The following is a 43,626-nucleotide window of genomic DNA, read 5'->3' as shown; positions in this document are numbered from 1 at the left end:
TTGAAGTTTTAAACTTAAACTGTAATCCTTCTGTGTACGTTTAATGTACGTGGATGTTAATGTTTCTGCCATAACGATTCTTTTTTGTGTATCGCTATTTCAGGACGAGACAATATTTACACAAAAAAAGAGACTGTTTATAAGTAAACAGCCTCTCTTTGTATGTATTGTTGTCTGAATTATTTCTTCTTGTAAGCAGCGTCTTTGATTCTTGCTTTCTTACCTCTAAGGTCTCTGAAGTAGTAAATTCTAGCTCTTCTAACTCTACCTCTTCTATCAACTTCAATTTTTTGAAGTGCAGGCATGTTAATAGGGAATACTCTTTCTACACCTACATCACCACTCATTTTTCTGATAGTGAAAGTTTTTGTAGAACCAGTACCTCTTAATTGGATAACTGTTCCTTTGAAGAACTGAGTTCTGGTCTTTTGTCCTTCTTTAATTTCGTAATACACAGTAATTGTATCACCTGCTTTGAATTCAGGGAATTCTTTTTTCGCAATGTACTTGTCTTGTACGTACTTTAATAAATCCATTATTAATAAAATAAAATGTTAAAGCTAAGCAACTTACACGTTCTTCGTCAGAGGTTGAATAACAGGTTGCAAATGTACAAAATAGTTTTTGAATATGCCAAATATTTAGTGTACTAAAAACTATAATTTTTTCACTCCGGTTTTGCTAAAAAATTAACGGTTTCTTTAAAATCCCATCAGACAGAGTTTATATGGGAATTCTACTTTTGCCCGAAGTAAAAATCCGGATAACGGTTTTTTAAATTACTGATTCACAACTTAAAACTATATGTTATTTTAAAACTAAAGCTATTATGAAACATTATTTCTTCTTTTTTTGTTTCGCGGTCCAGATGGCTTTCGGGCAGGTTTTGTTCCCTTATTTACAAAACCCGACTCCGAATTCTATGATCGTCAATTGGAAAACAGCTTCCAATAACGAAACAACAGTAATCTACGGAAATTCTCCGGCCAACTTGAACGTGACAGTAACGGGAACTACCAATATCTTCTCGGATACCGGATACAACAACAACTATTATTATCACACGGCAAAGATTACCAACCTTCAGCCGAATACCAAATATTATTATAAAATCAAAACCGGAACCAGTGAGTCTGCTGTTTACAATTTCAGAACACTTCCTTTACCGGGACAGGCTGTAACTACCAATGGGAAGATCCGTTTCCTTATTATGGGCGACAACCAGATCAAAGCAGAACCGAGATATGATACGCTTACTTTGAATGCCTATAAAAAATTAAAAGAAAAATTCGGAGCCGCTTCAGATCTGTCAGATAATATTGCGCTTACTTTTATGGTGGGTGACCAGGTAGACGTAGGTACATTGGATCACTATGAAAATGTTCACTTTAAAAAGAATATCAAATTATCACCTTATCTGCCTATTCAGACAACGGTAGGAAACCATGAAACCTATGGAACGATGGGAATGAATTCCTACTATGCCCATTTTTATATTGATGAAATCAGTTATAAAGGAATAAGCTCAGGAAATGAGAATTATTATGCCCAGCAGGCAGGAAATGTATTATTTGTAAGCTTAAGCTCTGAACATACCGGATCAGCACAGCAGACATGGCTTCAGCAGATTTTGACAGCGGCCAATAATGATTCTACGGTAGACTGGATTATTTCTTTAAGCCACAGACCGTATCAGGCTGAGCAGTATGTAGGAGATATTTCTACATGGGTAAGAGAAAATGCCGTACCGCTTCTGGTAACTTCTGATAAATATTTAATGCACGTTGGAGCTCACCATCATTTATATCACAGAGGTCAGCTTAAAAACACACCGAATTACCAGATTATTTCAGGAGGAACAGCATGGGATCAGTATTGGGGAATGTCTAATGAACAGGATTTTGACGATGTTCAGAAAACTTTGACAGACTGGACCTATCAGATCGTGGAAGTAGATGTCCCAACCGGAAAAGTAGATGTCGAATGTTATTCGATCGGTGGAATTTACAATAAGAAAAACAATGTATTGGTGGATTCTTTCCACAGATATAAAAATCAGCCTAAACCTGCAAAACCATCCATTACCAATACGTTCTCAGGACCAATTACTTTACCATTAACATTGAATGGAAGTGCATTTTCATCTTCCAACGGAGAACTTTTAAATACAACACAGTTCCAGATCAGTAAAGCCTCGAACTTCTCTGTGATTGAAAAGGAATTCTACCGCGATTTTGAAAACTGGTTCGGAAAAGACGGAAACGGAACTCCTGATAAAACGAAAAACCTGAATGATGGAGTAGACATCACCAAAGCAACCCTGGCAGCGAATTCTATCCCCAACGGAATCTATTATGTAAAAACACGTTACAGAGACAGAAACCTTGAGTGGAGCGATTGGAGTGATGTGAAGCAGTTCGAAATTACAGGAAGTGTGGTTTCAAATCCTACCTTTACTTTAAACAAAACAGAATATGTTCAGAATGAAGCTATCACGGCTACATTTACTGGAGGTCCCGGAAATCAGCAGGATTGGGTAGGAATCTATAAAAAAGGACAAACTCCGGCTTCTACCACTTCACAAGGCTATATTTATACGAACGGGCAGACTGCAGGAACAGTAACTTTCAATAATGGTCTGGCTACTAAAGGTCAGTATTTTGCAGGATTCTTTGCAAATGGAGGATATACAGAAATCACTCCAAGAAAAAATTTCTATGTAGGACCGAAAGTACAGCTGCAGACTACTGCTGATACGTATCCTGTGGGAGGAACCGTTACTATTAATTTTACAAACGGACCCAATTTACAGAAAGACTGGATCGGAATTTACAAAATGGGACAAACTCCGGGAACTACAGCTTCTATCAAATGGAGCTATGTAACAACGGCTTCAGGAACTCTTAATTTCACAGGACTTCCAAAAGGGTATTATTATGCTCAGTATTTATTGGAAGACGGATATAACGGAATCGGGGAGAAGGTGTTCTTTAAAGTAGGAGATATCGTTACTGATCTTTGGATCAACAAACCTGTTTATACCTTGGGTGAAAATATTACGGCTTCATGGACGGATTCTCCGGGAATCATCAAAGACTGGTTGGGAATATATCCTCAAAGTGTTCAGACACCGGATGATAATTTTGTTTCTTATACCTATTTTGACGGAATAACTCAGGGAACAAAAACTATTCAGGGAACAGCAGTACCCGCAACACCGGGGAATTATTACATGGTGATGTTTACCAATGATTCCTACACAGAAGTTTCAAACAGAGTACAATTCCAGGTAACTTCACCCACTTTGGGAACTGAAGAAACCAGAAGTACAGAGAAAAATGTAGTATTGTATCCGAACCCAACAAAACCGGGACAGCCTACTTTTATTAAAAGTGATTACCCGATTGAAAAAATCGAACTGGTTTCAGCTTCGGGAGAATTACTGTATGTATCGAAAAATATCAATAACCAACGTTTCTCTTTGGTGAATGAAAATCTTCCGGCAGGCGTTTACTATGTAAAAGTACACGGAAGAAAACTATTTACTTTAAAACTGATTATTCAGTAAGATAAACACAACACAATTATTATGAAGAGGCTGTCAGCAATGATAGCCTCTTTTTTATGGATGTAAAAAAGTATAATTTTCCATAATTATCTGTGAAAATCTGTGCCCGTTTGTGGTTAAACAAAAAACGGTTCCAAAAAAATGAAACCGCCTTTGATATATAGTTGTGGTAATTAGTCAAATAAATGGTGCAGATCATCTTCGTTAATCAGCGTCGGGTTTTCAGAAGAAGCATTTTCCTCCTGAGTATCGGCCAGTGTTTTAGTTTCCTGAATGAGCTTTCCATCAATATTATAAAGTTTTAACAAGATCCATTTTCCGCTGCGTTCAAGTTCTTTAGCTCCATCCCATGTTTTGAGTCTGATTTTTCCGCTTTGAATAACACCTGCTTTTACAGAAGACTTATTGGCAGGCTTCCCCTTTATATACTGTGTGATTTGTGCTGTAAAGGAATAATCATCCCCATCTTCACTGATCGGTTGTGTAAATGTATATAAAATAGTGCCTTTGGGGTCATAAACAGTTGCATCATAGCCTGTTTGTTTGGCGTTCAGCTTTTTTTCAAAACTTAGCTTCGTATTGTCACCTTCAAAAAAGTTTTTGATATTTACGATAATACCTTCCTTATAAACTGTTTCATTAAAGCCTTCATAGGTAGTACCATTATAAGGAATACCATCTTTGTATGTTAATGTAGATTTTAGCTTTCCATCCGGTGAATAATATTTGATTTCCTGGATAAGATCATCTTTCAAAAATTGCTCGGAGGATAACTTTCCGTCTTCATCAAAATATTTACTGGTTACCTTTGAGCCTTTTTCATAAGTATCAATAGAGGAAATCTGTGAATATTCATAAGCCAGATGATAATCATCCCCGTCCATTGGATTATAAACATCATTTTCCTTATCATATTGGTATACCAGATGGGCTATTTTTTTACCCGACTCATCATAAGTGGTTTTATAGCCATCTTTTTTATTCATTTTCTGTTCCTGTAAGATCTTTCCGCTTTTGCTATAAATTACGCCTTCTTTTACACTGCCGTCCTTTCTGTATTTTTCTATCTTAGAGATCCTCATGGGACTGGAATAGTAATCTACCACCATATTTTCACCCGAACCGGAGGTAGTGTTGCTGCCCAGATATTTCCCCTTTTCACCGTAATATTTTGTTTCAGTGTTGCTGTCCTTATCAATGATGGTTTCATTTCTGATCCCTTTAATGTCATCATCATAAACGGTTGTTTTTACAGGCGTAGAGTTTTCGTAATCCACCACAATATTAAAGTCCATTCCATCCTCAGCATCCTTATAACTGAACATCTTTCCTGAAAAACTTCCGTCAGCTTTATATACCACATCTTCTGTCAGCCTGCCATTCATATCATAAGTCTGTGCCGGGCCAATCTGCTGTCCTTTGGAATAGGTGGCAAAATTCTGAACCTTTCCTTCTTCAGTATACCAGGTTACTTTTCCCTCAAAAATCTCACTGTTAGGAGTGGTGTCTGAAGCCAGTCCTTCCATTTGAAGTTTTCCGTCCTTATAGAAATCTTTGATAAGAGTAAGCTTTCCTTTAGGAGTCGTTTCACGGTAATATTCCATATTGTCCTGAGTAGTTTTTTCCCAGTTTTCATCGAAATAGGTTTTCTCCTGTGCGTATACTTTCATGCTCAGTACCAATGCAAGTAATGCTGAGGTAAATAATTTTTTCATGTTTTTATGTAAGCTTTGATATTTTTATATGATTAGTGAGATGGCAGATATTGAAAGAGACCTTCATTGTGGTCAAAAGAAGTGATGAGGACAGTAGTGATCTGCCATAAAATAATTTCTACATTAAAATTGTGTTTAAAAATAATACCCGAAAACAGCCAATGTGCCATATTTCCTGATTTCAAGCTCCAAATATAAATCAAATTGATGAGATTTACTATGAAAAATGAACAGATCTGTTCGTTTTTATTGCTAAGTGTTTGATTATTATTGATTTAAAATGGAAAAGAATAAGATGTAAAGAGTGTGAAATGCAGGATTATTTCCATTCATCGGATATACAAGAAAATTTATTAAATTTAGCCAACAGAAAAATCTAATATTTCATGATAGATAAAAGAGTAAAAAATGCAAAGGAGGCCATCGAAGGAATTAATGATGGAATGACACTAATGCTAGGTGGATTCGGACTTTGCGGAATTCCTGAAAACTCAATCAATGCTTTGGTGGAAAGCGATGTGAAAGATCTTACCTGTATTTCAAACAATGCAGGAGTAGATGATTTCGGATTAGGATTACTGCTTCACAAAAGACAGATTAAGAAAATGATCTCTTCTTATGTAGGAGAAAATGCTGAGTTTGAAAGACAGATGCTTTCAGGTGAATTGGATGTAGAACTAACTCCTCAGGGAACTTTAGCTGAAAAATGCAGAGCTGCCCAGGCAGGAATTCCAGCTTTTTACACACCGGCAGGTTACGGAACTGAAGTTGCAGAAGGTAAAGAGGTAAAAGAATTCAAAGGAAAACCTCATATTCTGGAGCATGCATACGATGCAGACTTTTCTATCGTAAAAGCATGGAAAGGCGATCATGCAGGAAACCTCATCTTTAAAGGATCTGCAAGAAACTTCAATCATCCGATGGCTGGTGCTGCAAAGATTACCATTGCTGAAGTGGAAGAACTGGTAGAACCGGGACAATTGGATCCGAACGAAATTCATATTCCGGGAATCATGGTTCAGAGAATTTTCCAGGGAGAAAAATTTGAAAAAAGAATTGAGCAGAGAACGGTAAGAACTAAAGAATAAGTTCAAAACAATAAAAACAAAAAGCGCTGAATCGATGTTCAGCGCTTTTTTTATGCTTGGGGAGTAAGTGTTTTTCTTTCTCCGATCTGTTGTCTCCACATGGCGTAGTACAACCCTTTTTCGTCAATGAGATTGGCGTGGGAACCTGTTTCTACAATCTGTCCGCGTTCAAGAACATAAATTTTGTCTGCATGCATAATGGTACTTAAACGATGCGCAATCAGGACGGTGATCTGTTCCCTTTCTTTCGAAATATCTTTGATCGTCGTAGTGATTTCTTCTTCGGTGATACTGTCAAGAGCAGAAGTGGCTTCATCAAAAATCAAAAGATGAGGTTTTCTTAAAAGAGCTCTTGCAATGGCAATTCTTTGTTTTTCACCGCCACTCAGTTTCAGACCTCCTTCACCGATAACGGTTTCAATTCCTTTCTCAGCCCTTTCCAATAATGCGGTACAGCTTGATTTCTGTAAAGCAATTGCCAGTTCCTCTTCCGTAGCGGAAGGATTAACGAAAAGAAGGTTTTCTTTAATAGTTCCCGCAAATAACTGAGTATCTTGTGTTACAAAACCAATCTGGTTTCTCAGTTCATCAAAATCAAATTCCTTTCCATTGATTCCATTGTAAAAAATATTCCCTTCCTGAGGTCTGTACAATCCAACCAATAGTTTCACCAGGGTACTTTTTCCGGAACCACTCGGTCCTACAAAAGCAATGGTCTCACCGTTTTTAAGATCAAAAGAAATGTTATTTAAAGCTTTATACTGTGCAGACTGATGCTTGAATGAAACATGTTTGAATTCCAGTTCCTCAATAGCCCCGATTTGTTTTGGGTGAAGCGGCTTTTCTTCCACTTCTTTTTTCATCAAACGGTCAAAATTCTGAAGAGAAGCTTCTGCTTCACGATAAGAAATAATAATGTTTCCAATTTCCTGCATTGGCCCGAAAATAAAGAAACCATAAAACATTAGAGATAAATACTGACCTGGTGTAACAATATTCTTAAAAATTAAATACAATAAAGTCAAAGTAATCATCTGCTGAAGAAAATTGACCATGGTACCCTGAATAAAGCTCAAAGAACGGATGCTTTTCACCTTTCTCAGTTCAAGACCAAGAATTTTATACGTATTGTTATTTAAACGGATTACTTCCTGATTGGTTAATCCTAAACTTTTAACAATTTCAATATTTCTAAGACTTTCAGTAGTACTTCCGGCTAAAGCGGTGGTTTCCGTTACGATATTTTTCTGGATCACTTTGATTCTCTTACTCAATAAATTGGTAACAATGGCAATAAAGAAAATTCCACAGATATAAACCGGCATAATAGACCAGTGTAAACGGATTGCATACACGGAAACGAAAATAATACTGACGAGAATTCCGAAGAAAATATTAATGAAATTCGTGATGAATTTTACCGTATCTTCTCTTACTTTTGTTAAAATAGACAGCGTTTCACCGCTTCTCTGGTCTTCAAATTCCTGATAAGGCAGTGCCATCGAATGTTTTAAACCGTCTGTAAATATTTTCGCTCCAAACTTTTGAGTGATCACGCTTACCACATAATCCTGGAAAGCTTTGGCAATTCTGCTTACCATTGCAGTTCCGATAAGAAGCCCCAAAAAGTAAAAAGCCCCATGATATACAGAACTTCCGTATAAATATTCATTCAGGCTTCTGGGCAATAGCTTTTCTTTATCAAAAAAGTTGGGATGGGTAACCAGCTGATCAAGGATATTTCCTGTGATCGCCGGAGCAAATAAAGAAAAAACCTGATTGACAGTAGCCAAAAATAAAGAGATGATTATCAGCCACTGATAAGGTTTTAGATATCTAAAAAGTATTTTCATTCTATTAAAAAATAATAGAACAAAATTACAGATATTATTTTAACTAACAGTGTTAATTATTGAATACAACAAAGCTCTTTTGTATTCAATTGAAAATAATTAAATTGCAGTCTAAGTTTTTATTATGCTTACAAAAGAACAAATTGCCAAAAGAATTTCAAAAGAACTGAAAGATCGTTATTATGTAAACCTGGGAATTGGAATTCCTACTTTGGTTGCCAACTATGTTCCGGAAGGTATTTCCGTAGAATTCCAGAGTGAAAACGGAGTATTGGGTATGGGGCCTTTTCCTTTCGAAGGAGAAGAAGATGCTGATATCATCAATGCCGGAAAACAGACTATTACTATTCTGGAAGGAGGTTCATTTTTTGATTCAGCCTTCAGTTTCGGGATGATTCGTGGTCAGAAAGTAGACCTTACCATTCTTGGAGCAATGGAAGTTTCAGAAAACGGAGATATTGCCAACTGGAAAATTCCCGGAAAAATGGTGAAAGGAATGGGGGGGGCCATGGATCTTGTTGCTTCTGCTGAAAATATTATCGTAGCCATGATGCACGTAAACAAGGCAGGAGAAAGCAAAATCCTAAAAAAATGTACACTACCTCTAACAGGGGTAAACTGTGTGAAAAAAGTAGTTACTGAGTTAGCCGTTCTGGATGTAACTCCGGCAGGATTCAAGCTGGTAGAAAGAGCACCAGGCGTTTCAGTAGAAGATATTATTAAAGCAACAGAAGCAGATCTTATCATCGAAGGGGAAATTCCTGAAATGCAGTTCTAATTCTGAATAACAATATAAAGTTTCGGCCTCACAAAGTGAGGCCGAAACTTTATATAAACGACATCGGAACTCGCAGCGTCAAAAAAATAAGTCCTGTGAACGTTAAGAAAATTCTTTTGTCCGAAGCGCGAGGCAAAATCAGAACCGATAAAGAAATAATGATTTCGCGCAAGTTTAGAATTTTTAGAGAACAGGATTTATTTTTAGTGGAGAGCTCCAGGTCTTGAATTTTTGTTTCTTTTGTTTTAGGACAAAAGAAATCAGGTCAACAAAAAACATTGTTATTATCATTAAGGTCCAGACAAATAGTTATATAGCTGACTTTAACTCCGACATCGGAACTCGCAGCGTCAAAAAAAAATAAATCCTGTGAACGTTAAGAAAATTCTCCTGTCCGAAGCGCGAGCCCAATTCGGAACCGATAAAGAAATAATGATTCGCGCAAGTTTAGAATTTTTAGAGAACAGGACTTATTTTTAGCGAAGAGATCCAGGTCTTGAACTTTTGTTTCTTTTGTTTCAAGACAAAAGAAATTAAACATAAAAAAACTGCTTCATCATGAAACAGCTTTTATATATTTAGTCTAATCTTATTTATTTCCCATCCTGGGCCCCAAAAACCTTCTGCAAAATACTCGTAGTTCTCATGGCAGGTGTATTTCTGATTCCACTTTCCTTATCTGCTACCATTTTGAAAACTCCATTGATAGTTTCTGTAGTAACATATTCATTAAGATCTGTGGTAACAGCCTGTCCGGTAAACGTATTATACTTTGAAATCAGGTTTTTCCAAAGCGTATCAGCACCTACCTTACCTAAAGAAGCTTTTACTTTAGGCTGAAAGACATTGAACAGCTGAGTCTGGGTTTTTCCCTGCAGATAGTTGGTTGCAGCATTATTACTGCCTAATAAAATGTTTTTAGCATCCGTAATCGTCATAGAAGTAATCGCGTTTGTAAAAATAGGAGCAGCCTCTGTTACGGCATCCTCAGCAGCTCTGTTTAATAATTTTACCCCTTCATCCGCAAGGCTTCCCATCCCGATGGAACGTAGTGTTGTATCAATTTTTCTTAATTTTTCAGGCATTAAAATCTTTACGGCTTCATTCTTGAAAAAACCATCCGTTACCGCTAGTTTTTTTACTCCATCCGTTACGCCCATACTTAAGGCCTCTTTTAACCCTGAAGAAATCTGACCGGAAGTAAGGTTTCCAAGGTTGGCAGATGAATTACCTGAAGTGGTAGTCGTCGTCTTAGTAGAAGTTACCGTACCATTATTTTTAACAGGAACATTAAGATCTACACCTGTTTTGTCTTTAACAGTAGATTTTATAATATCAAAAATTTGTGCCTGAGCTGATAAAGAAAATAATAAAGCGGCTGTCAGAAAAATATTTTTTTTCATCCTGTTTTTTTTACAAATTTAAACCTTTAATTTTTTTAAGTCGACTAAATTGATCAAAAAGCAAACCACAATATCCCATATTTAATAGAATAATATCTATATAGAATGATTGAAAACTGTAAATTATTCATTTTACAGGAGTCTGGAATAGGGTATTTAATTTGTTTTTTAAAAAGGCTCAAAGAGTTTTGAAAAATAATTATCTTAGCTCAAACCTTAACCACATCTTATGATACGGACTTTTTTAGTATTATTTATATTGATTTCAAATGTGATTTTTGCCCAGAATAAATTAAACCTGATCCCTTATCCTCAAAAAGTTGAGCTTTTGAAAGGAGAGTTTGCAATACCAAAAGCTTTCGTATTAAGTGATGATCTGCCAAAAGAGGAAACAGAATATTTCAAAAAGAGAATAGGTTCTCAGGTAGAATTTCAATATGCTAAGAAAGGTGGTGATATTCATTTAACGAATTCTATAATTCCTCAGGCATCAGGCAAAGATGCTGAACAGAAAAAGGAATATTATTTATTAGAAATTTCTCCAAAACAGATCCATATAAAGTCTTACACCAGACAAGGATACTTTCTGGCACTGCAAACACTTGTTCAGGTTTTTGGACAATATAAGGAAAGTAAGAGAATTCCTGCCTTAAAAATTGAAGACCAGCCAAAGTTTGCCTGGAGAGGAATGCACCTGGATGTCTGCCGTCGCTTTTTCACAGTAGATGAAGTGAAGCAGTATATAGATTATCTGGCAATGTATAAACTGAACACATTCCACTGGCATTTAACGGATGATCAGGGATGGAGAATTGAAATCAAAAAATATCCTAAGCTTACTCAGATCGGTTCAAAACGTAAAGAATCCATGATTGGAGCCTATGTGGATAATACTTTTGACGGAAAACCTTACGGTCCTTATTTTTATACACAGGAACAAATAAAAGAAGTAGTAAAATACGCTCAGGACAGACACATTACTGTGGTCCCTGAAATTGAAATGCCTGGGCATGCTTTGGCCGCACTGTCTGCATATCCTGAACTGGCATGTACCAAAGGTCCTTTTGAACCTGCTACAAAATGGGGCGTTTTTGATGATGTTTTCTGCCCGAAAGATGAAACTTTTACGTTTCTTGAAAATGTTCTGGATGAGGTGATCAAATTATTCCCTTCCCGATACATTCATATTGGTGGTGACGAGTGCCCGAAAACAAGATGGAAGGAATGTGCGCACTGCCAGGAACTGATTAAGAAAAATAATTTAAAAGATGAACATGGTTTGCAAAGCTATTTTATTCAACGGATTGAAAAATATGTCAACAGTAAAGGCCGAAAAATCATTGGCTGGGACGAGATTTTAGAAGGCGGATTAGCTCCCAACGCCGCTGTGATGAGCTGGACAGGCGTGAATGGAGGTATTGAAGCTGCAAAATCAAAACACTTTGCCGTAATGACTCCTGGTGCCTACTGTTATTTTGACCATTATCAGGGAGATCCACAGTCTGAACCTAATGCTTTTGGAGGATTTACGCCTTTAGAAAAAGTATACGCTTACAATCCTGTTCCTTCCGAACTGAATGCAGAGCAGGCTAAGTACATCATGGGAGTTCAGGCGAATCTGTGGACAGAATATATTTTAGATTTTAAGCAGGTACAGTACATGATTTTCCCAAGATTAATGGCACTTTCTGAAGTAGGGTGGGGAACATCAGATCCTAAAAAATATAAAGAATTTGAAAACAGAGTGATTAACCAGTTTAAAGTTCTGGATGGTATGAAGGTCAACTATGCCAGAAGCATTTATAACATCACCGGAAAAGTAATTCCTTCCAATAACGGAATTGCTTATGAACTGTCTACTTCGCAGAATTCAAACGGTATCCGATATACGCTGGATGGAACAAACCCTTCCATCAATTCTAAAACGTATCAGACGGCAGTTGAGATTCCTAATTCTTTAACTATTAAATCAGCTTATTTTGAAGAGGGGCAGTTGAAAAGTGCCGTGTCTACACAGCAATTTATCATTTCAAAGACTACCGGAAAAAAGATAACTTTAGAACAAAAACCTAGCGAAAACTATTCTTTTGGAGGTGCTTTCACCTTAGTAGATGGTATTATCGGAAATGTAAAACAGCTGGGTAAAACATGGCTGGGCTTTCAGGGTAACGATGTGGTGGCAACCATAGATTTTGGTCAGAAAACAGCTTTCTCAGAAGTGTATTTCAATACCCTTGAAAATAAAGGAAGTTGGATTCATCTGGCTAAGTCTGCAAAGATTTATGTTTCTGATGATAACACAAACTTTAAACTGATTAAAGAAATCGGAACCGCAGAAATTAAAAATACCAATGGAAAAATCAAACTGAATATAGGAATGCAGAACGCGAAATACCTGAAAGTAACTATTGAAAATGCAGGCATTATTCCGGCAGGAAATCCTGGTGCAGATTCCAAAGCATGGTTGTTTGTTGATGAAATTGGCGTAAATTAGAATAAAAAAATGCAGAACGACACGATACTTTCTTCAGAATTCTCATCATCACCAGAATTGGTAGAAAAGCTGTATCAATATGGTATAACGAAGAATTACCATCAAGGAGATATTATTCTAGATGAAAATGCTTCCATCCGTTCCATTCCTATTGTGATGAAAGGAATGCTGAAAGTGATCAGAACTGAAGAAGACGGACGCGAAATTTTATTATACTACATCAAAGCAGGAGAAAGCTGTATCATGTCTTTTTTGGGTGGCATGCACAATGAAAAAAGTATTGTAAAAGCAGAGATAGAAGAGGATGCGGAAATACTTTTCTTACCGGTAGACAAGGTGTCTTTATTCATCAAAGAACATCCGGAATGGCTGGATTATATCTTCAGACTGTATCATAAAAGATTTGAAGAGCTATTAGATATCATCAATGCCATCGCTTTCAAAAAAGTAGACGAAAGACTTCTCAACCTATTGCAGAAAAAATCTGAACTCACCGGCTCTGAAACGATTCATACCACTCATGAGCAGCTTGCCAATGAGCTGGGAACCGCAAGAGTAGTGGTGTCAAGACTTTTGAAGCAACTGGAAGAAGACGGAAAACTCATGTTAGGCAGAAATAAAATTACCCTCCTGAAAGCCCTGAACTCATAAATTCTCTCTCAATTTAATCAAAAATACTCATATTTCCCTTTCTTGGAAGGGTGGCAAAAGTTCAAAGAATTTTTGACGGGGTAGTTAAAGTCATTGCGAACCAAAGGTGAAGCAATCTCAAAGAAGCAGAATTACTCTAAATTCTTTGTGTCCTTTGTGAAATTATTCGTGTTTAAAAATCTCCTTATGTAACAAAAGTAGCTGTAGACTTTCATTCATATTCCCATTTTTGCATCAGAATTATTTGAATAGAAATGGAAATTATAGGATATACAGCGGCAGTTTTAATAGGTATTTCTCTGGGGTTAATCGGAGGAGGAGGAAGTATTCTCACGGTTCCTGTACTCGTTTATCTCTTTGGGATCGATGCTTTTCTGGCAACAGAATATTCCCTCTTTATAGTGGGGATGAGCAGTATTGCAGGTTCTGCATCGTATTTTAAAAAAGGACTGGTCAATTTTAAAATGGCGCTGGTGTTCGGAATACCTTCGGTAATCTCGATTTTTCTGACAAGACAATATATTCTTCCTCTGATTCCTGTAGAAATACTTCAAATACACGATTTTACCATTACCAGGAACATTTTTTTATTACTGGTTTTTGCCTGTTTGATGATTCTTGCTTCCTATAAAATGATTAAAAGCAATTCCTCAAAAGAAACTTTAGAAAACATTCAGGATGAAAATAATTTTTTTCTGGCAGCCGGACAGGGTTCAATAGTTGGTATTTTAACGGGACTGGTGGGAGCTGGAGGCGGTTTTATGATCATTCCGGCATTAGTGAATCTATTAAAAGTGCCCATGAAAACTGCAATAGGAACTTCCTTAATGATTATTTCTTTCAATTCTTTAATCGGTTTCCTCTCTTCAGTAAACCAGGTGAAAATAGAATGGAAACTGCTTGTTTCTATTACGGTGATTGCTGTTGCAGGAATTATAATGGGCTCAAAACTATCAAAAAGGATAGACGGTAAAAAGCTGAAACCAGCATTCGGATGGTTTATCCTGATCATGGGTATTTATATCATTACAAAAGAAATCTTCCTTTAATGTTCTTATGTAACAAAAGTAGCTGTACAGGAAAAAGCAAAGCAGGAAATTTGTATCAGATAACAGAATAAAGAATAAAAAATAAAATACAATGAAAATAGAACAGATTTATACAGGATGTCTTGCTCAGGGTGCTTACTATATTACCTCAGCCGGAGAAGCTGCTATTATTGATCCTTTAAGAGAAACACAGCCTTATATCAACAGACTGAAAGAATATGGAGTAAAATTGAAATACATCTTTGAAACCCATTTTCACGCAGATTTTGTCAGCGGACATCTGGATTTAAGCCATAAAACCGGAGCTCCGATTGTTTACGGGCCAACAGCCCATCCCGACTTTAATGCAGTTATTGCAGAAGATGAACAGATATTTGAACTAGGAGATATTAAAATTAAAGTTCTTCATACACCGGGGCACACCCTTGAAAGTTCATGTTACCTTTTAATGGATGAAAATGGTGTTGAAAAGGCCCTTTTTAGTGGTGATACCTTATTCCTAGGGGATGTGGGGCGTCCTGATCTCGCACAGAAAGGAGCCAATATGACGCAGGAAGAGCTGGCGGGACTCTTATATGATAGTCTATACAATAAGATTTTGCCTTTAGATGATGATATTACGGTGTATCCAGCTCATGGAGCCGGTTCAGCCTGCGGTAAAAATATGCAGAAAGAAACCGTAGATACTCTGGGAAATCAAAAAAGAACCAATTATGCCCTGAATCAAAAGGACAGACAGAGCTTTATAAAAGAAGTAACGGATGGTCTTTTACCTCCACCGGCTTATTTCGGAATGAATGTGATGATGAATAAAAAAGGGTACAGCAGTTTTGATGAAGTACTTTCAAAAGGGTTGCACGCTCTTTCTCCTGAACAGTTTGAGGAAATTGCTGAAGCCTCAGGTGCTTTGATTTTAGATGTAAGATCCAATCGTGAATTTGCCAAAGATTTTATCCCGCAGTCCATCAATATAGGATTAGATGGTGATTTTGCCCCGTGGGTAGGCGCTTTAATTGCTGATGTCAACCAACCTATTCTGCTGGTCACTGAAAGAGGAGCTGAAGAAGAAGCGGTAACCCGGTTGAGCAGGGTAGGATTCGATCATATTTTAGGTTTTCTGGACGGAGGTTTTGAAAGCTGGAAAAAAAGCGGAAAGGAAACTGACTTTGTTAACCGTATCTCTGCAGACCAGTTTGAAACTGAAATCAAAGAGAAAGAAGCAAAAATCATTGATATAAGAAAAGAAAGCGAATACCATGCAGAACATATTCATGAGGCTTACAGCAAACCTCTGGCCTATATAAATGAATGGATTCATGAGATAGAGCCAGCAGAACATTTTTATATGCACTGTGGAAGCGGCTACAGAAGTACGATGGCAGCGAGTATCCTTCAGGCAAGAGGATATAGAAACTTTTCAGAAATTGAAGGAGGTTTTAAAGCAATTAGCTCCACAGAGATTCCTAAAAGTGATTTTGTATGTCAGACTAAAATTTTAAATAAATAGAAAAATGCTGGAGATTATAAAAGAACCGTGGCCGTGGTATATTGCCGGCCCGTTGATTGGGCTTACTGTGCCTGCCTTATTGATTATCGGAAATAAATCCTTTGGAATCAGTTCCTCACTAAGGCATATCTGTGCAGCCTGTGTTCCGGCCAATGTGAATTTTTTCAGATACGACTGGAAAAAAGAAGCCTGGAATTTATTTTTTGTCCTGGGAATCTTCTTCGGAGGATTGATTACATCCCAATTTTTGGTGAATCCCAATGAAATAACAGTGAATCCTGACCTGAAAGCAGAATTGGCAGGCTACGGAATTACAGATTACAGCAATCTGGTCCCGTTACAACTGATGAATTTCGAAAGCCTGTTGACCCTTAGAGGATTTATCATGATGGTTGCGGGAGGATTTTTGGTCGGCTTCGGAACAAGATATGCGGGCGGATGTACCAGCGGACATGCCATTATGGGACTTTCCAACCTGCAGTGGCCATCTCTGGTAGCAACAGTCTGTTTCATGATCGGTGGATTTTTAATGGCTAATCTTATTCTGCCTGCCATTCTATCCCTATAAGTAATTTAAAAAAGAGAAGTTTACATTATGAGCAAAGAAAAAGATATACGTCATCAGGATACTGTTTGTGTGAACGAAAGTGTCCTTACTCACCAATGGTATCACAACCTGAAATACCTTGCTGCCGGAATTATTTTTGGAATTATTTTCGTGAAAGCAGAGGTGATCAGCTGGTTCAGAATACAGGAAATGTTCCGCCTGCAGTCTTTCCATATGTACGGAATTATTGGAAGTGCTGTATTGGTGGGAATGATTTCAGTGTGGCTGATTAAAAAATTTAAAATAAAAACAATGTATGGGGAACCTATTACATTGACCCCTAAAAAGTTCAACAAAGGTCAGATCTACGGTGGATTGATTTTTGGTTTTGGCTGGGCGATAACCGGAGCCTGTCCGGGACCTCTTTTTGCTCAGATCGGGACGGGTGCTTTAGCCGTATCTGTTACCTTACTGAGCGCTATTGCCGGAACATGGGTATATGGATATTTCAGAGACAAACTGCCTCATTGATACCTTATAAATTATAAAAAAGACTGCAGATTATTTCTGCAGTCTCTCCAAGTATAAAAATTATGAATAAATAAAGTTCTCCGCACCTAAAGCCATATAAAGATTAATGCGCTCTATTCTGTACTGAAGTTCCAGATTGATGAGGTTCATTTCATTTTTCAAAAGATCTCTTTGTTTACGGATCAGTACAAAACTGTTGCTGGTACCGACCTTTATTTGTTTCTCGGTAAGAGAAATATTGTTTTTCAGCTCATTGACAGCATTGGTCGTATAAGCCATCTGTCTTTCAATAGATCGGAGATTAGCTAAAGATGATTCCACTTCGTTCAATGCATTCAGAACAGCTTTTGAATATTCTTCAACGACCTGTTTCTGCTGTGAGTTCTTTATTTCCACATTCTTTTTCAGCTTTCCACCGTTGAACAGGGGAGAAACCAATCCTCCGCCCACTTTTATTAAAGGGTTGGAAAATAAAGAATTAATAGATTCCACATTACTTCCGGCGCTACCCAGAGATGAGCTTATACTTAATGAAGGAAGTCTTGCCGCTTTAGCTTCCTGTACTTCATAAAAAGCCTTTTCGATCTGGAAATGACTCGCCTGTATGTCTGATCGGTTTTCAAGAAGTTCCAGAGGAAAAGATTCAGGAATACTGCTTTTTACAGAATTAAAGAAATTCTGGGTTGCCAGTTTTCCCTCCGGATACTTTCCGGTAAGAAGCTCCAGAGACCTTCTCGACTGCATATTGGCATTTTTAATCTTTTCAAGATAACCCTGCAGGGAAATAATTTCTGCAGAAATATTGGACACATCAATAGCATTTGCCGTTCCAACTTTCTTTTGAATGATGTAGAGTTTTTCCAGGTCTTTGGTCTTCTGAATATAGCTTTCAATCTTATTTTCCTGAATGTTTCCTGCAATATTCAGATAATAAGCTTTGGCAATCATCCCTGCAATAGATTGATGCAGCAGGGTATTCTGATGTTTTGCAGAAAAATAACTGCTGGTGCTGGCCATCTGTGAAGATTTATTTTTACCCCAAAGGTCAATTTCCCAGTTAGCTTTTAATGCAAGCCGCTGAACCTGGCTGCCGCTGACCAGATTATTCGAAGTGTTGGCCACAGCACTTACGCTCGGATAAAGGTCGCTTCCGGCAATTTCCATCGCCAGCTCAATCTGATTAAGCTTTTCTCTGGCAATAATAAGATCTGCATTGTATAACATTCCTTCTTTAACCAGGGCTTCCAGCTGTGAGGTCTTAAGATCATTGATCCAGTCGTAGGAAATTGATTTTGATCCAGCCTTTCTGTCAAAAATCCAGTCATCAGGAATTTGTATATGAGAAGCAATTTCACTCTTTTCTTTAAGCTGATCTATATTTTCCTTCGTAGCCTCTTTATAACCGATGCAGGAGCTTAAAGATCCAGCAAGTATGCTCACTAAAATTAACTTTTTATACATGTTAATGAAGTTTAGGAATCAGGAAGTTGATTTTGCTGTTGATACGCACCATTACTTTTCTGATAAGATGAAGAGGTTTAATATGATCAGAATAAATAACCGCAGTTCCTCTTGCTCCCACTGTAAGCTGTTTCTGATTATCTTCCAGTACAAATTTGGCAATAAGCTTTCCATCGGTTTCCGGCAATTGTCTTGCCGTATCAGGAAGTCCGGCTGTAGAACCATTTCCGCCCAGCATTCCTCCTGCATTATTCATGATCCCCTGGCTGGTAGCATCAATGACATATTCAAGTCTGGCTTTCACCACTTTTCCAGGTTCTGTTTTAAGAGCAAGCTCTACTTCATCTCCTTTTTTTACGGTTTCAAGCTCATTCTGAGCAAAAAATCCAATAACTGACTGCTGCTTCTGAATCAGAACAAATGCTGATTTGAAAGGCGCCATAATAGCTCCCTCATTCAGCTGCACATTCGGAATCACACCATCCGTAGGTGCCAGAACAACGGTTTGGGAGAGATTCCATTTGGCCTGTTCCAGCTTAGCCTGGATCTCAGACACTGATGAATTTTCTCCACCATAAGAAGCATTGGATTTTGTTTCCAAAGACTGCTGTTGTGACTGTGCAGCACTGATTCGGGATTGCAGATCACGTACATTGGTTATCGCCTGTTCAAGATCAAATTTGTTGGCAGCTCCAGCCTGTACAAGCTCCTGATATTGAGATACTCTTTTGTTGGCAAGATCAAGCTGTGACTGTAATGCCGTAATATTTTTTCTGGAGGCCGAAATGTCTGCATCATAAGAATGTACCGTGGCTTTCATACTGCTCAGTTTAGCTTCCAGTGATTTAATTTCCTGTAAATAAGGCTCCCTGTCGAGCATAAATAAAGTATCTCCCTTTTTTACTTCCTGGTTGGTACTCACATATACTTTTTTCACCTTTCCCAAAACCTGCGTAGTAATATCCACACTTCTGTTTCCCACCTTTACATCAGAGGTAATGGGGCAATAATAATTTAAACTTAATATCAAAGCGATAGATCCGAAAATAGGCAATGAATATACGATTACCTGTGTGGTAAATGTCCACGGGATCAATTTTAATTTTTTAATGAGAAGCCAGCAAATCCCGGCATATATTGCGACTAGTAATTCCAGCATGTCTTTTAATTTTCGATAGGTTTTAATTCTTCTTCAGGCAAATCTGTGTTGTCTTTCTCTCTTTCAGGAGCCGTCTGGTTTCCATAGTCATAGTTGGCCCAAATTAAGGCAACCGGCCATAAAAGACCGCCAAAGATCAGAGAAAGAAGACACATACTTTTGATAGCATTCAGCTGGGGATGGTTTTTCTTTTCTGCTACTTTTTCCGGGTAAATATGAACTTTCCAGAAGAGATAAATCCCTGCAATAGGCAATACAAATAAGATAAGCCAGGATGCTCCGTCGGCTATTTTGTCTTCAACATTGCCTGTAGAGGCCTGCACAAAATTGCATGCTAATAACAGGCAGAGAATGGTGGTTATTCTTTGCATAAATTAGTATAAAATGGTAATAAAATGTTGACTTAAGAAAATACACATTCAGATCCCGATGAATATCCGGACAATCACATATTAATCCTGTTAAGATGTAAAGACTATTCTATAAGGTGGAATGCTTTGAAGATGATTATATTTTTTTTCATTTGGTTTTTTTAGTGGTGAAGAACAAGTTTTTGACCGGACAAAATTATACTGAATGCAACAATTAAAAATATTCTTAAGTTATTTTTTTCCTTGATTCTTTTTTTTATTGTCGCGGGCAGTAATACGGGAAAGGGAATTGGGAGTGATGCCCAGAAAATTAGCAATGTATTTTCTGTTGGCATTTTGACAGACAAACGGATGGCTGTTCAGAAAATCTTCATAACGGGAAAGCGGCGAGCTCCTGCAGAACTGCTCTGTGCGTGCTGATAAAATGCTGATAATCTGTTTCAACGATTTCAAATACAAATTGTAAATTCCTTTATGCTGAAAGGCAGTCTGCTCAAATTCACCTTTGTTAAAAAGAATAATCTGAGAATCAATCACGGCTTGTATAGTATACTTTTTAGTACCTTCAGCAGAATAAGATTCCGGACTCTCCAGAAAGGCAACCTCTTTTTCTGAGGGCAGAAAAGTATTAATTTCAACTCCATTTTCATCATCAAAGAAAAATCTCAAAAGACCATTGGTCAATATAAATAAATGGTTAAACGGCTGACCTGGCTCTAACAGTTTTTCTTTTTTCCGAAGAAGCTTAGGAGTACTGATGCTTGCAAGGACCTGGATTTCTTCATCCGATAATTCCTTAAAGCAATCCATTTTTCTAAAGGTTTTAAACATATATATTAATTAAAATAACCATTATAAAAATAATAAAAAATGGTAAAGAAAAATAGTGGGAAAACCATAAGATTTTCAACGGATTTTTTTAAGATATTTGCTTTGTATTAAATAATTCTTACATCCAATGAACAATAACCGAAGAAGTTTTATCAAAAAACTGGGAATTGCAACCGCAGCACTTACCATCAATCCTCTAGAACTAATGGCCGCAGAACGACCTGAAAGTAAAAAAATCATCAATAAACCTATCGTTCTTTCCACCTGGAATTTCGGATTAAAAGCCAACGAAGAAGCCTGGACCATCCTTGGAAAAGGAGGAAGAGCTTTGGATGCTGTAGAAAAAGGAGTCCGTCTTGTAGAATTAGATCCAAAAGAAAGAAGTGTAGGATATGGAGGACGTCCGGACAGAGACGGAAGGGTAACGCTGGATGCTTGTATCATGGATGAGAATTATAATATCGGTTCCGTAACATGTCTGGAATATGTTAAAAATCCTATTTCTGTAGCCAGAGCTGTCATGGAAAAGACACCACACGTTATGCTGGTTGGGGACGGTGCATTGCAGTTTGCCCTTTCACAAGGTTTTAAAAAAGAGAATCTTCTTACTCCCGAATCGGAAAAAGAATGGAAAGAATGGTTAAAGACCAGCCAATACAAGCCCATTGCCAATATTGAAAACCATGATACCATCGGAATGATCGCTTTAGATGCACAGGGAAACCTTTCCGGAGCCTGTACCACCAGTGGAATGGCTTTCAAAATGCACGGCAGAGTAGGAGATTCGCCAATCATCGGAGCAGGTCTGTTTGTAGATAATGAAGTAGGTGCTGCTACAGCAACAGGTCATGGTGAAGAAGTCATAAGGACTGTAGGAACGCATCTTGTGGTTGAGCTGATGAGGCAGGGTAGAAATCCTCAGGAAGCCTGTAAAGAAGCTGTAGAGAGAATTGTAAAAATCAATCAGCGAAGAAATAAAAACCTTAAAGATATTCAGGTAGGGTTTATTGCCATCAATAAACAGGGAGAATATGGTTCTTACTGTATTCAGGACGGATTCAATTTTGCGGTGTACGATCAGAAAGGAAACCGCCTTGAAAAGCCTGAATTTGCTTTGAAATAATTAAAAATTCAATAGAAATGGGCTTCAGCCCATTTAAACAAATAAAAGATACCCATTGGCTTTAGCCAAAACATAAAACAAATATGAAAAGAACGATTATCGCTTCCTTGTTTATGATTATTGCTTGCAAGGAAGAAAAGAAGGAGATAAAAAAAGATGGTGAAATCCAGCCAATAAAAGAAAAAGTAGTTTTGCATAATGAGTCCAATGAGGCTGAAGAAGCCCAAAAATGGTTGGAAAAAAGTATTGTCGATTATTTTAAAGCCGATATCGGAAGTGAAGAAAAGAATATGCGGAAAATCACAACCAAAGACTACTTCGATTATAAAATGGATGCAATGAATGTTGACCTGGATGTAAGCGGAGGCCTTACTGAAAAAGAATTTCAGGATAAATGGAAAACCAGATTTGATGTAAGTAAAGCAGGTGTTGGAGCGGGCTTCCTGATTGCAGCACAGGATTGGGATAAAATTGAAGTTGGAAGCTGTGATTTAGAACTCTCCTCAACAGATGAATATCTCTTCAAGGTAGTGCTGACAGACAAAAATTTTAAAGCAGAATATCCGTCAGTAATAAAAGTAGTAAAAGAAAACGGTTCTTTTTTGATTGCAGATGTACTGCAGGACGAACCAAAATCAAATTAAATAGATACAATACAATGTCAAAAATAGAAATAGCTTGTTTTAATCCTGAATCAGCGATTATCGCTTTTGAAAACGGGGCAGACAGAATAGAATTATGTGATGGACTCAGTGAAGGCGGAACTACTCCGGATTTCGAAACGATGAAGAAGCTTCGTGAAAAAATTACAATCCCGATTTTTGTGATGATCCGTCCGAGAGGTGGAGATTTTACCTATTCTGATTCGGAATTTGAGCAGATGAAAAATGATTTGGTTCATTTAAAATCTTTACATGCAGATGGTTTTGTATTCGGGATCCTGGATGAAAATGATGAGATTAATATAGAGCAGAATAAAGTTTTAGTCGAATTGGCAAAACCGCTTCCATGTACTTTTCACCGTGCTTTTGATCGTGCTGCAAGTCTGGAAGAATCTCTGGAAAAAGTAATCGAATGTGGTTTTACAACCATTCTTACCTCCGGTCAGAAACCCAATGTATCTGAAGGAAAAGAGAATCTGAAAAAGCTTGTTGAATTATCCAACGGAAGAATAGAAATCCTTGTCGGAGGAGGTCTGCGTTCATCTAATATTGAAGAGATTAGAGCATTTACCCATGCGGGTTACTTCCATTCTTCAGCCATTACGGATGGTGGGGCTTTTGCCAATGCGGATGAAGTGGTTGCATTGAAGAATAAATAATATGCACTCTGGTTGTCATTCCAAGCGTAGCGGGAATCTAACCAATGAAAATAGAGATTCCTTCGTTCCTCGGAATGACAAAATCACTGGTATGATAACGACTCAAAATAAATTTATTGATGAATAGAACGACCCTTTTTGCTTTCCTTTTTATGCAGAATATCCTTTCCGCACAGTTTTCACAAAGAAGCTTGTCTTCGGAGAACTGGCAGTTTAAAAATTCAAAAGACTCAAACTGGTTTCCTGCGAAAGTTCCGGGAACCGTTCATTTGGATTTAATGGATAATAAGATCATTCCTGATCCTTTTAAGGATGAAAATGAAAAGAAAGTACAATGGGTTGAAAATGAAGACTGGGACTACCAGACCTCATTTACTATTTCACCTCATGAACTAAAGAACGAAAACATTGATCTGGTTTTTAATGGATTGGATACATTTTCTGAAATTTATCTTAACGGTCAGCTGCTGAAGAAAACAGATAATATGTTCCGTAAATGGAATATTCCTGCAAAACAATATTTAAAACCGGGTCATAATACATTGCAGATTAAGTTTACATCCGCTGTGAATACCGGAAAGGAATTAGCGAAAAAAATTCCGTTCACTATGCCGGAATCACCAAGAAGTTTTGTGAGAAAAGCACAATACCAGTTTGGATGGGATTGGGGACCAAGGCTGGTTACTGCAGGAATATGGAAAGATGTTCAGCTGGAATTCTGGAATAATGCTAAAATTATTACGGTTAAGGATATTCAGAAAAGAGTTTCCGGCACTTCTGATAATTTGCGCTTTGATGTTGAAATTTATGCTCAAAATGCCGGAGATTATACCTTGGATCTTAATAAAACTCATCAAAAAATATCTTTAAAAAAAGGGATTAATAAGATATCGGTTCCTTATGAAACAAAAGGGATGAAGCTCTGGCAGCCTAACGGGCGTGGTGAAGCTCATCTTTATGATTTTGAAGTGAAGCTTTCCAAAGATCAGAGAAATATTGATGCTAAAAATATCAGGATAGGCTTAAGGACCGTTGAATTGATTCAGGAAAAAGACGAAAAGGGAAAATCATTCTATTTTAAAGTGAATGGGGAACCACTGTATATCAAAGGAACCAACTGGATTCCGGGAGATAGTTTCTCACCCAGAATGACCAAAGAAAAGTATCGGAAGCTGATCAGGGATACCAAAGATGCCCATATGAATATGATCCGTATCTGGGGCGGAGGTATTTATGAAGATGATGAATTTTACAAAGCCTGTGATGAAAACGGAATCCTGGTGTGGCAGGATTTTATGTTTGCGGGAAGCTTTTATCCGGCAGATGAAGCGTTTTTAAACAATGTAAAAGTAGAAGTAAAAGACCAGGTCAACAGACTTCAGAATCATCCGTCCATTGCTTTGTGGTGCGGGAACAATGAAATTGATGAAGCGATTGTCAACTGGGGATATCAGAAACAGTTCAACTATTCAAAAAGCGATTCATTGCAGGTTTGGAAAGATTATAAGAAGCTGTTTCATGAGGTAATTCCTAATGCATTGGCAGAAAATCTGAAATCGGATAAAAATATATATTGGCCAAGTTCTCCCTCCATTGGTTGGGGACATAAAGAAAGTCTTACCGAAGGAGATTCTCATTACTGGGGCGTTTGGTGGGGTGAGCAGCCTTTTGAAATTTACAACGAAAAAGTAGGGCGTTTCATGTCTGAATATGGCTTTCAGGGTACACCTAGCCTTGAAACGACAAAATCAATGTTCTCCGGAACTCCGGATTTAAACCTTCAGAATCCAACGATAAAAGCTCATGAAAAGCACGCCCGTGGCTGGGACATCATTAATGAATATCTGAAGCGTGATTACAAAATTCCAACGGACTTTGTACAATACAACTATCTTTCACAGCTCTTGCAGGCAAGAGGAATGCAGATTGCTATTGAAGCTCACCGCCGTGCAAAACCTTATAATATGGGAACGCTGTATTGGCAGCTGAATGATTGCTGGCCGGTGGTTTCCTGGTCTTCCATTGATTATCTTGGAAACTGGAAAGCCTTCCATTATCAGGCGAAAAGAAGCTTTGAACCTGTTTTGGTATCAATAGCGGAAACCGAAAAAAGCTATGATGTCTATCTGATAAGCGATCTCCTGAAAGAACTGAAAGCAGAGACAAAATTTGAATTGATTGATTTCAAAGGAAAAATACTTTGGAAAGCCAGTCAGTCAAATCTTATTAATGCTGATGTAAGCAAGAAAATACGAACTATCAGTAAATTGGAATTGTCTCACTTTGATTTGTCCGCAGCTGTTTTAAAAATCAGTTCCGAAAAGGACACAAAATTCGAAAAGCTGTTCTTCTTTAGTAAACCAAAAGATCTGAAACTCTTACAACCTGATATTAAAATCAGAAAAATATTACCCACTGAAATTGAAATTTCAACAGATACGCTTGCTAAGGACATTTATTTAATCGGCGATACTCACTTCAGCGATAATTTCTTTGACCTGCTTCCAGGAACTTCAAAAAAAATTACCCTTTCAAAACCTTTGGAAAATATAGAGGTGATGAGCCTTTGGGATGTGATGAAGGAGTAATGGTCAATTGTAATTGATAATAAGAAAAAAACTCTTAAAAAGTCAGTCGTCAACTTTAAACCTTGACAAGGGTTATAAATTTCCGGCAGGTAGATCTCCAAACCTTATAGGTTTTGAAAACCTATAAGGTTTAATACTGGAAAGTTTTATTAGAAATTCCACCGAAAAAAATATAAATTTTACCCTTCCAACTCAAAAATCAGCCGTAAATTTGCCTCATATTTTATTACAGTTATGGTAAATTTTGTTCTGATTGCAGTGTGTATCATTGCAGGAATGATATTCAAAGCAACAAAATCTATCCACCCCGATGCTCACAAAGGCATCAATACCTGGATTCTTTATCTTGCTCTTCCGGCAGTTTCGTTTAAATATCTGCCCAAAGTAAAATGGACAACAGAAATGCTGTTCCCGATTGCAGCCACATTTTTAATTTCTGTGTTCTGTTTCTTTTTTATGATGTTTTACAGTAAGAGCAGGGGATATTCAAGGCGTTCCAGAAGTACATTAGAATTGGCAAGCGGATATAGTAATACTTCGTTCATCGGATTTCCATTAATCAGTGCTTTTTATGGGGAAGGGCTTTTGAGTATTGCAATCATCTGTGACCAGACGATGTTCTTTGCCCTTTCAACCCTGGGAATTATTGCTGCAGTAAAAGGGGGAAGTAAATCAGGAAAGGTGAGCGCGGCATTTATTTTAAAGAGATTAATAACATTTCCACCATTAATTGGCTGTATTTCTGCTTTGGTATTGTCTCAGTTCATTGACTTTACCGTTGCAGAACCATTTTTTGATAAGCTGGCAGCAACGGTAAGTCCGTTAGCTCTGTTTTCAGTCGGGTTACAGCTGAAATTCAATGGATGGAAAAAGCTGATCCCTCAAATGTCTATGTCGATGCTTTATAAATTGATTCTGGCACCCGCAATTGTTCTGGGAATGGCTTTGTTATTCGGAATAAAAGGAGATGTGGCAAAAATTACAGTATTTGAAGCAGCAATGCCAACCTTGGTTACCTCAAGTATCATTGCAGAACAGTTCAGGCTGAATACAAAATTGACCAACCTGATCATCGGAGTCAGTATCATTGTAGGATTTATTACGTCTGCATTCTGGTATCAGATTACAGAACTTCTTTTTTAGTCATTCATGAATCCTTTCTTCGATCCTTTCTGAATTTGTGTTGTTCTTTTATCCACACGCTTTGTCATTCCGCAGGAATCCAGCCTGTCATATCATTATTTTTGATCAATGTAATTCTAGACATTAAAAAATATCTGAATGGGTTACATTCCTACGGAATGGACAAAAATAAGGAGAAAGTAAAGAATAGAATGCAGTTTCAGGTTCTTGGTTAAAGATTACTAAAGAATCTCCACAAAGTTGCAGTTCTCTCAGGAAAATTCTAATTTTACACTTTAAATATTTCCCTTGCAATACGCTCAAATTGTTTTACCCCTCAACCTGAAAGGATCTTTCACTTATAAAGTTCCTCAGGAAATGATGTCTGAAATCCAGCCCGGAATGCGTGTTCTGGTACCATTTGGTGGAAAAAAGATCTATACGGGAATCGTGTTTGAGCTTCATGATAATGCACCGGAAAATTTTGTGGCCAAAGAAGTCATCAGCATGCTGGATGATCAGCCGATTCTTCCTCAGGAACAGATTGATTTCTGGAACTGGCTTTCGGAATACTATTTGTGCAGCCTTGGAGAAATTTACAGGTTTTCGTTTCCTTCTTCTTTAAAACTGGAAAGTGAAACCTATTTAAAACTAAAACCAGGAGCCATTATAGATTTTGAAAATCTGGATGTTAACGAAATGTATCTGGTTCAGGCACTGGAAGTACGGCAGTTGATTAATCTTACAGATATTGAAGCTTTTATTCCTAAAAAAGATATCATCAGAACCATCAATTCTCTGATTGATCTTCAGTACATTGAAATTGATGAGAAAATTGCTGAAAAGTATAAAGCCAGAGAAGTTGCTTATGTGAGAATTAATGATGAGGTTCTGGCCAATCAAAATCTTACGGATATTCTTTTAAAACTGAACAGAGCGCAGAAACAGAAAGATCTTTTCCTTCTTATATTGGAAAAACAGACGGAACATCCTGACGTTCCTATCAAAAAATCTGAACTGTTTGAAGACGGTTACTTCGGAAGTTCCCACTTCAAACCTTTGGCAGACAAAGGTCTTGTGGAGGAATACTTTATGCAGAAAGACAGGATTGAAAGCTATGAAGGAGAAATCGAGGAGCTTGAAGAACTTTCCGAACAGCAGAAAACAGCAAAATCTGAAATTGATGAAGCTTTTGAAGAAGGGAAGAATGTTCTGCTTCATGGCGTTACTTCATCTGGGAAAACCCATATTTATTTAGAAAAAATTGATGAATGCATCCGTGACGGAAAGAATGTTTTGTTTTTGCTTCCGGAAATTTCGCTTACCAAACAGATCACCCAAAGATTAGAGAAGAAGTATGGAAGGCAGCTCGGTTTTTATCACCAGAAACTGACTGATTTTGAAAGAGTGGAAGTATGGAGAAGAATTAAGCAAAACGACATCCGCATTCTGATCGGAACCCGTAATGCTTTGTTTTTACCTTACCGGAACCTGGGCCTTATCGTAGTAGATGAGGAACATGATTCTGCGTACAGACCAAGAGAGGTTTCTCCTTATTTTAATGCTAAAGATGCGTCTATGGTGTTAGGAAAGATGTATAAAGCCGGAGTCATTCTGGGATCGGCTACCCCATCAGTCGAAAGCTACTACAGTGCCCGGAAAGATAAAATGAAATATGTTTTTCTGAATGAAAGATTCGGGAATGTTAATTTGCCGGAATACGAACTGATCAATTTCAAAGAAGCTCAGGAATCTAAAAAGGTTTCTGGAAATTTCTCGCTGAAGCTTATTGATGAGATAAAGAAAACGGTGGATGAAAAGAACCAGGCGATTGTCCTTCACAACCGCCGTGGTTATTCCAATGTCATAGAATGTGAAAGCTGTGGCTATGTGAACTACTGTTCCAATTGTGATGTGGTCATGACGTATCACAAAGCGGCAAATGAAATGAAATGCCACTATTGCGGGCAAAGAGCTTCAAAACCGAAAACCTGCCCGAAATGCAATTCTGAAAAGCTGAACGAAAGAGGAGTGGGTGTAGAGCAGATTCACGAAGAAGTTTCCAGGCTGTTTCCGGAAAATGAGGTGGACAGGATGGATGTGGACTCTATGCGTAAGAAATTTGCTTACGAAAAACTCTATGAAAAGATTGAAGACGGAGAAACGGATATTATTGTAGGAACCCAAATGATTTCTAAGGGACTGGATTTTGATCATATTGAACTCGTTACCATCCCAAAAGCAGACTCCTTATTATATGTACAGGATTTCAGAGCGGAAGAAAGAGCGTATCAACTGATCACGCAGGTTTCAGGAAGGGCCGGAAGGGTTTCAGGAAAAGGGAGGATCCTTATTCAGACCTTTAATCCTGATCATTCTGTATTTCAGCTCATCAAGATGAATAATCCTGCCAAGATCTATAAATATATCCTTACAGAACGTCAGAAGTTCCATTATCCGCCTTTCACCAAGCTGATTATGATTGAATTGAAACACAGAAGAGAGGATAAAGCTGACCGGGCATCACAGTTTCTGGGTTCTATTCTCAGAAAATACCTTCCTGAAGAATGTGTTTTAGGTCCGGAAAGAGCACAGATTGCAAAACTGAATAACTTCTATCAGTTCCAGATTATGCTGAAGCTTCCCCGTGGGAAAAATTATGAAAAATTCAAAAATATGGTTTTGATAAGTTTGAAAGAATTTGATGAAATCACTGCATATCAAAGCATTAAAAAAGATGTTTTTGTTGATTTTTAACAATTTTTAACAAACTTTACACTCTTTTATAACGGGGCGGTGGTCCGTTATATAACAATAATTTCTACTTTTGGACGTTGATTAAGTGTTTGGCTCTTTTACTGAATGATTTAACCTTTCATTTTTTATAGAGTCAAAACTACAGAACAAAAAGAAGATAGATGGTAAATTTCAGAAAATATATTTCAAGTGCGGCGGTGTTGGCTTCTGGTCTTTTCCTGGCTCAATCTACCGTTTCTACCGTTCTTTATTCCCAGAATTATGACAATCAGAAAAGCAGTTTAAACCTGCCTTCACCCGTTAGTACGATAGTGGAGAAAACTGTTTTGTCAGCAAAAGAACTGGTAGACATTAATGTAAACACAATGATGGCGGATCCTGTGCTGAAAAATGCAACCTGGGGATTCGTAGTGTATGACCCGAAAACGAAGAAGGTTATCTCTTCGTACAACGAAAATACTCCTTTAGTACCTGCTTCTACAACCAAATTGCTGACAACGGAAACGGCTTTAAATATGCTGGGTGAAAACTACCGTTGGATGACTCAGCTGGAGTACTCAGGAACTATAGATGAAAACGGAGTGTTGAATGGAAATCTTTATGTAATAGGAAGCGGAGACCCTTCTTTGGGAACAAACAAAGCAGGTGCAGCATCTTATAGAGATATTATTTCAGATTTCGTAGGCGGTGTTTCAAGAGAGGGAATCAAAAAGGTAAATGGTGATATTATCATTCAGACAGCGCTTTTCAAAGGCAATATTTCAGTGCTTCCGGAAAATGTTGTATGGTTGGAAAACAATAACTATTATTTACCTGCAGGAAGTACCCGCGATATCAACCCGGCCAACGAAAAACTGATCGTTAAAAAAGGTGGTTTCTCTACAGAAAAGAAATTTTTCTACGTTTCTCCTTACAATCATCAGATGGTATATGCTGATAAATATGAAGGAAACGGAGTTTTAACAACCAAGCTTCCTGATGCACCGGCTTACCTTGCAAACTCTTTCAGAACAACACTGGTGAAAAGCGGAATTCCTGTTACCGGAAAAGTAACTCCGAAAATGACAGATGCAGCCCCTGAAAACAGAAAAATGCTTTCAGCGTATAAATCACCTACTTTAAGTGATATTATTTATTATACCAACCAGCACAGTGATAACTCACTGGCAGAAGCTTTGCTGAGAACCGTAGGATATCAGAAAATGGGAGATCAGACTTCAGAATCCGGAAGAATCGTGGTGACTAATCACCTGAAAGATGCAGGTTTTGATATGGTTGGACTTAATTACATTGATGGGAGCGGGCTTTCAAGAAGTAATAACGTAACCCCGATTTCCCAGGTGAAGTTTCTTACTTCTCTGATGGATCAGAAATATTACAGATCTTATCTGACTTCTTTGCCCATCGGAGGACAATCCGGAACATTGAAAAGAATGTTCAATGCAGGAGGTAACGGACAGGTTTTTGCGAAAACAGGAACTTTGAACAAAGTAAAAACATTAGCTGGTTATCTGAAAACCAATTCAGGAAAAACGTTGGTTTTTTCTTTAATGGTGAATAACTATTCCGGATCAGTAGATATGGTAAAAAAGAGGATGGAAAAAATTCTTGAACCCGCACTGGATTTGTAAAATTTTTTTATTTTATATATTATAACAGCCTTTTAATCATGGATTAAAAGGTTTTTTTTATATTTGATTAAATTTTTCTAAACATGACAAAATTGTACCTTTTGGTGTTGGGATTGTTATTGTCTCAACAATTTTATGGCCAGAAGCAAAGGCAAAATACGGATATGAAAGGATTAATCGAAAAAGAGAAAAAATCCTTCACCCAAAAGATGAATATCGGGAATATCAATCCCAATACCCTGAATTACGACCTGCAGTATCAGAGAATGGACGTCAGCCTTGATCCTGCAGTGTATAATATTTCAGGTTCGGTAACTTCACATTTCAAACCTACACAAAGTATGGGAAGCATTTATTTTGATCTTTCCAATTCATTAACGGTTTCCCAGGTGAAATACCACGGAACTAACATTACAAGCTTTCAGCAGCTTCCATCAAAAGAACTGAAGATTGATTTTCCTGCCTCGATTCCTGCCAATACACTGGATTCTCTTACCATTTATTATGCTGGAGCACCGTCCACAAGTAATGATGCATTCAAAACTGCTCTTCAGAGCGGAACTCCGGTTCTTTCTACTTTGAATGAACCTTATGGCGCCCAGGACTGGTTTCCGACAAAGCAAAGTTTAAATGATAAAATTGAAAGATTTGATTTTAAAATTACAACTCCATCAAACTACAGCGTGGCAGCCAATGGAAAATTAATGTCTGAAACTTTTCCTACAGGAAACACCAAACTTACGTTCTGGAGAACAATGTATCCTACACCGGCTTATCTGATTGCGCTGTCTATTACCAATTTTGTTAAGCTTAATGATACCATCGGAAACCCTCCGTTTCCTTTTGTGAACTATATTTATCCATCCACGAATTCAAATGCCACCAGTATAGCCAATATTAACTGGACAAAACAGGTAATGAATACTTTTGAAACGTATTTCGGCTCTTATCCTTTCCGTAATGAAAAATACGGACACATGGAATTTATGTTTGGCGGAGGAATGGAACATCAGACCATGTCTTCCATGGGAGGTTGGGGCAAACAGCTTATTGCCCATGAACTTGCCCATCAGTGGTTTGGTGATAAAGTAACCTGTGGTGCATGGAATGATATCTGGCTGAATGAAGGTTTTGCAACTTTTGGAGAACACCTTGCCAATGAAAAACTATTGATGACCAATACAGAATTTTTAAATTACTTACAAGGTCAATCTAACTACATTACTGCAAGTACAACAGGAAGTGTGTATGTCCCGGATTCCGGACTTTCCAGCATCAACAGGATATTTGACAGCAGATTGTCTTATGCTAAAGGAGGATATGTGCTGAGAATGCTGAAATGGATTTTAGGTGATGCTGCGTTTTATCAGGCACTTAAAGATTATCATGCAAGACCGAACCTGGCATACAGTTATGCTCGTACTGCTGATTTTAACGCTTCTTTGCTTCAGTCTACCGGAACAGATTTTACAGAATTTTTCAATGACTGGGTTTATGGCGAAGGATATCCTACGTATACCATCAAGTGGATGCAGGGCGGAAATCAGGCTCTATTTAAAGTTTCTCAGACACAAAGTAGTTCTACGGTAAGCTTTTTCGAAATGCCTCTGCCAATTAAAGTGACGGGAACTTCAGGGCAGACTGCTTACTTTGTTCTTAATAATACATCCAATAACCAAAGCTTTTTACAGTCGGTAACATTCCCGATTGCAAGTGTTCAGTTTAATTATGAATATCAGATTCTTGAGAAAAACTCTACAGTGGTTCAGGATAATACGTTAAGTGTTTCTTCTGTGGAGAAAGAAGGTTTTGGTTTGTATCCGAACCCTGCAAAAAATGAAATTAATCTTAAAGGAATTAATAAGGCTATGGACTTTACGATTCATGCCATTGATGGGAAACTGGTAGGAAAAGGAACGTATCAGCCAGGTAAAGCAATTGGAATAGCAGAATTGGTTCCGGGAGCTTATTTTATTACGATTGATGAAAAAAATATCAAATTTATCAAACATTAAAAATAACAAACGGCAAAGTATGAATGAGTACTTTTACCAATCAATCAAAATATAACAAAAGAAGCTTTCAGATTTGAAAGCTTCTTTGTTTTCTTGCTGCTCTGGCTCCTCTTTTTCTGGCCGTTTTCACTTTGTATTCAAACCATTTTTCTTTGAATATTTTACGCATGAGATTATCAAAATGTCTGGTGATCACAAGATTTTTAAATCCACGCCATTTTTCAAGTGGACTTGAGGGAAGTGCCCTTACTGATATGGAATATCCTTCTGTATCATATTGAATATAATGCCACCAGCCGGAAGGAATATAGAGGGTTTCTCCGGGATGAATAATAGCTTCATAGCCATTTAAATAGAGAAGGGCCGGATATTTTCGGTAATCAGGGTTTTTAATCTGAGCCAGACTGTGGAAGTTGTAAGGGAGTTTATACATAAAATCAGACTGTTCCCACGGGAAGAGCCAGATCCTCTTGATTCCCTGGAATTGGGTGATAAAAACATGGGACATGTCAATATCAATATGGTTTCTGGTGACAGAGCCTTCTCCTCCAAAAAACATAAAGGGCAGCCATTTCAGTATTTTACCATTCGTTACATCATTGTAGATGAGGTCATTCTTCAATTCAGGTTTTATTTTCAATAAATTAAATAAGAAAAGCCTGTGTTCAGTGGGAGCAGATTGGATGAGATCCAGATATTCTGAAAATGTTGTCTGTGCAATAGGATCACTGGCCACTCTGTCCAGGGAATCAAGCTCACTTCCGTAGATGTTAACTTTATGATCTCCTGCAATCTCTTTGAAATACTCATAATTCCACTTTTTAAAAGCTGGACTTTCCGGATGCACAAAGTCTTCAATAATAACCGGAACTCCCGGCTTCATGTGGGTGTTGATAAAGGTTCCTGAACTGATCGTCTTTATTTTTTGTACCGGCTTTAGTCTCATGCATTAAAATTTTAAACAAATATAACTATTATCCTACTAAATTTGTAGACTAATAATGTTAAAAGTGAAAGCCTTTTCAATTTTTTAGAATTAAACTGATAAAAGGTTTTATTTTACTGCCTTTTTAGTAAATTAGCACATCTAAAAAATTACTAAAAATGATCTCTGAAAAATACCTTCAACATTTACAGAACGAACTTCAGAATATTGAGAATGACGGACTTTACAAAAGAGAAAGAATCATCACTTCTCAGCAGAGTGCAGAAATAGAAGCGAACGGAAAAAAGCTTTTGAACTTCTGTGCCAATAATTATCTGGGATTATCCAACCATCCGGAAGTGATGAAAGCTTCGCAGGATATGATCCAATCTCACGGATACGGAATGTCTTCTGTACGTTTTATCTGTGGAACACAGGATATTCACAAAGATTTGGAGAAAAAGATTGCTGATTTCTTAGGTCTTGAAGATACCATCCTTTACGCAGCAGCATTTGATGCCAACGGAGGTGTTTTTGAACCCCTGTTTACAGAAGAAGATGCTATTATTTCAGATGAACTGAACCACGCATCAATCATTGATGGTGTTCGTTTGTGTAAAGCGGCGAGATACAGATACAAAAACAATAATATGGAGGATCTGGAAGCTCAGCTGATTGCAGCTTCTGAAAAGAACCACCGTTTTAAAATTATTGTTACAGACGGAGTATTCTCAATGGACGGTATTGTTGCAGATTTAAAAGGAGTTTGTGATCTTGCCGATAAATATGATGCTTTGGTAATGGTAGATGATTCTCACGCAACAGGTTTCATTGGAAAAACAGGCCGTGGAACTCACGAAGCGAATGAAGTAATGGGTAGAGTAGACATCATTACTTCTACCTTGGGAAAAGCCTTAGGTGGTGCTTTGGGAGGATTTACTTCCGGTAAAAAAGAAATCATTGATATGCTGAGACAGCGTTCAAGACCTTATTTATTCTCGAACTCTTTAGCACCTGGTATCGTAGGAGCTGCATTAAGAGTATTGGATATGATTTCAGATGATACCTCTCTTCGTGATAAAGTAATGGAAAATGCAGAATATTTCAGAACGGAAATGAAAGCGAAAGGCTTTGACATTCCTGATGGGGATGCTGCTATTGTTCCGGTAATGCTTTACGATGCTCCGCTTTCTCAAAAAATGGCAGAAAAGCTTATGGATGAAGGCATCTACGTCATCGGGTTCTTCTATCCTGTGGTACCGAAAGGAAAAGCAAGAATCAGAGTACAATTATCTGCGGCTCATACCAAAGAACATCTGGATAAAGCGATTGCTGCTTTTGAAAAGGTTGGAAAAGAATTAGGAGTGATCTCTTAATTATTGAAGTGGCTACCACAATAAAAATATAATGTTCGGCTCGGGCAGCTTTGCTGCCCCGAGCCGAACTATTTTTTATATAAAATCTATTTTACTTATATTTTCCTGATCAAAAGAAATTTATTTTTAACAATTATATAATAAGCTTATCTTTGCTGTTAATTTTTTCTGAATGCTTTACACAATAATCAAAGCGCTGCACATTATTTTTATGGTAAGCTACTTTGCGGGAATTTTTTACCTCGTGAGGATTTTCGTTTACTATAAAGATACCGATGAATTTTCTGAAGAAAAAAAGAAAATTCTGAGAGAGCAGTACACTTTTATGGCCAGAAGGCTGTGGAACATTATCACAGTTCCTGCCGGGGTAATCATGGCGGTCTGCGGATTGGTGATGATCTTTTTAAACCCGGGATTAATGAAGATGGGATGGTTTCATTTAAAACTAACCTTCCTGATCGGGCTTGCCATCTACCATTACTGGTGCTGGAAAAAAGTCCTTCATTTAAAAGTTCTGAATGGAAGTACACTGCCCATTGCCAATATCAAACTGAGACAGGCCAATGAAATTGCAACGTTCATTCTGTTTCTGGTCGTATTTACCGTGATTTTAAAATCAATGGTGATCGAATACTGGTGGCAATTAATTGCAGGATTTTTCGTTCTTGTATTTCTGATTATGATGACAGTGAAACTGGTTAATAAAAATAAAAAAAACAAATAATTGTAGAGTAGGGTGCATGTCCGAATATATTCATCCCTTCTATATCTTATAAAAAAACTATGATTGCAATTTTAAAGAAAGAACTTTGGAGTTACTTTGGAAACTGGAGTGCATGGGTGATTATTGCCGCTTTCAGTTTGATAGCGACTCTTTTTCTGTTCTTTTTCGACAACGATTCTAATATTTTTGAGATTGGAATGGCCTCATTGCAGAGCTATTTCGTATTAGTTCCATGGCTGTTGATGTTTATCATCCCGGCCCTTTCTATGAAAACTTTTGCGGAAGAACAGCAAACCGGAACATTGAACTGGCTTTTTTCACAGCCGTTAAAAGTTTCAGAACTGGTGACAGGTAAATTCCTTTCCGTATGGATTGTAGGAATTTTATGTCTTATTCCATCATTAATTTATCTTTATACGGTATATGTTTTGGGAGTTCCTGCAGGAAATATTGACCTGGGAATGACCTTTGGAAGCTATATCGGACTGATAATCTTAATCGCAGCATTTTCAGCAGTGGGAATTCTTGCTTCCTCTCTCTCTCAGAATCAGATTATGGCTTATCTGCTGGGTGTTTTCATGTGTTTCATTATGTATTTTGGGATCGAACAGCTGGCAAGTTATAAACTATTGGGAGGTGCAGATTTTATCCTTCAGAATATTGGCTTCTATCAGCATTTCTTAGGCTTCACAAGAGGACTTATTGATGTTAAAGATGTGGCGTATTTTGTACTTGTCATCGGCGCTTCATTAGTATTGGCTAATCATTTTATTAACAAAAAGAAGTAGAATCATGAAGAAGTTCAATGCTAAATCTCCACTGGGAATTTTCTTAATTGCAATTGTTCCTTTGGTTATTATCCTGACCTATTCGGGAATCAGATTAGACTTAACAAAAGAAAAAAGATATACCCTTTCTGATAACACCATCAAAGTACTGGAGTCTGTTAAAAAGCCTCTGACGGTTGAAGTGTATCTGGAAGGTGACTTTCCGGCAAGTTTCAAACAGCTGCAAAGCGAAACGAAATTCATGCTGGAAGAATTCAGAAAAATTAATCCGAAGATTGATTTTAAATTTATCGATCCGATTAAAACAAAAATGTCTCAGGACACTTTGATGGCTATGGGAATGCAGCCGTCTATTCTTCCGGATGTAAAAGACGGGAAAATCTCACAGATCACGCTTTTCCCTTACGCTGTGATTAAATATGGAAATGACGGGGTTTCTATTCCTTTAGTGGTTCAGCAGGCCGGAATTGATGCCGATCAGCAGCTGACAAGATCGATTGAAGGACTGGAGTACAATCTTGTTTCCAACATTAAAAACATTGCAACCGCAAAGAGAAAGAAGGTCGGAATCCTGGTCAACCATGATGAGCTGAATCCGGATGAATTCCAGGGATTTGTACAATTGGCAATGGAAAACTATGATGCAGGACCTATCATTCCTAAAAATCAGACTGAACTTTCACTGGAAGATGTTCCGCTATTAAAGCAGATGAGTGCCCTGGTGATTGCGAAACCAAGAAAAGCTTTTACTGATAATGAAAAAGTAATTCTGGACCAATACATCATGAACGGAGGAAAAACCCTTTGGATGATCGATGCAGTAAATGCTGAAATGGATACGTTAACAAGATCCAAAAAAGTAATGCCTTTCCCTGTCGATATCAATATGACAGACTTCTTTTTCAATTACGGGCTGAGAATCAATCCCGCGTTGGTAAAAGACGTGAAAAAGTTTGCCCTGTTAAGACTGGTTACAGGAGAAGTGAGTGGAAATCCTCAGTACACAAGCTTACCATGGCCTTATTATCCGCTTGGAATTGCCGAAAATAATAATCCGGTTACAAAGAATATCAACCCTGTAAAATTTGAATTCCCGACTTCCATCGATACTTTAGGAGGTAGAAAGAATATCAAAACAAAAGTCCTTTTCGAATCCAGTGAACGAACATTATTGAAACAGGTTCCGAATTATGTGGATCTGAAAGAAATTGCAAGTGTAGACAGTCTTGGACAAATGGAGAAACCAAGTACACCGAAGATCTTCGCTGTTGCATTGGAAGGGAAATTCAACTCTGCCTATGCATCGAGAATTGAGAGAAAATCTTACCCTGGGTTCAAAACATCCAGCCCGGAAAACAAAATGATCGTGATTGCAGACGGAGATGTAGGAAGAAATAAAGTAATCAAAGGAAAACCACTTCCTTTAGGAGTAGATTTATTGACGAACGAACAATTCGGAAACGAACAGTTCCTGAGAAATGCTTTAGATTATCTTTTGGATGACAGCAATCTGATGGAACTGAGAAACAGAAACATTGAAGAAAGACTTCTTGACAGGCAAAGAATTACGGAAGAGAAATCCACATGGCAGTGGCTGAACTTGTTGCTTCCATTGGCCATTATCGGCCTTATCGGAGGACTGTTCTTCTGGTTAAGGAAAAAGAAATTTGGATAAAGCATAAAAAATTCCGGAAGATGTTCTTCCGGAATTTTTATTTTGACAACTTGAGTAGTTGTTCAGACTTATAAAAAATGTTGAATATATTAAAAACCATTAAGAAGGATTTAAGAAATAAAGTATAGTTAAGATAAATCATTCCGATTTTTAAGCTTAAAGCGAAGCTTATCTTAATACTCTCAACAACTTAATACAATCTTAATGTTTCATAAATAAAAGTCTAAAACAAATTCTGAGTTGTATATAATCTTAATTAATAATTTATCCTTCCAATACAGGAATAAGGTGTTCCCAGTTCAGCTGTTTTGCATAATCCAAAGCTGTTTTTCCTTTTTTAGACGGGATATTTTTATCCGCTCCGGCTTCTAAAGCAACTTGTACAGTGGTTAAATTTCCTGCAATCGTTTCTTTGTGAAGAAGCGTCAGTCCGTCTTCATCGGCTTGGGTAAGTTCATCCGGATATTGTTGTAAAAACTTTGCAAATTCCTCCTTCATATTTTTACTCATCGGATGTTCAATAAGATTTTCCGGATTTTCTTTCTGGTTATTGACAACAAGGATGTCATTAAAGTCTCCGAAATCCAACTGCCATGCATTATCATGTTCCTTTCTTTCTGCAACAGACATGTCAGCACGCATTTTCTGTATGGTAAATCCGCCGTAAGCTTTCGGAAGTGGAGAAGATGAGGATGAAAATAACTTGGAAAGTCCCTTTGGTTTCTGTACACTTGGAGTGATGGCAAAAAGCCAGTCACTGATATTTTGTAAAGGGATTTCAACATAATCACCCACCTGCACGTTTTTAAGGCTGTTGGGTTCATTAATCAAATATCCTCTCACGTGATCTCCGTCAAAAAATATTTCATTAATCCACATATGTTCTACCAGGCTTTCTCCGGTTTCTTCATCCTGTTCTTCAAAAGCTGTTTTAACGCACGATACATTAAGTCCGGGAATGATTCTTCTGTATTCCCAGGACTGTTCGCGCCAGAAATACTTAAAGGTTTCCTGAGCTTTTCTGTAAGCTTTAATCATTTCCGGATCATTTCCGTCTGCAAAAAAGATGGGATTCTCTTCCATTTAATAATTAGGTGTGGTGTGTGAAAGAATATAAGATTATTGCTGATAGGCTTGTTTGGGAAGTAAGGCTGCTGTTTTGTAATAGCTGATGTCAGTAGGGATCTGTGCCTGAAGATCTTCGAAAGTATCATAATCATAATGGATCCAGTTTTCTTCATTGTCCGGGTCGGGTGTTTTATCTACAGCCAGTTCCAGTTTTCCGTCTTCCTGATAGCTGCATTCTATGGCTGCGTATTTTTCACCGTTTTCGTCATTCGTATACCAGCATTTTATGGTTCTTTCAAGGTGTGGCTGTTGAGTCTCATTATCGATGACCTGTGAACAGATAAAGTTTTCAGGATCGTCCGTTTTGAAAACAGTTTTGGAAATGAGGGGCAGATCATCTACGGATAAAGAATATAATGTATTGGTAGAAATAATATAGCCGTCGGCAGTTTCTTTTCTTTCAATATCAAAAAAGTCAGATTTTTCTTTAAGATAATCCACTACCTTCGCCTCGTCTTCCTCGTCACTTAGAAAATAATTGATGTTGTAAACACTGTCTTCATTGATGAATTCAATTTCTTTCAGGAAATCGGAGCCTTCTTCATAATAATACAGATGATATTCGCTTAGCTTCACAGCTTTACTTTTAGAGATGATTTCTCCAAAAATGTTTTTGTACACTTTTCTCATTTTTAATCATGTTAGTTTGTTTCATCTATTAGTTTAAGTGGTAGTGCAAAGATAAGTTTTCTTTTTTTATCTCAACCTGAAGTATAAAGTGGTATTTATTTCGTAAGTATTCTATATATCCTTTATAAAATCCTCATATTCGTAGTAAAACCTTTCGAAACCGTCCATTTTGTCCACAAAAAATTCAAAAATTTCTTGCCAGGTATTTTTATTAAAAACGGAAACATTATGTTTTTCAACCCATATCCTGCTGATGATCTTACCGTTTTCAAGAGTGAAATATTCTTCCTTCTGAAAATCTCCGATGAAATCTTTTAATATATCTTCCAAAGACCAGATCTTCTCATAGTAGGCATTCCGGAAAATTTCATCTTTCATTTCGATATCCAGAGAAACTTCTGCTTTTTTATTGTCGGCAGAAAACTTAAATGCCATGTCCTTGATTTTGGTATCATAAAGAATCCATTTTCTGGGAAATGATCTTCCGAAAGCTGTCCAAAATTCTTTTTTTAATTGCTGTGCTTCTTGTTTGCTGAACATATGGCAAACATAATGATTTAATAGGAGAAAGGCAAAATTGTGGTACCTAAAACCGTAAAATTACGGATAGATACACCGACATTTTTTTCGTTTGTTATTCCTGTTTTCAGGTCTTTTTCAAATATTAAACAATTTTCGTATTTTTGCTTTAATGCTTTCAAAAAAATCTCAATATGCTTTTAAGGCGCTGTCATATCTTGTAGAAAAAAGAAATGACGGCCCGATTCTTATTTCTGAAATTGCGGAACATAAAAAAATTCCTTTAAAGTTTTTGGAAAACATCCTTCTTGAACTGAAAAAAGCGGAAATCCTCGACAGTAAAAAAGGAAAGGGTGGAGGATACTTTTTTAAAGAAAATCCGGAAAATGTGAAACTGGCAAAGATCATCCGTCTTGTCAACGGTCCTATTGCGATGCTGCCATGTGTAAGTCTCAACTTTTATGAAAAATGTGAGGACTGCAATGAAGATCACTGCGGGCTTCATGATGTCCTGATAGAAGTTCGTGATGCTTCACTGAATATTCTGGAAAGTAAAACTTTAATGGATCTGGTAGATTAACCCGGTCCTTTTTTTTGAATTAATAGTCTACTTTTTTTGTAGGATAAATATTTTATCAGATATTTGCACTACTTCAAATGAATAAACTATGATTTCAAAAGAAGAGATAAACCAATTACAAAAGCTTACACGCTCCATTACTGCAATGCATTCTGATGCTGCATATGGCATACCTGAAAATATTTCCTTGTACAGAAGCGCAGAAAACATACGATCGTTAAATATCCTTATTTTCAATGTGACGGATAATCAGGAAATACAGACCAAAACGATTTTTTAATATGGTGATTTCAAGAAAAATTCAGGTAAGGTTGAATGTCCTTTTGGTGACGGCTGCTATTATATCCATTGCTGTTTTTTCCATGTACGAACTGGGATATCTGGAAGAATTACAGATTATTCTGGCCAAGGATCATTATATTTTTTACTGGATGCTCCTGGTAGGTGTTTTTGCAGAAATTGTGGCTGGTTCCATGGGAATGGGATATGGAGTTATTTGTACCACAACCCTTATGCTTCTGAATATTCCGCCGCATATTGTAAGTGCGAGTATTCATTCTGCAGAAAGTTTCACCACTGCTGCGGGAAGCCTCAGTCACATTAAACTGAAAAATGTAAGCAAAAGTTTGGTGAAAAAACTCGCTATTCCGGCTGTGATAGGAGCAATTATCGGAGCTGTCAGTCTTACTTATCTTGGAGAATATTATGCGAAAATCACCAAAACACTCATTGCTTTTTACACCTTATACCTTGGATTCCAGATTCTTTCGAATGCTTTTAAAGAAAAACAAAGCAAAGCATTGAAAAGAAAAACCAATCTGACCAGACTTGGCGTGATAGGAGGCTTTATAGATTCCTTTGCCGGAGGAGGCTGGGGGCCTTTGGTGACCGGAACACTCATTAAAAATGCATTCACCCCAAGATTTGCCGTAGGAAGTTCTACCGTGGCCAAATTTATTCTTACCATAACGGCTGCCGTTACCTTTTTCTTTACCCTGGGAATCCAGCACTGGAATATCATTCTCGGGCTTTTGATCGGAGGAATTGTGACCGCTCCTTTTTCAGCAATGCTTACTGCCAGGCTTCCTGTAAAGAAAATGTTTGTGATTATCGGTACTCTGGTGATTGTGATGAGTTCTATAACTATTTATAAATCAGTTTTTAATTAAAAATTATGTTGGATGTGGAAAAATAAAAGGGTTAAAAAGGTTTTCGGTTTTGAAAATATTTTACTTTTACATCACTAAATATAGAACATGAATTTACATATCATTGCACTTTTTAAGTTTAATGAAAATTATCTGATGGACGCTGTAGAGCTGTTTCAGAACCTTGTGAAAGAAACAAGAAAAGAAGAAGGCTGTCTGCAGTACGATCTTATTGAGGATAAAGATAATAAAGGAACTTTCTTCCTGATCGAGCTTTGGGAAAGTGTTGAGCATCACAACAGGCATAACGGTCAGGATCACCTTTTGGATTTCCGTAAGGATGCTTCCAAAATTATGGAAAGCTCTGTAGAGGTTTATAAAGGGTTTAAAATATATTAATGGTATTGAAGGATTTAAAGATTTAAAAATTTAATGATTTAAAGAAGAATCTTATATCATGACTAGTCCTGAAAAACTGATACAGATTATAGTACAAAAATAAATAATTAAACCAGAGTAATTTTACTATTGCTTTGGTTTTTGTTTTTATAGGTTTTCATTTTAATTTGT

At 37.4% G+C, this 43,626-nt stretch carries 37 protein-coding genes; 25 read left to right on the top strand and 12 right to left on the bottom strand.

The features are described 5' to 3' along the window. Positions 1-179 precede the first annotated feature (179 nt). Positions 180-536, bottom strand: coding sequence for a 50S ribosomal protein L19 (gene rplS, locus FFS26_RS21230; RefSeq protein ID WP_002980648.1), 357 nt, complete (start codon positions 534-536; stop codon positions 180-182). Positions 537-829: 293 nt separating this feature from the next. Here rplS and FFS26_RS21225 point away from each other — a divergent pair, with 293 nt between their 5' ends. Beyond that, positions 830-3,568, top strand: coding sequence for a fibronectin type III domain-containing protein (locus FFS26_RS21225; protein WP_137906064.1), 2,739 nt, complete (start codon positions 830-832; stop codon positions 3,566-3,568). A 173-nt stretch (positions 3,569-3,741) separates the two neighbouring features. Here FFS26_RS21225 and FFS26_RS21220 read toward each other — a convergent pair whose 3' ends face one another. Further along, the gene (locus FFS26_RS21220; protein WP_137906063.1) at positions 3,742-5,283 is read right to left on the bottom strand and encodes a toxin-antitoxin system YwqK family antitoxin; all 1,542 of its coding nucleotides are present in this window, start codon (positions 5,281-5,283) and stop codon (positions 3,742-3,744) included. Positions 5,284-5,669: 386 nt separating this feature from the next. Between FFS26_RS21220 and FFS26_RS21215 the strand changes: the two genes are divergently transcribed. After that, the gene (locus FFS26_RS21215; protein WP_062671053.1) at positions 5,670-6,371 is read left to right on the top strand and encodes a CoA transferase subunit A; all 702 of its coding nucleotides are present in this window, start codon (positions 5,670-5,672) and stop codon (positions 6,369-6,371) included. Positions 6,372-6,421: 50 nt separating this feature from the next. Here FFS26_RS21215 and FFS26_RS21210 read toward each other — a convergent pair whose 3' ends face one another. Next, the gene (locus tag FFS26_RS21210; RefSeq protein WP_110009481.1) at positions 6,422-8,224 is read right to left on the bottom strand and encodes an ABC transporter ATP-binding protein; all 1,803 of its coding nucleotides are present in this window, start codon (positions 8,222-8,224) and stop codon (positions 6,422-6,424) included. 124 nt (positions 8,225-8,348) lie between these two features. On the opposite strand from FFS26_RS21210, the gene FFS26_RS21205 reads away from it, so the two are divergent. Then, on the top strand, positions 8,349-9,002 hold the full coding sequence (locus FFS26_RS21205) for a CoA transferase subunit B (protein ID WP_002980639.1): 654 nt from the start codon (positions 8,349-8,351) through the stop codon (positions 9,000-9,002). A gap of 593 nt (positions 9,003-9,595) precedes the next feature. Here FFS26_RS21205 and FFS26_RS21200 read toward each other — a convergent pair. Further along, complete coding sequence (locus FFS26_RS21200; RefSeq protein ID WP_137906062.1) at positions 9,596-10,405, bottom strand: DUF4197 domain-containing protein; 810 nt, start codon at positions 10,403-10,405, stop codon at positions 9,596-9,598. Between the two features lie 229 nt (positions 10,406-10,634). On the opposite strand from FFS26_RS21200, the gene FFS26_RS21195 reads away from it, so the two are divergent. The 6 genes from FFS26_RS21195 to FFS26_RS21170 all read left to right on the top strand — a co-directional run bounded on the left by FFS26_RS21195 (position 10,635) and on the right by FFS26_RS21170 (position 17,184). After that, positions 10,635-12,899, top strand: a complete 2,265-nt coding sequence (locus FFS26_RS21195) for a family 20 glycosylhydrolase (RefSeq protein ID WP_137906061.1) — start codon at positions 10,635-10,637, stop codon at positions 12,897-12,899. Between the two features lie 9 nt (positions 12,900-12,908). After that, positions 12,909-13,550, top strand: coding sequence for a Crp/Fnr family transcriptional regulator (locus tag FFS26_RS21190; protein WP_062671045.1), 642 nt, complete (start codon positions 12,909-12,911; stop codon positions 13,548-13,550). Positions 13,551-13,804: 254 nt separating this feature from the next. Then, the gene (locus tag FFS26_RS21185) at positions 13,805-14,599 is read left to right on the top strand and encodes a sulfite exporter TauE/SafE family protein (protein WP_137906060.1); all 795 of its coding nucleotides are present in this window, start codon (positions 13,805-13,807) and stop codon (positions 14,597-14,599) included. A 91-nt stretch (positions 14,600-14,690) separates the two neighbouring features. Beyond that, positions 14,691-16,106, top strand: coding sequence for an MBL fold metallo-hydrolase (locus FFS26_RS21180; RefSeq protein WP_137906059.1), 1,416 nt, complete (start codon positions 14,691-14,693; stop codon positions 16,104-16,106). Positions 16,107-16,110: 4 nt separating this feature from the next. Further along, positions 16,111-16,674, top strand: a complete 564-nt coding sequence (locus FFS26_RS21175; RefSeq protein WP_137906058.1) for a YeeE/YedE family protein — start codon at positions 16,111-16,113, stop codon at positions 16,672-16,674. Positions 16,675-16,701: 27 nt separating this feature from the next. Further along, positions 16,702-17,184, top strand: a complete 483-nt coding sequence (locus FFS26_RS21170; RefSeq protein ID WP_110009474.1) for a DUF6691 family protein — start codon at positions 16,702-16,704, stop codon at positions 17,182-17,184. Positions 17,185-17,244: 60 nt separating this feature from the next. Here the strand turns inward: FFS26_RS21170 and FFS26_RS21165 are convergent, their stop codons facing one another. The 4 genes from FFS26_RS21165 to FFS26_RS21150 all read right to left on the bottom strand — a co-directional run bounded on the left by FFS26_RS21165 (position 17,245) and on the right by FFS26_RS21150 (position 20,985). Beyond that, positions 17,245-18,624 carry a TolC family protein gene (locus FFS26_RS21165; protein WP_228406471.1) on the bottom strand — a complete coding sequence of 460 codons (1,380 nt, stop codon included), beginning with the start codon at positions 18,622-18,624 and terminating at the stop codon, positions 17,245-17,247. A gap of 22 nt (positions 18,625-18,646) precedes the next feature. Next, complete coding sequence (locus FFS26_RS21160) at positions 18,647-19,804, bottom strand: HlyD family secretion protein (RefSeq protein WP_137906057.1); 1,158 nt, start codon at positions 19,802-19,804, stop codon at positions 18,647-18,649. 5 nt (positions 19,805-19,809) lie between these two features. After that, positions 19,810-20,175 (bottom strand): DUF3302 domain-containing protein, encoded by a 366-nt coding sequence (locus FFS26_RS21155; RefSeq protein ID WP_062671030.1) that lies wholly within the window; start codon positions 20,173-20,175, stop codon positions 19,810-19,812. Positions 20,176-20,406: 231 nt separating this feature from the next. Further along, the gene (locus FFS26_RS21150; RefSeq protein WP_227943543.1) at positions 20,407-20,985 is read right to left on the bottom strand and encodes a Crp/Fnr family transcriptional regulator; all 579 of its coding nucleotides are present in this window, start codon (positions 20,983-20,985) and stop codon (positions 20,407-20,409) included. A 148-nt stretch (positions 20,986-21,133) separates the two neighbouring features. Between FFS26_RS21150 and FFS26_RS21145 the strand changes: the two genes are divergently transcribed. From FFS26_RS21145 to FFS26_RS21110, 8 genes are all read left to right on the top strand, one after another. Continuing rightward, complete coding sequence (locus FFS26_RS21145) at positions 21,134-22,129, top strand: isoaspartyl peptidase/L-asparaginase family protein (protein WP_137906056.1); 996 nt, start codon at positions 21,134-21,136, stop codon at positions 22,127-22,129. 83 nt (positions 22,130-22,212) lie between these two features. After that, a complete protein-coding gene (locus tag FFS26_RS21140; protein ID WP_110009469.1) occupies positions 22,213-22,773 on the top strand; it encodes a hypothetical protein in 561 nt (186 codons plus the stop codon). Between the two features lie 14 nt (positions 22,774-22,787). Beyond that, a complete protein-coding gene (locus FFS26_RS21135; RefSeq protein WP_110009468.1) occupies positions 22,788-23,450 on the top strand; it encodes a copper homeostasis protein CutC in 663 nt (220 codons plus the stop codon). Between the two features lie 119 nt (positions 23,451-23,569). After that, positions 23,570-26,038: a beta-mannosidase gene (locus tag FFS26_RS21130; RefSeq protein ID WP_137906055.1), complete on the top strand. Its 2,469-nt coding sequence runs from the start codon at positions 23,570-23,572 to the stop codon at positions 26,036-26,038. A gap of 234 nt (positions 26,039-26,272) precedes the next feature. Further along, positions 26,273-27,181 (top strand): AEC family transporter, encoded by a 909-nt coding sequence (locus FFS26_RS21125; protein ID WP_110009466.1) that lies wholly within the window; start codon positions 26,273-26,275, stop codon positions 27,179-27,181. A 288-nt stretch (positions 27,182-27,469) separates the two neighbouring features. Further along, the gene (gene priA, locus FFS26_RS21120) at positions 27,470-29,917 is read left to right on the top strand and encodes a primosomal protein N' (protein ID WP_137906054.1); all 2,448 of its coding nucleotides are present in this window, start codon (positions 27,470-27,472) and stop codon (positions 29,915-29,917) included. A gap of 161 nt (positions 29,918-30,078) precedes the next feature. Further along, positions 30,079-31,548 (top strand): D-alanyl-D-alanine carboxypeptidase/D-alanyl-D-alanine-endopeptidase, encoded by a 1,470-nt coding sequence (dacB, locus tag FFS26_RS21115; protein ID WP_137906053.1) that lies wholly within the window; start codon positions 30,079-30,081, stop codon positions 31,546-31,548. 83 nt (positions 31,549-31,631) lie between these two features. Continuing rightward, positions 31,632-33,563 (top strand): M1 family metallopeptidase, encoded by a 1,932-nt coding sequence (locus tag FFS26_RS21110; protein ID WP_110009463.1) that lies wholly within the window; start codon positions 31,632-31,634, stop codon positions 33,561-33,563. Positions 33,564-33,630: 67 nt separating this feature from the next. Here the strand turns inward: FFS26_RS21110 and FFS26_RS21105 are convergent, their stop codons facing one another. Continuing rightward, entirely contained in the window at positions 33,631-34,509 is an 879-nt protein-coding gene (locus FFS26_RS21105) for a cupin-like domain-containing protein (RefSeq protein ID WP_110009462.1), read from the bottom strand. Positions 34,510-34,667: 158 nt separating this feature from the next. Here FFS26_RS21105 and kbl point away from each other — a divergent pair, with 158 nt between their 5' ends. The 4 genes from kbl to gldG all read left to right on the top strand — a co-directional run bounded on the left by kbl (position 34,668) and on the right by gldG (position 39,051). Beyond that, positions 34,668-35,864, top strand: a complete 1,197-nt coding sequence (gene kbl / locus FFS26_RS21100) for a glycine C-acetyltransferase (RefSeq protein ID WP_110009461.1) — start codon at positions 34,668-34,670, stop codon at positions 35,862-35,864. Between the two features lie 172 nt (positions 35,865-36,036). Continuing rightward, positions 36,037-36,588, top strand: a complete 552-nt coding sequence (locus tag FFS26_RS21095; RefSeq protein WP_137906052.1) for a CopD family protein — start codon at positions 36,037-36,039, stop codon at positions 36,586-36,588. Between the two features lie 59 nt (positions 36,589-36,647). Further along, positions 36,648-37,376, top strand: coding sequence for an ABC transporter permease (locus FFS26_RS21090; RefSeq protein WP_137906051.1), 729 nt, complete (start codon positions 36,648-36,650; stop codon positions 37,374-37,376). 4 nt (positions 37,377-37,380) lie between these two features. Beyond that, positions 37,381-39,051, top strand: a complete 1,671-nt coding sequence (gene gldG, locus FFS26_RS21085; protein WP_137906050.1) for a gliding motility-associated ABC transporter substrate-binding protein GldG — start codon at positions 37,381-37,383, stop codon at positions 39,049-39,051. 264 nt (positions 39,052-39,315) lie between these two features. Here the strand turns inward: gldG and FFS26_RS21080 are convergent, their stop codons facing one another. From FFS26_RS21080 to FFS26_RS21070, 3 genes are all read right to left on the bottom strand, one after another. Beyond that, positions 39,316-40,134, bottom strand: a complete 819-nt coding sequence (locus FFS26_RS21080; RefSeq protein ID WP_137906049.1) for a DUF2314 domain-containing protein — start codon at positions 40,132-40,134, stop codon at positions 39,316-39,318. 36 nt (positions 40,135-40,170) lie between these two features. Further along, positions 40,171-40,809, bottom strand: coding sequence for a hypothetical protein (locus FFS26_RS21075; RefSeq protein ID WP_110009456.1), 639 nt, complete (start codon positions 40,807-40,809; stop codon positions 40,171-40,173). A gap of 111 nt (positions 40,810-40,920) precedes the next feature. Then, on the bottom strand, positions 40,921-41,349 hold the full coding sequence (locus tag FFS26_RS21070; RefSeq protein WP_110009455.1) for a DUF4268 domain-containing protein: 429 nt from the start codon (positions 41,347-41,349) through the stop codon (positions 40,921-40,923). A gap of 151 nt (positions 41,350-41,500) precedes the next feature. Between FFS26_RS21070 and FFS26_RS21065 the strand changes: the two genes are divergently transcribed. The 4 genes from FFS26_RS21065 to FFS26_RS21050 all read left to right on the top strand — a co-directional run bounded on the left by FFS26_RS21065 (position 41,501) and on the right by FFS26_RS21050 (position 43,455). Further along, positions 41,501-41,908: an RrF2 family transcriptional regulator gene (locus tag FFS26_RS21065; RefSeq protein ID WP_110009454.1), complete on the top strand. Its 408-nt coding sequence runs from the start codon at positions 41,501-41,503 to the stop codon at positions 41,906-41,908. Between the two features lie 88 nt (positions 41,909-41,996). Then, a complete protein-coding gene (locus tag FFS26_RS21060) occupies positions 41,997-42,188 on the top strand; it encodes a hypothetical protein (RefSeq protein ID WP_110009453.1) in 192 nt (63 codons plus the stop codon). Between the two features lies 1 nt (position 42,189). Then, positions 42,190-43,077: a sulfite exporter TauE/SafE family protein gene (locus FFS26_RS21055; protein ID WP_110009452.1), complete on the top strand. Its 888-nt coding sequence runs from the start codon at positions 42,190-42,192 to the stop codon at positions 43,075-43,077. Between the two features lie 87 nt (positions 43,078-43,164). Next, entirely contained in the window at positions 43,165-43,455 is a 291-nt protein-coding gene (locus FFS26_RS21050; RefSeq protein WP_034696070.1) for a putative quinol monooxygenase, read from the top strand. Positions 43,456-43,626: the final 171 nt, after the last annotated feature.

The organism is Chryseobacterium sp. 2VB (genome assembly GCF_005503635.1).
In the GTDB taxonomy this organism is placed as follows: domain Bacteria; phylum Bacteroidota; class Bacteroidia; order Flavobacteriales; family Weeksellaceae; genus Chryseobacterium; species Chryseobacterium cupriresistens.
The sequence above is the reverse complement of the archived record's forward strand: the minus strand, read 5'-3'. Positions and strand labels throughout refer to the sequence as shown.

What these genes read in the sequence shown, in the direction of transcription:
- FFS26_RS21095 (WP_137906052.1), top strand. Translation starts at nt 36,037, where the DNA reads ATGCTTTACACAATAATCAAAGCGCTGCACATTATTTTTATGGTAAGC.
- FFS26_RS21125 (WP_110009466.1), top strand. Translation starts at nt 26,273, where the DNA reads ATGGTAAATTTTGTTCTGATTGCAGTGTGTATCATTGCAGGAATGATA.
- FFS26_RS21215 (WP_062671053.1), top strand. Translation starts at nt 5,670, where the DNA reads ATGATAGATAAAAGAGTAAAAAATGCAAAGGAGGCCATCGAAGGAATT.
- FFS26_RS21070 (WP_110009455.1), bottom strand. Translation starts at nt 41,349, where the DNA reads ATGTTCAGCAAACAAGAAGCACAGCAATTAAAAAAAGAATTTTGGACA.
- FFS26_RS21185 (WP_137906060.1), top strand. Translation starts at nt 13,805, where the DNA reads ATGGAAATTATAGGATATACAGCGGCAGTTTTAATAGGTATTTCTCTG.
- rplS (WP_002980648.1), bottom strand. Translation starts at nt 536, where the DNA reads ATGGATTTATTAAAGTACGTACAAGACAAGTACATTGCGAAAAAAGAA.
- FFS26_RS21225 (WP_137906064.1), top strand. Translation starts at nt 830, where the DNA reads ATGAAACATTATTTCTTCTTTTTTTGTTTCGCGGTCCAGATGGCTTTC.
- FFS26_RS21075 (WP_110009456.1), bottom strand. Translation starts at nt 40,809, where the DNA reads ATGAGAAAAGTGTACAAAAACATTTTTGGAGAAATCATCTCTAAAAGT.
- kbl (WP_110009461.1), top strand. Translation starts at nt 34,668, where the DNA reads ATGATCTCTGAAAAATACCTTCAACATTTACAGAACGAACTTCAGAAT.
- FFS26_RS21050 (WP_034696070.1), top strand. Translation starts at nt 43,165, where the DNA reads ATGAATTTACATATCATTGCACTTTTTAAGTTTAATGAAAATTATCTG.
- FFS26_RS21090 (WP_137906051.1), top strand. Translation starts at nt 36,648, where the DNA reads ATGATTGCAATTTTAAAGAAAGAACTTTGGAGTTACTTTGGAAACTGG.
- FFS26_RS21170 (WP_110009474.1), top strand. Translation starts at nt 16,702, where the DNA reads ATGAGCAAAGAAAAAGATATACGTCATCAGGATACTGTTTGTGTGAAC.
- FFS26_RS21145 (WP_137906056.1), top strand. Translation starts at nt 21,134, where the DNA reads ATGAACAATAACCGAAGAAGTTTTATCAAAAAACTGGGAATTGCAACC.
- FFS26_RS21060 (WP_110009453.1), top strand. Translation starts at nt 41,997, where the DNA reads ATGATTTCAAAAGAAGAGATAAACCAATTACAAAAGCTTACACGCTCC.
- FFS26_RS21130 (WP_137906055.1), top strand. Translation starts at nt 23,570, where the DNA reads ATGAATAGAACGACCCTTTTTGCTTTCCTTTTTATGCAGAATATCCTT.
- FFS26_RS21105 (WP_110009462.1), bottom strand. Translation starts at nt 34,509, where the DNA reads ATGAGACTAAAGCCGGTACAAAAAATAAAGACGATCAGTTCAGGAACC.
- FFS26_RS21220 (WP_137906063.1), bottom strand. Translation starts at nt 5,283, where the DNA reads ATGAAAAAATTATTTACCTCAGCATTACTTGCATTGGTACTGAGCATG.
- FFS26_RS21140 (WP_110009469.1), top strand. Translation starts at nt 22,213, where the DNA reads ATGAAAAGAACGATTATCGCTTCCTTGTTTATGATTATTGCTTGCAAG.
- FFS26_RS21210 (WP_110009481.1), bottom strand. Translation starts at nt 8,224, where the DNA reads ATGAAAATACTTTTTAGATATCTAAAACCTTATCAGTGGCTGATAATC.
- FFS26_RS21180 (WP_137906059.1), top strand. Translation starts at nt 14,691, where the DNA reads ATGAAAATAGAACAGATTTATACAGGATGTCTTGCTCAGGGTGCTTAC.
- gldG (WP_137906050.1), top strand. Translation starts at nt 37,381, where the DNA reads ATGAAGAAGTTCAATGCTAAATCTCCACTGGGAATTTTCTTAATTGCA.
- FFS26_RS21110 (WP_110009463.1), top strand. Translation starts at nt 31,632, where the DNA reads ATGACAAAATTGTACCTTTTGGTGTTGGGATTGTTATTGTCTCAACAA.
- FFS26_RS21200 (WP_137906062.1), bottom strand. Translation starts at nt 10,405, where the DNA reads ATGAAAAAAAATATTTTTCTGACAGCCGCTTTATTATTTTCTTTATCA.
- FFS26_RS21150 (WP_227943543.1), bottom strand. Translation starts at nt 20,985, where the DNA reads ATGGATTGCTTTAAGGAATTATCGGATGAAGAAATCCAGGTCCTTGCA.
- FFS26_RS21195 (WP_137906061.1), top strand. Translation starts at nt 10,635, where the DNA reads ATGATACGGACTTTTTTAGTATTATTTATATTGATTTCAAATGTGATT.
- FFS26_RS21190 (WP_062671045.1), top strand. Translation starts at nt 12,909, where the DNA reads ATGCAGAACGACACGATACTTTCTTCAGAATTCTCATCATCACCAGAA.
- dacB (WP_137906053.1), top strand. Translation starts at nt 30,079, where the DNA reads ATGGTAAATTTCAGAAAATATATTTCAAGTGCGGCGGTGTTGGCTTCT.
- FFS26_RS21135 (WP_110009468.1), top strand. Translation starts at nt 22,788, where the DNA reads ATGTCAAAAATAGAAATAGCTTGTTTTAATCCTGAATCAGCGATTATC.
- FFS26_RS21160 (WP_137906057.1), bottom strand. Translation starts at nt 19,804, where the DNA reads ATGCTGGAATTACTAGTCGCAATATATGCCGGGATTTGCTGGCTTCTC.
- FFS26_RS21080 (WP_137906049.1), bottom strand. Translation starts at nt 40,134, where the DNA reads ATGGAAGAGAATCCCATCTTTTTTGCAGACGGAAATGATCCGGAAATG.
- FFS26_RS21175 (WP_137906058.1), top strand. Translation starts at nt 16,111, where the DNA reads ATGCTGGAGATTATAAAAGAACCGTGGCCGTGGTATATTGCCGGCCCG.
- FFS26_RS21065 (WP_110009454.1), top strand. Translation starts at nt 41,501, where the DNA reads ATGCTTTCAAAAAAATCTCAATATGCTTTTAAGGCGCTGTCATATCTT.
- FFS26_RS21155 (WP_062671030.1), bottom strand. Translation starts at nt 20,175, where the DNA reads ATGCAAAGAATAACCACCATTCTCTGCCTGTTATTAGCATGCAATTTT.
- FFS26_RS21055 (WP_110009452.1), top strand. Translation starts at nt 42,190, where the DNA reads ATGGTGATTTCAAGAAAAATTCAGGTAAGGTTGAATGTCCTTTTGGTG.
- FFS26_RS21205 (WP_002980639.1), top strand. Translation starts at nt 8,349, where the DNA reads ATGCTTACAAAAGAACAAATTGCCAAAAGAATTTCAAAAGAACTGAAA.